The 57671-nt window shown below is 43.2% G+C and carries 49 protein-coding genes (1 of these 49 running past the window's edge); 25 read left to right on the top strand and 24 right to left on the bottom strand.

Translation table 11 applies throughout. From position 1 onward, the window contains the following. The 11 genes from V7L29_RS34315 to V7L29_RS34265 all read right to left on the bottom strand — a co-directional run. Nucleotides 1-554, bottom strand: the 5' portion of a protein-coding gene (locus V7L29_RS34315; protein WP_334738287.1) for a DUF2157 domain-containing protein. It extends 487 nt beyond the left edge of the window; only the first 554 of its 1041 coding nucleotides appear in the window; it begins with the start codon at nt 552-554; the stop codon falls past the left edge of the window. A 188-nt stretch (nt 555-742) separates the two neighbouring features. Then, entirely contained in the window at nt 743-1600 is an 858-nt protein-coding gene (locus V7L29_RS34310; protein WP_334689547.1) for a nitrate ABC transporter ATP-binding protein, read from the bottom strand. A 426-nt stretch (nt 1601-2026) separates the two neighbouring features. Then, entirely contained in the window at nt 2027-4027 is a 2001-nt protein-coding gene (locus tag V7L29_RS34305) for an ABC transporter ATP-binding/substrate-binding protein (RefSeq protein ID WP_334738286.1), read from the bottom strand. A 259-nt stretch (nt 4028-4286) separates the two neighbouring features. Beyond that, on the bottom strand, nt 4287-5126 hold the full coding sequence (gene ntrB, locus V7L29_RS34300; protein WP_334738285.1) for a nitrate ABC transporter permease: 840 nt from the start codon (nt 5124-5126) through the stop codon (nt 4287-4289). A gap of 84 nt (nt 5127-5210) precedes the next feature. Further along, nucleotides 5211-6587: a CmpA/NrtA family ABC transporter substrate-binding protein gene (locus V7L29_RS34295; RefSeq protein ID WP_334738284.1), complete on the bottom strand. Its 1377-nt coding sequence runs from the start codon at nt 6585-6587 to the stop codon at nt 5211-5213. A gap of 816 nt (nt 6588-7403) precedes the next feature. After that, nucleotides 7404-9707 (bottom strand): glycoside hydrolase family 65 protein, encoded by a 2304-nt coding sequence (locus tag V7L29_RS34290; RefSeq protein WP_334738283.1) that lies wholly within the window; start codon nt 9705-9707, stop codon nt 7404-7406. A 381-nt stretch (nt 9708-10088) separates the two neighbouring features. Beyond that, a complete protein-coding gene (locus V7L29_RS34285; protein WP_442944316.1) occupies nt 10089-10958 on the bottom strand; it encodes an IS1634 family transposase in 870 nt (289 codons plus the stop codon). 83 nt (nt 10959-11041) lie between these two features. Beyond that, nucleotides 11042-11560, bottom strand: a complete 519-nt coding sequence (locus tag V7L29_RS34280) for a GNAT family N-acetyltransferase (protein ID WP_334689665.1) — start codon at nt 11558-11560, stop codon at nt 11042-11044. A gap of 723 nt (nt 11561-12283) precedes the next feature. Further along, a complete protein-coding gene (locus V7L29_RS34275) occupies nt 12284-13420 on the bottom strand; it encodes a cytochrome P450 (protein ID WP_334689666.1) in 1137 nt (378 codons plus the stop codon). Between the two features lie 303 nt (nt 13421-13723). Then, a complete protein-coding gene (locus V7L29_RS34270; RefSeq protein ID WP_334738281.1) occupies nt 13724-14287 on the bottom strand; it encodes a TetR/AcrR family transcriptional regulator in 564 nt (187 codons plus the stop codon). A 177-nt stretch (nt 14288-14464) separates the two neighbouring features. Beyond that, nucleotides 14465-14644, bottom strand: coding sequence for a hypothetical protein (locus V7L29_RS34265; protein ID WP_334738280.1), 180 nt, complete (start codon nt 14642-14644; stop codon nt 14465-14467). 516 nt (nt 14645-15160) lie between these two features. Between V7L29_RS34265 and V7L29_RS34260 the strand changes: the two genes are divergently transcribed. Beyond that, nucleotides 15161-17905 carry an ATP-binding protein gene (locus V7L29_RS34260; protein ID WP_334738279.1) on the top strand — a complete coding sequence of 915 codons (2745 nt, stop codon included), beginning with the start codon at nt 15161-15163 and terminating at the stop codon, nt 17903-17905. Nucleotides 17906-17924: 19 nt separating this feature from the next. Here the strand turns inward: V7L29_RS34260 and V7L29_RS34255 are convergent, their stop codons facing one another. The 3 genes from V7L29_RS34255 to V7L29_RS34245 form a co-directional block, all read right to left on the bottom strand. Then, entirely contained in the window at nt 17925-18626 is a 702-nt protein-coding gene (locus V7L29_RS34255; RefSeq protein ID WP_334689669.1) for a helix-hairpin-helix domain-containing protein, read from the bottom strand. 24 nt (nt 18627-18650) lie between these two features. Beyond that, nucleotides 18651-18992: an NINE protein gene (locus V7L29_RS34250; protein ID WP_334689670.1), complete on the bottom strand. Its 342-nt coding sequence runs from the start codon at nt 18990-18992 to the stop codon at nt 18651-18653. Between the two features lie 821 nt (nt 18993-19813). Continuing rightward, entirely contained in the window at nt 19814-20209 is a 396-nt protein-coding gene (locus V7L29_RS34245) for a hypothetical protein (RefSeq protein ID WP_334738278.1), read from the bottom strand. Nucleotides 20210-21012: 803 nt separating this feature from the next. Here V7L29_RS34245 and V7L29_RS34240 point away from each other — a divergent pair. Together V7L29_RS34240 and V7L29_RS34235 are read left to right on the top strand one after the other, a co-directional pair. Beyond that, nucleotides 21013-21363 (top strand): ATP-binding protein, encoded by a 351-nt coding sequence (locus tag V7L29_RS34240; protein ID WP_334738277.1) that lies wholly within the window; start codon nt 21013-21015, stop codon nt 21361-21363. Beyond that, nucleotides 21293-21589 (top strand): hypothetical protein, encoded by a 297-nt coding sequence (locus V7L29_RS34235; protein ID WP_334738297.1) that lies wholly within the window; start codon nt 21293-21295, stop codon nt 21587-21589. Before V7L29_RS34240 ends, V7L29_RS34235 begins: the two co-directional genes overlap by 71 nt. 36 nt (nt 21590-21625) lie before the next feature. Here V7L29_RS34235 and V7L29_RS34230 read toward each other — a convergent pair whose 3' ends face one another. Beyond that, nucleotides 21626-22822 carry an alpha/beta hydrolase family protein gene (locus tag V7L29_RS34230; protein ID WP_334738276.1) on the bottom strand — a complete coding sequence of 399 codons (1197 nt, stop codon included), beginning with the start codon at nt 22820-22822 and terminating at the stop codon, nt 21626-21628. A gap of 554 nt (nt 22823-23376) precedes the next feature. Here V7L29_RS34230 and V7L29_RS34225 point away from each other — a divergent pair. After that, nucleotides 23377-23646, top strand: coding sequence for a hypothetical protein (locus V7L29_RS34225; RefSeq protein ID WP_334738296.1), 270 nt, complete (start codon nt 23377-23379; stop codon nt 23644-23646). Nucleotides 23647-23735: 89 nt separating this feature from the next. Here the strand turns inward: V7L29_RS34225 and V7L29_RS34220 are convergent, their stop codons facing one another. After that, nucleotides 23736-24308: a TetR/AcrR family transcriptional regulator gene (locus V7L29_RS34220; RefSeq protein WP_334738275.1), complete on the bottom strand. Its 573-nt coding sequence runs from the start codon at nt 24306-24308 to the stop codon at nt 23736-23738. Nucleotides 24309-24406: 98 nt separating this feature from the next. Between V7L29_RS34220 and V7L29_RS34215 the strand changes: the two genes are divergently transcribed. The 5 genes from V7L29_RS34215 (at nt 24407) to V7L29_RS34195 (ending at nt 30366) form a co-directional block, all read left to right on the top strand. Beyond that, entirely contained in the window at nt 24407-25417 is a 1011-nt protein-coding gene (locus V7L29_RS34215; protein ID WP_334738274.1) for an NADP-dependent oxidoreductase, read from the top strand. A gap of 940 nt (nt 25418-26357) precedes the next feature. Further along, a complete protein-coding gene (locus tag V7L29_RS34210) occupies nt 26358-26555 on the top strand; it encodes a hypothetical protein (protein ID WP_334738273.1) in 198 nt (65 codons plus the stop codon). Nucleotides 26556-26720: 165 nt separating this feature from the next. Continuing rightward, nucleotides 26721-27074 (top strand): hypothetical protein, encoded by a 354-nt coding sequence (locus tag V7L29_RS34205; RefSeq protein WP_334738272.1) that lies wholly within the window; start codon nt 26721-26723, stop codon nt 27072-27074. Between the two features lie 573 nt (nt 27075-27647). After that, nucleotides 27648-29000, top strand: a complete 1353-nt coding sequence (locus V7L29_RS34200; RefSeq protein WP_334738271.1) for a histidine phosphatase family protein — start codon at nt 27648-27650, stop codon at nt 28998-29000. Nucleotides 29001-29052: 52 nt separating this feature from the next. Further along, nucleotides 29053-30366 (top strand): dihydroorotase, encoded by a 1314-nt coding sequence (locus tag V7L29_RS34195; RefSeq protein WP_334738270.1) that lies wholly within the window; start codon nt 29053-29055, stop codon nt 30364-30366. A 165-nt stretch (nt 30367-30531) separates the two neighbouring features. Here the strand turns inward: V7L29_RS34195 and V7L29_RS34190 are convergent, their stop codons facing one another. The 3 genes from V7L29_RS34190 to V7L29_RS34180 form a co-directional block, all read right to left on the bottom strand. Beyond that, nucleotides 30532-39561, bottom strand: a complete 9030-nt coding sequence (locus V7L29_RS34190) for a Calx-beta domain-containing protein (protein ID WP_334738269.1) — start codon at nt 39559-39561, stop codon at nt 30532-30534. A gap of 154 nt (nt 39562-39715) precedes the next feature. Further along, the gene (locus tag V7L29_RS34185; protein WP_334738268.1) at nt 39716-40288 is read right to left on the bottom strand and encodes a hypothetical protein; all 573 of its coding nucleotides are present in this window, start codon (nt 40286-40288) and stop codon (nt 39716-39718) included. Nucleotides 40289-40378: 90 nt separating this feature from the next. Beyond that, nucleotides 40379-40639, bottom strand: coding sequence for a hypothetical protein (locus tag V7L29_RS34180; protein WP_334738267.1), 261 nt, complete (start codon nt 40637-40639; stop codon nt 40379-40381). A gap of 612 nt (nt 40640-41251) precedes the next feature. Here V7L29_RS34180 and V7L29_RS34175 point away from each other — a divergent pair. Further along, nucleotides 41252-41836, top strand: a complete 585-nt coding sequence (locus tag V7L29_RS34175; protein WP_334738266.1) for a hypothetical protein — start codon at nt 41252-41254, stop codon at nt 41834-41836. Between the two features lie 19 nt (nt 41837-41855). Here V7L29_RS34175 and V7L29_RS34170 read toward each other — a convergent pair whose 3' ends face one another. Both V7L29_RS34170 and V7L29_RS34165 read right to left on the bottom strand, forming a co-directional pair. Further along, entirely contained in the window at nt 41856-42257 is a 402-nt protein-coding gene (locus tag V7L29_RS34170; protein WP_334688536.1) for a VOC family protein, read from the bottom strand. 23 nt (nt 42258-42280) lie between these two features. After that, nucleotides 42281-42676 carry an acetolactate decarboxylase gene (locus V7L29_RS34165; protein WP_334688541.1) on the bottom strand — a complete coding sequence of 132 codons (396 nt, stop codon included), beginning with the start codon at nt 42674-42676 and terminating at the stop codon, nt 42281-42283. A gap of 288 nt (nt 42677-42964) precedes the next feature. On the opposite strand from V7L29_RS34165, the gene V7L29_RS34160 reads away from it, so the two are divergent. The 14 genes from V7L29_RS34160 to V7L29_RS34095 all read left to right on the top strand — a co-directional run bounded on the left by V7L29_RS34160 (nt 42965) and on the right by V7L29_RS34095 (nt 54493). Continuing rightward, a complete protein-coding gene (locus V7L29_RS34160; protein WP_334738265.1) occupies nt 42965-43912 on the top strand; it encodes a zinc-binding dehydrogenase in 948 nt (315 codons plus the stop codon). A gap of 143 nt (nt 43913-44055) precedes the next feature. Then, complete coding sequence (locus V7L29_RS34155) at nt 44056-44271, top strand: hypothetical protein (RefSeq protein ID WP_334738264.1); 216 nt, start codon at nt 44056-44058, stop codon at nt 44269-44271. Between the two features lie 25 nt (nt 44272-44296). Beyond that, complete coding sequence (locus tag V7L29_RS34150) at nt 44297-45034, top strand: SDR family NAD(P)-dependent oxidoreductase (RefSeq protein WP_334738263.1); 738 nt, start codon at nt 44297-44299, stop codon at nt 45032-45034. Then, on the top strand, nt 44985-45098 hold the full coding sequence (locus tag V7L29_RS34145; protein WP_334738293.1) for an SDR family oxidoreductase: 114 nt from the start codon (nt 44985-44987) through the stop codon (nt 45096-45098). The genes V7L29_RS34150 and V7L29_RS34145 overlap by 50 nt, the downstream gene beginning before the upstream one ends. A 418-nt stretch (nt 45099-45516) precedes the next feature. Beyond that, complete coding sequence (locus tag V7L29_RS34140; RefSeq protein ID WP_334738262.1) at nt 45517-46431, top strand: TauD/TfdA dioxygenase family protein; 915 nt, start codon at nt 45517-45519, stop codon at nt 46429-46431. Nucleotides 46432-46884: 453 nt separating this feature from the next. Then, entirely contained in the window at nt 46885-47868 is a 984-nt protein-coding gene (locus tag V7L29_RS34135) for a DMT family transporter (protein ID WP_334738261.1), read from the top strand. A gap of 75 nt (nt 47869-47943) precedes the next feature. Continuing rightward, nucleotides 47944-48738, top strand: coding sequence for a sulfite exporter TauE/SafE family protein (locus tag V7L29_RS34130; protein WP_334738260.1), 795 nt, complete (start codon nt 47944-47946; stop codon nt 48736-48738). A 55-nt stretch (nt 48739-48793) separates the two neighbouring features. Then, entirely contained in the window at nt 48794-49447 is a 654-nt protein-coding gene (locus tag V7L29_RS34125) for an HAD hydrolase-like protein (protein ID WP_334738259.1), read from the top strand. Further along, nucleotides 49447-50223 carry a sulfite exporter TauE/SafE family protein gene (locus V7L29_RS34120; RefSeq protein ID WP_334738258.1) on the top strand — a complete coding sequence of 259 codons (777 nt, stop codon included), beginning with the start codon at nt 49447-49449 and terminating at the stop codon, nt 50221-50223. Before V7L29_RS34125 ends, V7L29_RS34120 begins: the two co-directional genes overlap by 1 nt. Nucleotides 50224-50250: 27 nt before the next feature. Next, nucleotides 50251-51504 (top strand): MFS transporter, encoded by a 1254-nt coding sequence (locus V7L29_RS34115; protein WP_334691056.1) that lies wholly within the window; start codon nt 50251-50253, stop codon nt 51502-51504. Nucleotides 51505-51580: 76 nt separating this feature from the next. Continuing rightward, nucleotides 51581-51967, top strand: a complete 387-nt coding sequence (gene hpxZ / locus V7L29_RS34110) for an oxalurate catabolism protein HpxZ (protein ID WP_334691055.1) — start codon at nt 51581-51583, stop codon at nt 51965-51967. A gap of 241 nt (nt 51968-52208) precedes the next feature. Continuing rightward, nucleotides 52209-52772 (top strand): NUDIX hydrolase, encoded by a 564-nt coding sequence (locus V7L29_RS34105; RefSeq protein WP_334738257.1) that lies wholly within the window; start codon nt 52209-52211, stop codon nt 52770-52772. A gap of 63 nt (nt 52773-52835) precedes the next feature. Continuing rightward, on the top strand, nt 52836-53651 hold the full coding sequence (locus V7L29_RS34100; protein WP_334738256.1) for a class I SAM-dependent methyltransferase: 816 nt from the start codon (nt 52836-52838) through the stop codon (nt 53649-53651). A 341-nt stretch (nt 53652-53992) separates the two neighbouring features. Beyond that, nucleotides 53993-54493 (top strand): GNAT family N-acetyltransferase, encoded by a 501-nt coding sequence (locus V7L29_RS34095; RefSeq protein WP_334691052.1) that lies wholly within the window; start codon nt 53993-53995, stop codon nt 54491-54493. Nucleotides 54494-54556: 63 nt separating this feature from the next. Here V7L29_RS34095 and hisC read toward each other — a convergent pair whose 3' ends face one another. Further along, a complete protein-coding gene (gene hisC / locus V7L29_RS34090) occupies nt 54557-55618 on the bottom strand; it encodes a histidinol-phosphate transaminase (RefSeq protein ID WP_334691051.1) in 1062 nt (353 codons plus the stop codon). A 257-nt stretch (nt 55619-55875) separates the two neighbouring features. On the opposite strand from hisC, the gene V7L29_RS34085 reads away from it, so the two are divergent. After that, nucleotides 55876-56511 (top strand): rRNA large subunit pseudouridine synthase E, encoded by a 636-nt coding sequence (locus V7L29_RS34085; RefSeq protein ID WP_334738255.1) that lies wholly within the window; start codon nt 55876-55878, stop codon nt 56509-56511. A gap of 65 nt (nt 56512-56576) precedes the next feature. Here V7L29_RS34085 and V7L29_RS34080 read toward each other — a convergent pair whose 3' ends face one another. Continuing rightward, nucleotides 56577-56942: a hypothetical protein gene (locus V7L29_RS34080; protein ID WP_334691049.1), complete on the bottom strand. Its 366-nt coding sequence runs from the start codon at nt 56940-56942 to the stop codon at nt 56577-56579. 18 nt (nt 56943-56960) lie between these two features. Then, on the bottom strand, nt 56961-57671 hold a 711-nt coding region (locus V7L29_RS34075; RefSeq protein ID WP_442944315.1), incomplete at its 5' end, for a calcium-binding protein.

Below are 57671 nucleotides of genomic sequence, written 5' to 3'. Positions count from 1 at the left end.
GGTGTTAAATCCATCGATATGAAGTACAGCGAAAAAGCAATGGGAGCAGTCAAAAACGGAAACCGCACAAACTTGAGTGCAACTAAAGCTGTAATGATAGTTCCCACTTCCATGAAAAACCAGCTGCCTTTGATCCAATGATAGTAATCACGATACGTTCCCGGGTCGGCTTGAATCCAAAATCCTGTCCATCTTTGCAGTCCATAAATCGCTAGGGGAGTCATGCAAACTGCGATTGTAAATAACAATCCTCCAGGAACTTTCAGATTTTGGTCGAACCACAGCCTTCTACCCATGATGACGAAGCAAAAGGCATAAATGCTGGCTAAAAGAAAAATTCCGCCACCGCCAAACGACTCCCAAGCCAGTACCATAAACCAAGTCATGGCAGAGATCACAATCAACGCGCCAAAGTAAAAAGCTACATTGGCAAAATTAAATTGAGGCCGATCGCTGTTACGCTCAGACAGTGCATCCCAAAGTGCATTCACTTGTTCCGGGGAGATTAAACCTTGGGAAGCAGCCCATTGCAAATCTTCTTTATAAACTTTCATATTTAAGATTTGGTTCGATTTTCTTATATCCAATGACGCCAGTGGTTGACAAAAGTCACCACTTTTCTTTTATGGTATCGGGTCAAAGCGATCGCAAACCAAATATAAGCAAACAAAGCACAAAACGTCAGCAATGTCAAAAGCGGGCGTGAATGCAGCCCGCTAACCTTGATCAAATTGAAAAGCTGCTAGTTGACATCATCATGGGCAAAGCGATTAAAGAGGAAATCTAGGGCATAATTACGCAGTTGGTAATATTGTGGATCTTCCATAATCCGGGCGCGATCGCGTGGACGAGAAAAGGGAATTTCCATGACTTCGCCAATTTTTGCATGAGGGCCGTTAGTCATCATTACTAATTTATCTGCTAAAAATAATGCCTCATCGATGTCGTGGGTAATCATTAGCACTGTGCAGCGATTCTCGTTCCAAATTTTGAGCAATTCTTCCTGTAATTCTTCTTTGGTGATTGCATCCAAAGCCCCAAAAGGTTCATCTAAAATTAAGACTTTGGGACGAATCGCCAAAGCACGCGCAATAGAAACCCTTTGTCTCATCCCGCCTGACATTTGCATTGGTTTCTTTTCCATCGCATCAGCTAGTCCCACCATTGCCAAATGATCGCGGACGATCGCTCTTTTCTGGGCTTGTGGTTTGTTGGGATAAACGGCGTTAACAGCTAAGTAGATATTTTCAAAAGCTGTTCGCCAAGGTAGCAAGGCATAGTTTTGGAAGACAACCATCCTGTCTGGGCCTGGTTTGGTAATGGGTTCTCCTTCCAACAACACTTGCCCGGAAGTAGGAAAGTTGAAACCGGATACCATATTTAGTAGCGTCGATTTGCCGCAGCCAGAGTGACCGATGACGCAAATAAACTCGCCTTGTTCGACGTTAAGGTTAACGCCATCGAGTACGGTGAAGGGGCCTTTCTTTGTGGGATAGACTTTGCTAACGTCTTTAATTTCTAGGAAAGGTCTGTGGCTAGTGGTTGCAGTGGCTAATGATTTTCCTAGTGTGTTTGTAGCTTTTGAGTTGCGGTTTTGCACGGTATTTGGTATTTGGTATTTGGGTATTAAGGCTTGGGGCTGGGAATTAGGGATTGGGGACTACTCGCCGCTAGCTAGAGGTTTGTTAATGAAATTCAAAGGCTCATTAATGGAGTTCAAAGACTCATTAATGGAGTTCAGAGGTTCATTAATGGAGTTCAAAGACTCATTAATGAGGTTCAGAGGTTCATTAATGGAGTTCAAAGACTCATTAATGAGGTTCAGAGGTTTATTAATGGAGTTCAAAGACTCATTAATGAGGTTCAGAGGTTTATTAATGGAGTTCAAAGACTCATTAATGAGGTTCAGAGGTTTATTAATGGAGTTCAAAGACTCATTAATGAGGTTCAGAGGTTCATTAATGGAGTTCAGCAGTTCGCGCATGATGTCTTACTTCTTCCACTCCCTCTTTCTTTCACGATTTTTTTATGAAGCGAGTCTTCTTCTAGGTGCATCAAGAACAACTTCCGCGACTGAAAAATCACGCTTAATCTGCAAACTGTTGAGATACGCTATTGGATCGTCGGCGTTAAAGGGAGTACCATCGAACAGTTTGATGGGTTGGCGAATGTAGCTAATATCTAAACCTAATTCTCGTGCAGCAGTGCTGAAGACACGAACTTGGCATACCCTTTCCACAACTTCTACCCAATTTCTAGGAAACGGAGTGTCACCCCAACGCGCCAATTGACTCATGATCCAAATTTGTTCGGTGCGGCTGGGGCGGTTAATGGCAGACTCAGAATAAAACTGGTGATGGGCATACTGCCGCAGAGGATGGTCTAAGCTACAGCTATTATTATTTGGATCTTCGAGTTGGATGTATTCTAAATCAGTGCTGACATACTCTCGCCCTGCTAAAATTTGGCGAATGTCTTGGGAATTATCGGGATTTGCACAATACTGGCAAGCTTCTAACAAAGCTTTGGTTAAGGCAATATGGGTATTTGGATAAATTTCTGCCCAATCTTCTCGTACACCGAGAACTTTACCGGGGTGTCCTAGCCAAACTTCTAAGTCGGTGGCAATGGTAAAGCCAACACCTTCAACAGCGGCGCGGTAATTCCACGGTTCGCCGACACAGTAACCATCAATACTTCCAGCTTGCAAGTCGGCTACCATCTGCGCTGGGGGAATGGTCTTCATATCAACGTCAAAGTCGGGATCAATTCCACCAGCGGCTAGCCAGTAACGCAGTAGCAAGTTGTGCATGGATGCGGGATGCACTAGCCCCATTGTGTGTCTTTGTTCGCGGGTGAGAATCAGGTGATTTCTGAAGTCTGATAAGGTTTGTACACGTTGGTCGTAAAAACGTTTTGCTAAGGTAATGGCATTACCATTGCGAGTCATGGTAAGGGCGGTGACAACAGGCAGGGGTTGGTTATTATGTCCTCCCAGTGTTAACCACATCGGCATTCCTGAAGGCATTTGAGCCGCATCTAAGTAACCGCCAGTCATGCCATCAACGATGCCGCGCCAGCTACTTTCCCGCACGAGGTTGACTTCATCTAAACCATGCTTGGTAAAGAAATTTTTCTCTTTAGCAACAGCCAATGGGGCGCAAGCAGTCAGCGGCAAAAAGCCAATTTCTAGATTAACTTTTTCCAATCCATGACGAGCGATATCCGCAGTTTTCCGCGCCCGAATTTTCTTGATGCGTTTCTGCTGATTGAGGAAGTAAATCATTTCACTCCGCAAGCTGTAATAGCTAGGATGTTCTACAACTTCCATCCGTTTGCGGGGTCTAGGAATATCCACTTCCAAAATCTCCGCAATTTTGGATTCGGGGCCATTGGTTAGCATGACAATTCGGTCAGACAACAGCACCGCTTCATCAATATCATGAGTAACCATCACAGCAGTGACTTGATTTTCTTCGCAGATTTGCATGAGTTGTTCTTGCAAATTACCGCGTGTGAGTGCATCCAATGCACCGAAGGGTTCATCTAATAGTAGCAACTTGGGGCGAATTGCTAAAGCGCGGGCGATCGCAACTCGTTGCTTTTGTCCCCCAGATAACATTCCCGGCTGCTTATCAGCATGGGGACGCAAACCCACCATATCTATATGTTTTTCAACAATGGCTAGGCGTTCAGCAGCGGGTACGCCCTTCATTACCGAGTCTACAGCGAGGGCAATATTTTCTCTAACTGTCCGCCAAGGTAGTAGCGAATAATTTTGGAACACTACCATCCTGTCTGGGCCTGGTTTGATGATTCTTTGTCCTTCTAAAGTCACAAGACCTTCAGTGGGCAAATCCAAACCTGCAATCATATTTAATAGCGTAGATTTGCCGCAACCGGAGTGACCAATTAAAGAAATGAATTCTCCTTTTTTAATTTGGAGGTCGATTCCTTTAAGGGCAATATATTTGCCACCACCAGTTAATTCAAAAACTTTTTCAATTTGATCAACAGCTACAAACATACTCGATTTATCCTTTGTCCTTTGTCTTTCGTCATTAGTTATTGGTACGTGGTCATTAGTTTCTTACAAATGAATAAAGACCAGCGACTAAATAATTACTAATTCGTAATACTTGCCTGCGAGCAAGCTACGTAATTCCTAATTCAAGGTATCAGCCCCTGACTTTAGTTATGGAAATAAATAAATTTATTCCTCAATTATGTTCCCAGCTTCAGTCGTGGGGTAAGAATTACGAATTACGAATTATGCTGACTAATGACTATTTCTGTTCTGCTGGTAAAATCTTGTTTTGCAACCAACCCATGAGTTTATCTAGAAGTAAACCAACAACGCCGATATAAATTAGAGCCAATATCACTTCGCTAACGTTGTTATTTTGATAGGCATTCCAGATAAAAAAGCCAATTCCGACGATACCGGACATAACAATTTCGGCGGCAATAATCGCTAACCAAGCTAAACCGATCGCAATTCTCAAGCCGGTGAAAATGTAAGGTAAAGCGGCAGGAATCAGAATATTAATAAAATATTCTTTGCGGCTAAGTTGCAGGACTTTAGCAACGTTGTTGTAATCTTGGGGAATTTGGGTAACGCCGACGGCAGTATTAAGTAAGATTGGCCAAATTGCGGTAATGAATATTACGAATAAAGCGGCTGGTTCGTTTTGTCGCAAGGCTGCTAAAGAAATGGGAACCCAAGCCAAAGGTGGTACAGTCCGCAGTAGTTGAAAGATGGGGTCTAAAGCTTTGGACATGGTTTTATTCACCCCAATTAAAATGCCTAAGCCAATACCAACAATCGCTGCTAGGGTATAACTGATAGCAACTCGTTGTAAACTGGCCCAAATTTGCCAAAACAGACCTTTATCTATGCCACCTCTGTCATAAAAGGGCCAGAAAATTAGTACCCAGGTATCTTGAATAACCTGTATTGGGCCTGGTAATGTCGCCCCGGGAGTGAAAGCGAACAGTTGCCAGAGAATTAGGAAGATGATGATCGCGATCGTTGGCGGTACAATGTCAGGAAATTGCTTTTGCAGACGAGATATAAAGCTGTTATTAAATCTAGGGGTTACAGGGCGTTTTTGGGCTATTGTCATGATGCTTTATTCTCTTGATTATTTGTCATTAGTCATTTGGCTTGTACAGACGCGATTAGCTTGTACAGACGCGATTAATCGCGTCTAAACTTTTTTGATTTTGAGACTTTTCAAATATTCTTCTGGCTTTTCGGGGTTAAATTTGATGCCATCAAAAAATTCTTCTACACCGCGAGATGTATTTGTAGGAATATCGGCAGCGGTAATACCAGCTTCTTGAGCAGCTGCTTTCCAAATATCTTCACGGTTGACTTTATTGATTAGTTCTTTAGCTTTTGCAGCATTATTCGTGATGTAATCTTGTGGTAAAAATCCCCAACGGACGTTCTCGACTATAAACCATAAATCATGACTTTTATAGGGATAAGAAACACTACCTTTCTCATCTTTCCAGTAATAAGCTGCCATTGATTTATCATCAATTTTGCGCCCATCTCCCATGTCATATTTGCCTTGATATGGAGTTGCAAGAATTTCCGCTGAGGAAAGATTAAAATAATTTCGTCCAGCCAGAATTTGCGCTGCTTCTTTGCGGTTATCAAAATTATCTAACCACTGCTGTGCTTCCATGATGCCTTTGAGTATCGCTTTCGTTGCCTTGGGATTTTTATCAACCCAGTCGGCTCTCATGGCAAAGTATTCTTCAGGATGATTCTTCCAAATCTCTGCGGTTAATGCTGCTAAGTAGCCAATTTTCTCTTCAACAAGACGATATGGCCAGGGGTCGCCTGTACTGAAGGCATCCATTGTTCCTGTTTTCATGTTGGCGACAGTTTGAGCCGCAGGTACTGTAAGCAGCTTGACATCTGCATCAGGATCTATACCGCCAGCGGCTAACCAGTAGCGAATCCATAAATCTTGGTTGACATGGGGGAAGGTAAATGCAGCGGTGAAAGGTGTTGAGGATTTGAGTTGCGTTAACAGAGATTTAGCACTAGCAAGCTGCAAACTGATACCTTTACCTTGGTGCTTATTGGCGATCGCAATTCCGTTACCATGTGTAATTAACTGACACAGCACATACATCGGAATTTTTTGATTGCCTTTAGTAATTAAACCTTCTGTAATTAAATGCGGCATTGGCATTTGCCATTGACCGCCATCAATACCACCCCCCGCAGAACTAATTTCTACATTGTCCCGTGCTGAACCCCAAGAAGCTTGCTTAGAAAGATCAACATCAGTCATACCATACTTAGCAAAAAAGCCTTTTTCTTGAGCAATAATTAAAGGAGCAGCTTCTACAATCGGGATATATCCCAGCTTGACTTTCGTAGTTTCTGGTTTTTGTTCAGGGCTAATATTAGCAACTGTCTGAGCAGTTGGGACAACTTGAGAGTTCTTACCAGTAAGGTTGTCAGGAGGATTTCCTAAACAGCCTTTCAGGAACATAGCACCCGCAGATACTCCGGCAGTTAAGATAAACTTACGGCGGGAAATTTGATTAAAAAATTTTGTCATCAAGTCTCCTTCAAAATGAATTTTATTGTTTATAGCTATGACAAATTAGGCAAAGATAAACAAATTTATCTTGCATTATCAATAGATATATCAAGCTATGATAGTCGTGCCAATTCAACCTTTTTTTGAATAAAAGGCAATATCAACTATCTTTAATAAACCTAATGACTTATATTAATTGACTGAAGTCTACCGAGGAGGTAACTTTCCCTTGTTCAAATTAGTTTACTTGCTTTTAAAACAAAATGGTTAACTCCAAAAGGGAAATTATTAAATAAATATTAGATTGCAGGTATAAGTAAAAGTTTATGTATCGCAGCCAACTATCTAAGTAAGTACTATTGAATAGCAATAAATCTATAATTCATATAATCTTTTATTTATGATTACATCTCTAAGCAAGAAACAATAACACTAAAAGTAAAATACGAAGTTTCGACTTTGACTTCTATAAATATTGCTAATGATTTAGGTGTAGCCCTTTCAAGGTGACTCGAAAAATCTCTTTTTTTCTCTCTGCGCCCTCCGCGTCTCTGTGGTTTATATGACAATACGCTTGGGTTAAGAATTTCTTCCTTCTCTTTGCGTCCTCTGCGTCCTTGGCGGTTCGTTAAAAAAATTGACTTGAAGAAAGAGTTTTAGCCTTAACCCAAGCGTATTGGTTTATATGAATTCATAATTATTTGGTCAAAGGCGGGCTATTGAGTAACGCCCTTTTTTAGTAAATACAGCGGTTTTCAATTCAAAACCACTGTATCGTTGGCAATTAGACGGACAAGCTCCAAGAATCAATCAACTTTTAAACTGTCGCTTTTACTAATGAAACTCTGAGCTATCGGTTAAAACTCCATCCAAGTCGAAGATAATCTCACTAATTTCCGAGCGTGTATCTGCCAAGGTGGGAACTTGGACTTCTGTTTCAGCTTGTAAGTCGAAGTCATACCACTCGTTACGCCATTGCAGGCGAAACTTCAAGCGTGTCCAGTTAGGTGGTAGATTGGGACAGGCAACGGGGCCAAATTGAGTCATCCGAATCCCGCCAAACCCGAAAACTACCGCTTGCCATACTCCTCCAGCACTGGCGGCGTGAATTCCTTCGGCGGCGTTCAGCCTGACATCCTCCAAGTCTACCAAGGCCGATCGCATAAAGTGCATATAGGCTTCGGTTGGTTGATTCATGTCGCAAGCTAAGATGGCGTGAATGGCTGGGCCTAGTGAAGAACCATAGCTGTGGTCGGTGCGCTGATTGTAATAGTCCCAGTTGGTTACAAGGGTATTATAATCATAGCGATCACGCATTAAGTACAGAAGCATCAATACATCCGGCTGTTTGAGAATCTGCTTTTGGTTTGTGGCTTCAATTCCCAACAAACCTTGTAGAGATTTACTGCGCGGTTCGTAATCAGCGAAGTTAATGTCTTCTAATTGGAAAAAGCCCTCAAATTGCTCAATTAAACCTGTTTGGGCATCTTCATTCACAAATAGACGCTCTTGAATTTCCACCCATCGGTGCAGACGCTCTGTGGTTAGGTTGAGTTTTTGCCCCAGTTGTGCTGAAGTTTCAGGGTAAGCTTGTTTGAGCCAGTCCCACAGCGCCAAAGCTGACTGCAAATGCCACTGTACCATGAGATTGGTGAAGGCATTATTATCGACGCGATCGTGATTTTCATCAGGGCCAATCACATCTAAAATGTCGTAGCTGTGGCGCTCTTGGTTCCACTGCACCCGACTTTCCCAGAAAACAGCCGTATCGAGGATGATTTCCGCGCCATAATCCCGCATCCAGTCATCATCGTTGGTAGTCTGCCAATAGTGTAAAACTGCATAGGCGACATCTGCGGTGATATGCACTTCAATGTCACCGCACCAGATACGGATTAATTCACCGTTGGGATCTGGTATCCAGCGCGGAGTCACTTCATCGCCAGTAGTAGCACTTTCCCAAGCAAACATCGCCCCTTGATAACCTGCCTCTTGAGCTTTGCGTCTAGCTCCTGGTAAGGTGTTGTAGCGGTATGTGAGCAAGTTACGCGCTAGGGCTGGTTGAGTTAAGGTGAGGAAGGGAAGGATGAAAATTTCCGTATCCCAAAAAATGTGTCCGCTATAGGCAAAACCGGAGAGAGTTTTCGGAGGGATGCTGACTCGGTTATCGTGACGCGGTGTGACAGCTAGTAATTGGAAAAGATTGTAACGGACGCTTAACTGAGCCAAGCGATCGCCTTCTATAATAATGTCACTGTCTTGCCATACTTGATCCCATGCAGCAATGTGAGCTGCCAATAGGGTAGTATATCTGGGTTCATCAGTGAGTCTTTCTAAAGCAGCTGCGATCGGGATTTCTGTCTCTCGTGAAGTAAATAGGGTGACAATCTTTTCGACAGTTGCCGTTTTTCCTGGATATAACTCAAAGGTGGTTGTCAAAGTGGGAGAACTAGAAGCATTTTCGATGCCCACGGGTGTAGTTTCATCACCATCTACCACTAACTTAGCTGCCATCCCAAGTTGAATACCTGAGTGGAGGGTTTGACTATTTAGCCAGATAATCTGATCTATGCCACCTTGGTTTAGGGTTTGCCAATGTTTGACGCCTTTGGTATCTGGTTCGCTGTCAAATCCTGCTTCGACAGTAATTTCACCCTGAAAGTCTACAGATGTAATTTGAGTGCGAATCGCCAAAACATGTTGATCTGCTAAACTGGTGAAACGCTCGAAGTGAAAATCTAGGGTATGACCACTAGGACTACGCCACCGTACATCACGGCTAACTAAGCCTAAGCGCAGGTCGAGCCGACGTTCATACTTGAGAATCTTACCACTGTCCATGCGAAAGCATTCGCCTGCTACTTTCACTATCAATGGCAGCCAGTTAGGACAGTTTACAAGTTCAGTATGAGTAATTATCGCATCATCATAAACACCGTGGATGAGTGTAGCTGGAAAATCCTGGGAATACCCTTCTTCAAACGTACCCCGCACTCCTAATAACCCATTACCAAGAGTGAAGACGGTTTCTTTGTGATGTAACTGCGTCGGATCAAACTCCGTTTCAATAACGTTCCAGTCAGTAGTGTAAATCAGTTGTTGATTTTGTTGAGAATTGTGAGTGGATACGTTGAGCATGAGTAATAAAACCTATGTCTTGGCGCTAGTTGTGGACAGGATACAGTACAATTACGAGCAATCTTTAAGTAATTAACTCCTTTTCTCTAATGCCTAGACTTGAATACAGCCTAAACATCAAAAAAGACGTTATTAATAACAGTAACGTTTTAAATTTCATCTGTCTACAGGTAGATTTATTTAATAACGCCAGTTATAAATGATAATTCTCAACTAAATACGAATTGAGCCAGTTTTTTATAAATTCCTTTCATGTTTATCAGTCTCACAATGTAATTAATCGCGCTGATAAACATTTGGCGATCGCTAAAAAAGTGTACATGGGTGTTTGGTATAGATTTTAACTCTAATTGAGACGAAAACAGCTTGAGTGTGCAGCACTCAAGCTAAGAAGTGGAACTTGAACGTAGCAGAAAGCATCTCGGTCAATCCGCTGCACTGACTTTCGCTGGTTCTCGCACTGATCGCCTGCCTATATCTAACGAGAGACTCAGTTCGGTCACATCTGCGGGATACGCCGGATACGCGATCTGCCGAAGGCAGCAGCGAAGCGATCGCCCCCAACCGTCCGCTTAAAAAGGCTTGTAGTATGATGTAGGCTACAAGTTCTACTTTTATCTGTACGAACATTAAGCCAGTGATTCGGTGTTGATTTTGGAAGTAAATAGGCAAGGCTGGCAAGGAACCCCTTTTAAAACGGTGAAATCCACGCTCCAAGAGCCATTCATCCCGGTAATACATTACGGCTTGTGGTAATGTCAGTTGAGTGCTTGGCGCATTAGTAACATACAATCGCCATCCTGCCAAGGTTTCTGCTTCCTTAATCGCAGTATCAATCGGATGTATATGAAGTTGAAGAGAAATACTCGTTACGGACTCAGTTGGAGAGTTTTTTGATGGTCGTCCCCGTCCAACATGGCGATTTTCCACAAGTGTTTCTTGTGTAATAATGGTTGAAAATAAATCGCTGACACGATAGCGCTTCTTGATGTTTTCTACTTTATGGGTGAGTTGCTCTCGATCCTGTCCTGGTTTAGCTGATAATTTATTAAGAGCCGTTTGAGCAGTATTAATGCGTTGCTGTTGACTGCGTATTGCAGATGCTGCAAGGCTAGGGGAATAAACTACCAAGTAGCGTTCATGCCAACATACCCACTTGTTGGTTTCTTCCTTGAACCAAAACTTGCCTAACTCCACTTCAAAACCCTTTCCTACAGCAGGTTCTTCTTCATCAAGTCGCGGTAAACGAATCTCCTGGGTATCTGCTGGTGGGTCAAGAACCCATTGCTTATTTCCCCGCTCACTGATACAGAAGAGCGAATTCCTTTACGCTTTTAAGCATCAAAATCCTCTCTCAACAAACAGTACCTCAAGGCCTCTGTCCCAGAAGCATCATCGGTGAAAAGTTTCTCAAACCGAAGTCCGACTTTCTCCATTACCCGGATTGATGCAATGTTGCAGGTCAGCGCGGTAGCTACAACACGTTTAACTCTCAACTCGGTGAAACCTTTCAGGATGAGCGCTCGTGCTCCTTCTGTCGCATATCCCTTGCCCCAAGCAGACCGTTTCAGGAAATAACCAATAGCTGTCTCAGTTGCCTTGTTTGGGGCTGACCGGAAATAAAACCAGCCAATAAACTCGTTTGTCACTTTTTCAATGGCAGCCCAGTAACCAAATCCATGTCCTTCCTGATAGTAAGATAGGATGAAAGGTAGCCAGCGATTACGGGTATCATCAAGTGTTGGTACATCGCTCGACTTAGCTATCTCCAATCTAATCGCGTACACAGATTCAGCGTCAGCAATAGTAAGCCGTCGTAGAATCAATCGCTCGGTTTCTAATAAGATGTCCACAGGCTGTATCCATAAAGCTTTCCAGTCTTAGCATACAAAATTTCCGTTTTGGCACACTCATCCCGTTTATGGCACTTAAGCGTAATAAAATATCCTACCGTCGCCCAGCCTGGAAGGCTGGGTACCTACACGCTTTACCGTCTTGTAGACCTGATAACGAATACGGTGGAATATTTTATTTTTTAGATCTTCCTATGAGGAATAACCTCTAAGTGAATTCAATTTTCTTCCATGTATGACACGGAAACACCTTCTTTGCCTTTCTTCCGTGTATTATATGAATGAGTTCCCAAAGCTTTTTCCAAGTATTACACGGGAAGGGCTTTAAGAGGTTCACAATGACGTTGTTTCCTTGGACAGTAAGCCATTAATTCCTCTCACCCCGACAAAATAAGCGAACCTACAGCATAATCTCCTGGCACGCCGAAGATGTGACCAAGGCCCAATTCCTTGAGACGATCCAACAAATACGAGTTTACTGTGTACTCTGTAGACATGTTGATGTTCCTTTTTTTCTTTCAAAGTTATGTGATCGACGTGACCCTTAATGCACCATCAAATTTTTTAGCGTTTCAACGCCAACGGCACAAATCGGGGGTTGGTCAACTCCTTCTGGTGCGTCCGCTACGCATAGCTTGCTTCTCCGTACTCCTACGGAGAAGTCAAAAGTCAAAAGTTAAAGGAAACGATCTCACCACTTTCAGAGCAGGGCTGATTCATTTTCTATAACAAAACACTCAAGCTTTCGAGTCCATGTACTCTGATGTTGGGAATTGGTTTAAGAGGTTCAGTAGAGTCAACGCGGAGGTTAGGAAATTCCTCCAATAAAGCTTTAAGCCCAATTTTGGCCTCTAGTCGAGTTAAAGGTGCGCCCAAACAGAAATGAATGCCATTACCAAAGGCAAAATGTTTATTTGGTTCTCGATCAATGATGAAGCGATCGGCATTTTCAAAGTGAAGTTCATCTCGATTGGCAGAAGCTAGCCACGGGTGCACAAGTTGCCCTTGAGGAATTGTCTGGTCTCCAATTTGGGTTTCTACTTGCGTGAATCGATTCAAAAAAGTAATCGGGGAATAATAACGCAGTACTTCCTCAATTGCACTCGGTAATAGAGACAAGTCATTGCGTAAGCGTTGGTTTTCATCGGGATGCTCATGCAGACACCAAATGGTATTGGTAATTAAGTTAGTTGTCGTCTCATTCCCTGCTGTCAACAGTAGGATGCAAAAATCCACAACTTCCTGTCCAGTCAACTTTTCTCCCTCTTCATAAGCCGCTATTAAATCGCTGATTAGGTCTTGGCCTGGTTGGGATTGCCGCTTTTTCAGTAATTGGCGGAAATAGTCAGCCATATTTTTTATCGCTGTTGGATCGGTAGCTAATACCCCGTCTGACCAGCGCTTGAAGTCTTCCCGGTCTTCAAGGGGTACACCAAGAATTTCTCCAATCACGATGATCGGCAAAGGTGAGGAGAAAGCTTGGATTAAATCAACCTGTTTGTGTTGCTTCATTTGATCCAGCAACTCGTGAGTCAGTTCGGTAATCCGAGATTCCATAGCCTCGACTCGACGCGGCGTAAACACCTTTTGTACGAGGGTGCGTAGTGACTGATGTTTCGGCGGATCGGTCTGGGGCAAACTCTGAGTAAAATCTTCTCGACCGAGAGGTTGCGGCGATTTAGATGAAAAGGTTTTCCATTCGCTTACTACTCGTTCCACATCGTCATAGCGAAACACCATCCAAGCTTGCTGCTCTGTATCATACAAAACAGGCGCTTCTTGACGCATTTTAGCAAGCCTTGGATAAGGATTAAGCAGGAATTGTGAATCGGTTGGTTGGAACTGTAAATCGCTAGTCATGACAAATCTCCTTAAAAAATTGCAAGTTGAACTGAGTCAGATGCTGGCAATATCTGACGTATCATCTACGAGAGAGAAATTTGTTGTGGAATTACGGAGTCAGCGCTAGAGCGATGTCTGCGATCAGACGTTCGCGTAGCGTCTCCGACAGGAGAAGCGTCTACCCACTGAATCCAGATTTCATCAATACAGGTATGACAAAAATCTCTAGACGCAAACACCAAATTAGGAAAGCGTCCAAATCAAGCCTTTTTGAAACTGTCTTCATGACGTTAGCGTAGCAAGGCGTAGCCCCTGCACGAATTACTGTTGTGCTAGTTTCAGCAGAGTTTCAATTACCTGCTTGTGCAAAGATTCCTGCGGAACTCCTAAACCAAAGAGGTAAGCGAAGGTTAGACCATTGATCGCTAGACGAATCACAGTCGCGATCGCAGGATCGAGTTCACTTGCTTCAATTTGCCGTTGCCAATCAGCAAATTTTTCTTGCCAGGGCTTAAGTAATTCTGGATTTTCAGCAACCGCTGCTAGTAAAGCGGATTGCATTGCACCAGAGTCAGTATTATGATTTTCATATGATCGGATATAGGCTCTAAGCCAATGTCCTGGCGTATCCGGTGCATCATCTTGCTCTAATTCATGCTTGAGTGATGCTGTCTTTTGATCGATTAGCTGTTGCAACATCCCAGCAATCAAGGCTTCTTTGTTGGGAAAGTGGTAAAGTAATCCACCTTTACTGATACCTGCTTCGCGGGCAACTGCCTCCAGCGTCAATGCTTTTGAACCATGAGCTACCATCACTCGCGCCGCTGCTTCTAGCAATGCATTACGGGTGGCAGACGTAGATTTTGTTGTTTTGCTAGTAGTCATAGAGCTTGAATGATGAAATTAGATAATTTGTCCGGCGAACACAGTTTAGCTGGCAACGAGATTGTTAATATCTTCTCTCATTGCTTCGTCTATGGGGCAGCAAGGCTAAGATGAGATTTATTGGGTAAACTTGCTCTCTTTGAAAATTGGTGGGATGTAATCATACAGTCTAAAGTTTCATCCAACAAATCCGTAGCATGTCGAACCTGCGGATTTTGAGACAATACAAAATACCCGTTGCAGTCGCGGCGGACTGAAATCCGTAGCATGTCGAACCTGCGGATTTTGAGACAGCAGCGAATTGCTATTGGAACCCAAAGCAGTTTGATGAAAAAAGGGATTTGCAATCGTAAACATAACATTCTCAATCCAAGATTGATATAGATTGGATTCAAGTATCTACTATTGGTGTACCGTCTGGACGGCTTACGAATTAATAATACCGTCCAGACAGTAAAGTGTCAACTAGGTAGTTTGAGATTTTGGTTGACATCCTCCCCAGACTTTTAGACTGAGGATTCCTATGTTTGACTCTTTTTGTTTACGAGACAAGGCTTTTTGCGCGATCGCTTAAAGTATCTGGGATAAGAGATTTTTTCCCCGTCACTTGTAGCTGGAGTTTAGACTAGTACCGCAGGATGCCCAAAGGGCTGTAGGGAGAAGAAAGTGGCGTCTGAAGCCGCACAAGCGTCTACAGACTTTCCGCAAAATCCAAAATCCAAAATGGTATAACGTTTTGTTCTTTTGCCAGAAGTGCTATATTGGCACTTGACTCGACCGAGTACAAACTATGCATAAGCCCACAGGACAGCGAAGTCGAGGTGTTGTACTCAGTATTACAGGACAGTCAAGGGGAGCAGGGGAAGTGGGCAGATGAACAAAAATTTTGGGCAAAGTGGTGTTTTTTCGCTGTTTAAAGGCGTACCCCTAAGTCGTATCCTGGCAGCATTGTTTTTGGTGCAAATCTGGCTAGCTGTGGGATTGACTGCATACTTATCAATCCGCAATGGACAAAAAGCAGTCAATCAGGTAGCTAGCGAATTGCGTCGTGAAGTCGCCAATCGAGTCGAGCAGAATTTACAGACTTATCTTTCAACCCCGCGTCAGGTACTACGCAGTAACCAAAATCTCATTGATATGGGATTGCTGAAGATAGAGAATCTTGCAACCTGGGAGTCATATTTAATAGAGCAGTTAAAGATTTTTCCAGATGCAATCGCCTTAACAGCAAGCAATGAACAGCAAGAATACCTAGCGGTGGAGAAACTCAACGATCGCCAATTTTTGTTAAGATTTGCCGGAAAGTCAACTGGGTACGACCTCTACACCTACAGAATTGACTCTCAAGGTCAACGCACCCAGCTACCAGAGGTAATCAAAAACTATGATCCGCGATCGCGTCCTAATTATCAAGCAGCAGTTAGCGCCAGAAAATTCAGCTTTAGTCAGATTTATACACCCCTCACGGAACCAACACTCCTGATTAGTGCATCTCAACCCATCTATAACTCCCAAGGTCAGTTACTCGGAGTCAACAGCACTTTAACTCACATATCACAAATTGGCGATTTGCTGCAAAACATCAAAGTTGGCAAGTCTGGGCAAATTTTTATTATCGAGCGATCGGGGCTATTAGTAGCAAGTTCCACAACCGAAGAACCATTCCGCTTACAAAATGGTAAACCGATTAGGTTGGCAGCTTCCCAGAGCGGGAATTCCTTGACTCAAGTAACCGCTAAATATTTAGCAACTAAATTCAGTAACTTTGACCAAATTCAAAGTTTACAGCAACTAGATTTCTCCTTTAACGGCAAACGACAATTTTTAGAAGTTAGACCCTTACAGGGCGAACCAAATGTTAATTGGTTAATTGTGGTGACTGTCCCAGAAGCAGACTTTATGGGAGAGATTGATCGCAACACTCAAACAACAATTTTTCTCTGTCTGGGAGGATTGGGACTAGCTATTTTACTAGGGATTATCGCCGCCCGTTGGATAACTCAGCCAATTCTCTACTTCAGCACGACAACAAAAAATTTAGCTGATTTTACCAATGGCGAAGACTCAGTAGTGAAAGTACAGGGTATTAAGGAACTAGAGATGCTGGGTGGATCTTTTAACGAGATGGCGCAGCAGTTACGCAAAACCTTTACTGCACTGACTACCAAAAATCAAGAGTTAGAATTGCAAGTTAAGCAGCAAACTCAAGAATTACAGCAAGAGATTCAAGAACATATCAACAGTGAGCGAAGATTAGGTCAGCATAATCGGGTACTAGCAGAACTGGCAAATCACAAAGCGGTTTTTGAAGGAAATCTGGAAAAAGCATTCAAAGTGATCACAGAAAAAGCAGCGAATGCCTTAGAAGTAGAGCGAGTGGGTGTGTGGTTATTCAATAGCGATGCCGTACCACTTCCCTACGGGACGCTCCGCGAACGTGGAAGCAAGCTACACGCAGCGTCTCGTAGAGAAGGCGGGCTGCACCAATACACTAAACTACAATGTATAAATCTCTATGAACGTAGCCAACAGAGACATTCGGCAGGTTTAGAACGCAACCTTGCAGATTATCCAATCTACTTTAAAGCCCTAGCATCTGCCCGTACCATCGTTGTCAGCGACACTCGCACCGATCCACGCGTACAAGAATTATGGGATGAACTGTTAGAACCAAAGAATATTCTATCTCTAATTGATACCTCTATTTGGGTTGGGGGGGAAGTGGTGGGAACGGTATTGTATGAGCAGATTGATATTTCCCGGACATGGAAACTGAGTGAGCAAAACTTCGTTGGCTCAATCGCGGAATTTGTCGCCCTGACTTTAGAAGTATCCGCTCGCAAACAGGCAGAATCCTCTCTGCGTGAGGCTAAAGAAGCTGCCGAAGTGGCAAATCGTGCCAAAAGTACCTTTTTAGGAAACATCAGCCATGAGTTGAGGAATCCCTTAAACTCCATTCTTGGAATCACAGAAGCACTCCGAAATCAAGTGTACGGCCCTGTGAGCGAAGAACAGCGCCAGTCTTTAAATATCCTCGAATCCAGTAGTAAGAACCTACTAGAATTGATTAACCAAATCCTTGAGTTTACCGACACCGAATCTAGCAAGATAGAACTGCAACTAGCAGCTACTTCGATTCGGGGATTATGTGACTCCAGCCTAAGTTTTGTCAAACATCTGGCGTTCCAGAAAAATATCCGCTTGAGGGCACAAATACCTGAAGAACTCGAACCGATCCAAGTCGATGAACGCCGCATCCGTCAAGTATTTATCAACTTGTTGACTAACGCTATCAAGTTTACTAAAGAAGGAGGCGAAGTCTGGATTGAAGTCCAGCCAAATTCTACAAATGAATATATCTTTTTCAGCGTAGTGGATACAGGTATTGGTATGCTTTCCGATGACCTTTTCAAATTATTTCAACCTTTTGTGCAGGTTGAAAATTCTTTTACACCTCGTTCCACAGGCACTGGTTTAGGATTAGTGATAGTGCAAAGAATTGTAGAGTTGCACGGTGGGACTGTCCATGCCGAAAGTCAGTTAGGCAAAGGTAGTCGATTTACAGTCAAACTTCCGTGGAAAAAGGTTGGGGAGCGGGGAGTTAGAGTTAATTATTAATTCATTGCCCTGATGAACTCTAAGCTATGTGACGATAAGTGGTAAACGGTAATCCAGTGCGCTGTTTCACATCAATCAATGATTTATACTCACCTCGTTGTTGCCTTTCTGCAACAATTTGTTCTGCAATCGCAAAATCTAGTCCACAGGTAATCAATTCTTGAGTTGAATATGTGTTTAATCGTTTCCAAGAATATTCAGCTTCTTTTTTGTAGTTGTAGCTAAAAGTAATCAACGGTGTAATCCGAGCTACCTGCTTTTCAGGAATTCCGGCTATTTCTATTAACTCTTCTACATGAGTGAAAACATATCCCTCATTCATCAAGGATTCGATGTTATTTGCATAAACTATGGGTAGCCCTAAATAGTTAACTAGTTCATTTTTAGAGCATTCATTAATATCTACTTTATCACGAGTAATGGCAACTAACTTTGCTAGCTCCTGTTCTTCAGGAATTGGTAAATTTTTCGGATAAGTTTTGACTAAAAAAGCTTTTTTGAGGTAAAAAGCAACGCCAATTTGAGCCAGCCAAATCACAAATGCTAAACTATTTGAGGATAAAGCTAAAGCTAAAAGAGAGATGCTAATTCCTAATACAATCCAAGTATTAGTCTTGGATTTATAACCTGCATAGGCAATAGCAAATCCCCCAAATGTCGGAATTAATGATAACCACACCCAAACAGGAGTTTGTTGAAACCAAGATTTAGATTGTGACACGGTAAATCGACTGATAATTTGGATTTACAAAGATTTCAGGAGTTTTTGCCGCTTTTCTTCATACTCTTCTGCGGTAATTACACCAGAATCAAAAAGCTTTTTTAAATCAGCTAGCGCACTGGTTGCATCTTTAGCAGATATTGCCCCACCTGCGCTTGCTATACCTTGATTAAACTTTGTATTGAATTCGGCATCTGACATGAAAAGTAGCACGAAGAACTCAACAAAAGCTATTAATGCTGGGATACAAGTCCAGCAAAACAATAAGTACAAAATACCTGCTCCATTTTGTCCTAGATAAAATTTGTGAATTCCCAGACCCCCACCAAAAAAGCAAAGCAGAATAGCTGTAGATTTAGTCTTCATGACATTTCCTTTGTTAATTAACTCTAATAAATATCTACTGACATCCAATCCACACAAAAGTTTTGGGCTTGCACGATTATTTATGTGGTTTACTACTGGATTTTGCTGTCATAAGATAAATAAGGATTATACATAATTGAGATTCTATTAAGACTAAATATCCTTTAACTAGGTAGTTTAAATTTAAGTTGGAATTGAAATAAAAAATCAGACAACCAATTGCTAGATATGGAACCAGACGTAATCGATGAAAATTTAGTTTTAGTCTTTGGTTATTCAAGTTACTCATCAGGTGATAAAGTTATGTTGACCAATAATTGCTGATAAACAATTTATCAGGAAATACAAAATTACTTTGTTAACAGACATTTTGGCGTATTTATAAGTAAATTTAGCTAAATTTTATCTTTAAACCCTCATGAAATTTACTGATTTATTTAGATTTAAATCAATATACTTCCGTAAAGTTTCTGATGACTAAAGTTAAGGGCAAAGCAGAAAAGATTAATGACTTTTTACGTTAATTGCTGCTATAAATAACAAAAAGATGCCAGCTTAAAGAATGACGACGATTAGCATTTATTGTTCGACTTACAACCAGAGCAAGTTTTTGAGGTTGAGTTTGTGGTGCTGACTTTGGAAGTATGCGATCGCTAATGAACAGAATTATTTTTTCATCTATTTGAACCACAATTCCCTATAGGGTTGCACAGCTAGTTGTGCTACCCTACTTTATGCTTTAATTACCTAAAAATTGCTGTAATTTGGCATCAATAAACAATGTTGTGCCTCTAATCGTGGTACTTTAAATACAAATGAGACTATGCGGTTTTAGTATTATCACTGGCTGGTTCCTTTGGAGTCACCTTTAAGCGTGTCGTCGTGCTTTTGCGGGTGCGTTTGGTTTTGCGAATACCACCCGCCATTTCATATTCACTGCTGTCTGTGCCGTAAGTAAATGCAACTGCAATTAGCATTTTATCAGTGAGGTCAGTTAAAGTTTTTTCCAATTCATCCATATCGGTTTTTGAAGAGTCAATCACAGATAGAGCAGTATTATAAGCATCAATCTTGGTGCGTAATTGCTGACTTATTTGTGTTATATTTTGCAAGTTGCGAGCATCTCCAAAATCCATATCAGGATTAATTGCTCTGAGTCCAGCAAGTCTTAATTCAGCTTTTTCTAAAGCGCGGTATGTACGTTTTTGACGAGGCATATATAGATATTCTTTTAATTGTGTTCTAGAGCTAGCTTGCCTTATTAAAGCTAGATTTTGGTTCAGTAAAATCCACAAAAATTAGTATTAAGTGTAATATTAAGCCCAGCAATATTAACGAAAAGCACGATGTTAAACCGCGTCCACGTTGAAAGCTGTAGTTCTGTATGAACAGAAAAAACCCTCATCCCCCAGCTCCTTCTCCCAATATTGGGAGAAGGGGAGCCGGAAAGAAGTCCCTCTCCCTACTTGGGAGAGGGATTTAGGGTGAGGGCAAAAACTATGGTTCTCAACATAGATGAGGTTTAGTAACAAAAAAATCATGACTTTAAGAAAAAAATCATGACTTTAACAAAAAAATCGTGACTTTAAGAAAAAAATCATGACTTTAACAAAAAAATCGTGACTTTAAGAAAAAAATCATGACTTTAACAAAAAAATCGTGATTTTAAGAAAAAAAGCTTAGATATAAGACGCAATGAGTTTAAAAAGCAAGGCTGGGACATCTAAAACCTGAAATACTCAGATAAATCTCAATTTTTTAACTTAATTGCCAAATTTAACTAGTACAGGTCGGCGGAAATAAACTTACCATTCAAAACAGCCAGAAAGCCCAAAATTAAAACATGAGTAACTTTTGACCCTTCTCTACCTTGGGCTGCGCCCTAAATTATTAGGAAAAGTTAGCGTGTGACCTAACCCCCAGCCCCTTCTCTACAAGGGAAGGGGAGTAAGATTCAAAGCCTCTCTCCGTTTCGGAGAGAGGTTTTTCAGTTCTCGTGAATAGCAAGATTTAACTATGTATGCCAGAAGATTCCGGGAAGTCCGCCGAAAAAATTGGTGCTTACGTCGCCCTTGGTGGTCAAGCTTATATTGGCACTCAAATTATTAACGGGCAGAAACAGCTAATTCCGACAAAATACATCCCCTATCGCGGTTCTGTTCATTTCGTCGGGCGAGAAACGGAATTGGCAATGCTGCATGAAGACTTGCAGCGCAAAGACTATGTAGCAATAGCCGGAATGGGAGGCGTAGGCAAAACTGAATTAGCCACCCAATACGCCAGACGATATCAAGAAGATTATGGCGGAATTACCTGGTTTAACCTTGGTGGCGATCGCATCTTTACAAAGTACTCGCCATCATTTAAATAACTTTATTCCTGAATTGTTAGCCGCAACTTCAAAGCAACGTCTTCAAATTTATTCTACTTTACTTAAAGTTATTGCTCACAAGGCTGTTTCTCAACGCCCAGGTCGCAGCGAACCACGAGTCTGTAAACGGCGTCCCAAAATTTACCCTTTGATGACCAAACCCCGGCATGAATTACGAAATATGAGAGCAAGCTGCTTAAACCACAAGGGTTTCGGCTTTTCTTAGTTCCATTCGCTCATAGACGATGAAGTGACTACTTACTCAGAGCTTGAGTGTTTCGTCCAACCAGTCGAATACAACCTGGTCTTTGTAAGCCAGAGCGCCAGATTGGCAGTGATTCTCTGCTCCATCTTCACTTGTAAAACGTGCAAGTTGCTTCGGAACCTGCAAGGCATCGTAGATTTGCTGTGGTTGACCGCGGAAGAACATGTCTGCCTCCGCCTCCATGACGAGGCAAGGACACTGGATTTGATCCGCGAGGCCGTTCATCGTGTATTTCGCCGTCAATGCCACGAAGTCAGCAAAGCTTGAAACACCGAAAGACCAATTACCCTGCGTCACACTCCAGCGTAGGGCGGTATTGTTCTTCATCGCTTCGTCGATGATTTTTTCAAACCGATTTTTGTCGCCGGTGTCAAGAGCACTGATGGCGTCCTTTGGCAGTGAGGCGCGCGTACTTTCGCCGAAATCGTAGACACCGTCGTAAAAGATCGCCGCTTTGAACCTGTGCTCGAAGGCGGCGGCGCGAGCAGCTAAGTAGCCGCCGAGGCTCATGCCCAAGAGGACGAGCTTGTCCCCGTCCACCTCCGGCCGAGTCAGGGCGTAGTCGACCGCGGGGGTCACGACCTTCTCCCAGTCGTAACGGAACGGGAGCTTTCCCTCTCGGATCGGCATACCCTGCCCTGGTCCATCAAAGGTTAAGCAATTGTAGCCACGCCGCGTGGCGGGAGCGCCTCCAAAGTAGAACAGTTCCTCGCGGCTCGAGTCGAACCCACCGTGGAAGACGATTGTGGGACGGGGCTTGCCTGAGTCGTCCACCTTGTAGAAGTATCCCGGCAGTGTGGTCCCTTCATAGGGTATCTGCACGGGTTCCCATGTGGAACCAGTAAGCTCTGCGGCTTTAGCATACGCCTCCTCCGAGGCCTTCGACGCCGATAGGATGCGCGGGTCTTCCGGGTTTCCGTGAAGGTAGAAGTCGGCCATCCGGAAGTAGGTGGACGCTCTCAAGTATGCCTCTCGCGCACTCACCAGATGCCTCGCGCCTCGCGCCGAGTCCGCACGCGACAAAACCCGGCGAGCGCGCTTATCCCACTCCGTGTACCAGCTCTCGAAGTCACCTTCCGCGATCTGGCCGGCCGTGGCGACCATCTCACCGAGATCAGCGCCACCATAGTACATGAAGCCAAGATTGCGAACGAACTCGAAGGCGAACGACTCATCTTTGAAGCCGACTTTCATAAGTCCTCCATTATGAACAACACTACGTGGCAGGACGGTTCAGACATTTCGGTATCGGCACCCGCGCCCGCGCCCTCCAGCGTCACCATACACACCCACGGTGTGGCACTGAACTATGCAGAGTCATCATAAGTTATAAATGTGTTTGTGTGCAAGGGTTGCGTCGCTCAGATCACATCTTGCACCTGGAAAAAGCGAATGTTAATTCCATGACTAAGTGCAATTGGACGCACTCGTTCAATGTTGAGTAAAAAAGAACACAAAAGGAAGCCGTGGAAATATTGTTTGAAATGCGATTTGTGCCGTGATACCCCAATCAGGTAGTACAGTATTTAGTTCAAACAAGTCCCCTCGTCAATAGGGTTTGAGACGCGCTAACCCTACCATTTGGCTAAAAGCTCATATTCAAGACCCGTGTATCAATGTTGGAGATTACACTTACTTTGATCAGCACATCAGTTTAGCAATATTTACCCCGATAGACCGGATTGAGATCGGCAAGTTTTGTTCTCTGGCTTACGGATATCGTTATTTTTGGTGGAGGAAACCACATTATGACAAGAGTAACGACATTTCCTTTCAAGTGGTTATCTGTAGAAGCTTCAAGAGAAGAACGTTTCACCGATGCAGCTGCTAAGGGGACAACGATTATTAGTCATGATGTTTGGGTTGGGCAGGGAGCAACGATTTTGTCAGGGGTGAAAATTTGCAATGGTGCAGTTGTGTGTGCACAGGCTGTTGTTGCTTCCGATATTCCTGCCTACGCAATTGTAGTTGGTAATCCAGCTAAGATAATTCGGCATCGGTTTGAGCATCGGAATTAGACAAGTTTCCAGCCAAATTTTAAATACAACCCGATTACAGGCTCCTTCTCCTATCGGAGACGCTGTGCGAACGACAGTAAACGGGGCTATCAGTTGCCCCTGACATCGCTGCTCGCTCGATTCGTCAGGATCGCACTCGCGATAATACCGAAGAGATGATTGGCGCGTGGCGCGAGCGAGGGTTGATCGCTGAGCCACGCGAGCGCCCCGACCAGCGCGAACAGGTCAGCGCCATCGATGTCAGTCCGCGCCATGCCCTCGGCTTGAGCGCGGGCGAGAAGCCGCGTGCCTGCCGCACGCATCGTAACGCACGAAGCATGGAGTGCGGAATTCGGGTCCGCGATGGCAGCCATCATCGAAGCCACAACGCCGCGATAGTTGTGTGCGACCGCGGCGGCTTCGCGTAGCCACGACACGAGAGCGTCGTCGGGTGAACTCGAAGTTTCGAGTTCGCCTGCCTTTGCCGTCAGTTCATCAAAGCTTGCGCGGAGCAAGGCATCGAGCAACGCCTCTCGCGTCGGGAAGTGACGGTACAGCGTGCCGAGCCCGACACCAGTTCTGCGGGCGACGTCGCGCAGCGATGCGTCGGCGCCTTGCTCGGTTATGACGGCGCGCGCGACTGCGAGTAGGTGGTCGTAGTTTTTCCTGGCGTCGGCTCGCATATATCTAGCTTGACAATCGGAGCGTTGCTCCATATACTCGGAACATTCGGAGTACCGCTCCAATAAAGATAACTTATTTACGGTGAAAGGAGAAAGCGATGCCGACAAACATGATGAACGCGGTTCGGCTGCATGAGTTCGGTGGTCCTGAGGTGCTGCGTTACGAGGAGGCGCCGCTTCCCGAGCTGAAGCCGGGTGAGGTGCTCGTTCGCGTTTGGGCGGTGGGCATCAATCCCCCCGACTGGTACCTGCGCGACGGGAACAAGAACTTGCCGCCTGAGTGGCGGCCGGCGGTGTCCTTGCCCGTCATCCCAGGATCGGACGTCTCGGGCATCGTCCAGGCCGTCGCCGCGGATGTGCAGGGCTTCTCCGTCGGCGATGAAGTTTTCGGCATGGTTCGCTTTCCTAGCTACGGGGAGAGCGCTGCTTATGCCGAGTATGTCGCCGCGCCTGCATCAGACCTCGCACGCAAGTCGGCTGGCATTGATCACGTGCACGCCGCAGGGGTGCCGATGTCAGGACTCACCGCCTGGCAGTTCCTGATCGAGCTCGGACATGATCATCCGAACCCGCTTCAAGCAAAGAGGCATCGCCCGGTGCCGCTCAACGGCAAGACGGTGCTCATCAACGGTGCCGCAGGCGGTGTGGGACACTTCGCGGTGCAGCTGGCAAAATGGAAGGGTGCGCACGTCATCGCGGTGGCATCGGGCGCGCATGAGTCGTTCCTGCGCGAACTCGGCGCCGACGAATTCATCGATTACAAGAAAAAACCTCCCGAAGAAGTCGCGCATGACGTTGATCTCGTCCTCGACACCCTCGGCGGTCCTACCACTGGTCGTTTCTTGCGCACGCTCAAGCGTGGCGGCGCGTTGTTCCCAATGTTCTTGGGCTTCTCCGACCCCGAGGAGGCCGCGAGGCTGGGCGTCACGGTCTCGATGACCCAAGTGCGCTCGAACGGCCCGCAACTCGCGGAACTTGGACGTTTGCTCGACGTGGGTACGGTTCGCGTTGCCATCGACAGCACGTTTTTGCTTGCGGATGCTCGAAAGGCGCACGAACGAGCCGCCCGTGGGCACATCCAAAGCAAGCTCGTGCTCACTGTCGCGTGAGGACGAAAGGGGAGCAACGCGATTTGGTGAGATCGGACAAAAAAGGTGCGATCGCAAACTACAGTGGAAGTGATCGCTTCCATGACACTGTATCAAGGACGACCGCCTGACTCCTCCTTCACTGTTCAATAACTTTCAAAGCTGTAGCCCTTATTCCGTATAGCTTAGAGCTTTTCTTAGTGCCATTCGATATTAGTACCTTTATAGATGAGTTGACAGAAGAACGCATTCAGGATCAAATAGTTTGATGAAAGTCTTATTTGATACTTTTGTTTAGGAGAGAGGTTTGGAGAGAGGTGAAAGTGTATTGCATACATAGATGCGTAGCGACTTCCCGCAGGGTACGAAAAGCGCTATAATTGCAGGACTTGAAAGTGGAGAGGCAATAGAAGTTCTCGTTAAAATCTGGTGTAATGATAATTTTACCTTTGTCTAATCCTGGAATTTGAGGTGAGGCGCTATTTGTGACGACTAGGCGTGCAACTGGAATCTCCTTTTGGGCAATCACGACCTCTTCACCAAGTTATACCTGACTTAGCAATTCAGAAAACTTGGCAGTTACAGGACTTACGCAAAAATAACGTAATTTCGTCATTACAAGCGATAGCGTTCGCGGAGCGTCTCGTAGAGAAGTAATCCCCTCTGACGCTCTTATTGCTTCCATACACTCCGTTTCGGTCGCAATGACAATATGGGCGTTGCGTAAGTCCTAAGTGACTTCAGAAACATTGACGATGATACTCATTTGTCCAGGTAATTGTTAATTCTTACAGTAGTTTTCATGTATTTGAACCACATCTGTCGTAAGGGCACAGCAATGTTCCCTACCGTGTGGTCTATTTATCTGAAAATAGCTGTAATATTTCTTAGGATAGCACTGGTTATAATCGCATTTTTCAGTCTTGTGGCGATACCGGATTATCCCTGTAGATGCTTACTCTTGCATAGAAGCAAGCTACGCAAATCGTTTGGTAGAGTTGCAGTTTGTCATCAGACAATCATTGCCACTAAAGAAGGGAATGCCGTTGATTTACCTGATAACATCCCTAATTTAATGCTGGCATATCTCAACGAACTTAATGGCGATCGCTTGGAAACTGAACTAGATAACCTTACTGTTCAATTTGTACAAATCTAAGCAATACAAAGACAGCGGAAGTAAGTTTGTACTCAGCAGGAATCATTGACGACCTAAGTATATATACAATACAATTATTGTAATAGAACCTAAGATAGAGTTAATTAAAAGAATTTGCCTAGAAAATAAAGACAAGCAATATTAAAGATAATTTGGAAAAAACAAATGCACACCAAAATTATTGCTTTGTTGGGAATTACGGCAGCCTTTGCAAGCTTAGGAAGCCCAGTATACGCACAGTCACCAGCATCAATCTCAAATCGAGAACAATATAGATTAACTGGTGATTCTCTAGTTGGAATTGATCAGAGAACAGCCAAAAATGACTTTGGAAGCTTTTTTGAGCGAACTAATCCAACAAACATCTCCAACAATAATAGAACAAGCAATAAAACTCCAGGCCAAATCCGCTTTAACGAATCATTATCACAGCCAGACACTTCTGTTTTATTAGCACCGGCTGAGTCTGGGAATGATAATGATGGATTGCAAGTACAGTTAGATATAAAAAGACAATAATCATGTATAAAGGTTGACGCTATAGTTTTGAGTGTAGATGCCTTATCATCAACAGTCCATGTGCAGGGCGCACTTTAGAATGAAACAAAGCTAGAGTTATACCATTTCACGAAATATTTGATACTAAAATCTTGCACCTGCTCCATCTCCCGCTAAGAAATTTATTTCTTGGCTAATAGCTTAACTCCACTGAAATGGGTTAAAACCTAACTTAGTCTTCTAAAGAAGACTTTAGCTATTAGCCTCGGAATTCATTCTGAGGCGGTTGTGGGAATAGGTGCAATATCTGAGTGATACAGATACATAGGTAGGTGAATTAGTATCAACTTACAGCTATTTTCAGGTAAATAGACCATGCTCTACGGGCACCAATGGTATTAGAGCGAATATTTATACTTGAATCAAAACACTTTTATTAGGAAATATTGTTAACACAACGGCGGTTTTTGCTGCTCATCTTGCTTCTCCTACGAGAATAAAGTTTCGCACCTAACTCAATCGGCGTTCCTGAGTCAATAATTATGCGATCATTTTGCAGTAGAATTGATCGTCTAGATACAGGAGGGCTTTGAGATGACTCGTGTCATCATTGTGCGCCACGGTCAAAGTAGTTATAACACCGAGCGACGTATCCAAGGGCGCACTGATGCGTCAACATTAACTGAAAAAGGTCGTAACGATGTCAGTAAAGTAAGCAAAGCCCTCAGTAATATTGTATTTAATGCGATTTACAGTAGTCCCTTGCAACGAGCGAAACACACAGCAGATATTATTTATAGTGAGTTAGTTACTCATTCTGAACAATCTGCTGTACTCCAAGTTTCTGATTTGCTACTGGAAATTGACCTGCCTTTATGGGAAGGATTACTGACTGCTCAAGTCAAGCAGAAGTTTGCCGAAGACTACCGTATTTGGCACCAACGCCCCGACGAACTGCGGATGCTGCTTAATGATACAGAGGGAACAAGAGAACATTTTCCCGTTCTTGCTTTATACGAACAAGCACGGCAGTTTTGGCAAGAAACTTTGTCTCACCATCAAGGCGAAACTATTCTTGTAGTGGGACATAACGGTATTAATCGTGCCCTGATTAGCACAGCGCTGGGAATCTCTTCAAGTCGCTACCATTCAATCCAACAATCTAACTGTGGCATCACCGTACTAAATTTTGCTAGAGGATTGGGCGAACCAGTCCAGCTAGAATCTTTAAATCAGACGCAACACACCGGAGAAACTCTACCCTCATTGCGACCAGATGATCAAGGAATACGGTTATTATTGGTGCGTCACGGTGAAACCGAATGGAATCGCCAAACCAGGTTTCAAGGGCAAATTGATATCCCTCTCAACGACAACGGTAGACAACAGTCGCAAAAAGCAGGCGAATTTCTCCAACAGGTAGCGATTGATTTTGCCGTAAGTAGCACAATGCTGCGCCCTAAAGAAACCGCAGAGATTATCTTAAAACACCATCCTAATGTCAAGTTAGAATTGCAAGATGGTTTAAGAGAAATCAGTCACGGACTCTGGGAAGGAAAATTAGAAACAGAGATAGAGCTAGAGTTTCCGGGAGAATTGCAGCGCTGGCGGATAATACCGGCCCAAGTGCAAATGCCTGAAGGGGAAAATTTGCAACAAGTGTCGGAGCGTAGCATTGCAGCTTGGCAATCAATTTTGCAAGCCGCATCAGCCAATCAATTCAAAACTGTATTAGTAGTAGCTCATGACGCTACTAACAAAACATTGCTTTGTCATATTCTGGGTTTACCGCTGGAAAATTTCTGGAATTTTCGCCAGGGTAATGGTGCAGTCAGTGTTATTGATTACCCTTCTGGAATCGATGGTTTACCAGTATTGCAAGCGATGAACATCACCACTCACTTGGGTGGAGGTGTACTAGATAAAACAGCAGCGGGGGCATTGTAATAAAGTTAGGAGTTAGGAGCGTCTCCGGCTCCGTTCCTAACTAAAAACTTTTATGACTGAACTGCTGCAACAAGTACGGGTGATTGACCCAGTTTCTGAAATCGACGGACTCTTTGATGTGCTGATTGCTGATGGTTATATTCAAGCAGTGGCTTCGCGCATTTCTGATATCAGTTCCAATACTCAAATCAGAGATTGTCAGGGATTAGTTCTCGGGACTGGGTTAGTGGATTTGTACAGCCACTCTGGTGAACCAGGGTTTGAAGAACGGGAAACCCTGTTGTCTCTGTTGCAAGCTGCTGCTGCTGGCGGCTTTACTAGAATTAACATTTTACCCGATACATCCCCTGTTATTGATAACCCTGCGCTTGTGGCACAGTTGCAGCAGAGGAGGGCAGAGGGGCAGAGGGGCAGAGGGGCAGAGGAGAGTTTGCATTCTCATTCTCCCCTGCTCCCCTGCTCCCCTGCTCCACTGCTTCATATCTGGGGTGCTATTACCCTAGATGTTGCTGGAAAGCAAATGACGGAATTGGCAGATTTAGCGTCTGCTGGAGTTGTTGGTTTTACGGATGGTAAGCCCTTAGAAAATTTGGCGTTGGTGCGGGGAGTGTTAGAATATCTCCAGCCGTTAGGTAAACCAGTAGCATTTTGGCCTAGCGATCGCCAATTAGCAGCAAATGGTGTAATGAGAGAAGGGCCAGATGCTCTGCGTTTCGGTTTACCCCCAATACCCGCCAGCGCTGAAACTACTGCGATCGCAGCTTTATTAGAATTGGTTGCAACCATAGGCACACCAGTCCATATCATGCGTGTCTCTACATCTCGCAGCGTGGAATTAATCGCCTCAGCCAAGGCTGCTGGTTTACCCATCACCGCCAGCACCACCTGGATGCACCTTTTAGTTGATACAAAAGCTGTAAACAGTTATAACACCAGCTTGCATTTAGACCCGCCTTTAGGTAATCCTCGTGATATGGCGGCGTTGCGTGCAGGGGTACGTGCGGGTGTGATAGATGCGATCGCTATTGACCACACACCCTACAGCTACGAAGAAAAAGTCCAAGCTTTTGCCGAAGCACCGGGCGGGGCAATTGGTTTAGAGTTAGCATTACCTTTGTTGTGGCAATATCTCGTTGAAACTGGGGAATTTACAGCTTTAGAATTATGGCGGGCATTGAGTACCAGTCCAGCGAAGTGTTTGAGGCAGAAAGTCAGTGCGATCATACCTGATCAACCAGCGGAACTTACCTTATTTGATCCCCAGCAAACCTGGAAAGTCGAACGCAAAAGTCTTTATACACTTTCACAAAATACACCTTGGTTAGGACAACAACTGAAAGGTCATGTTGTGCAAACTTGGTGTTGAAAAATGTAAAACACTTTGTATAGGACTTACGCATAGACTACGATTTTACGTCATTACGAGCGTTCGCGTTAGCGTCTCGTTCGCGTTAGCGTCTCCGAAGGAGAAGAGAAGCGAAGTAATCGCAAAAGCTTGGTTTTTCGTCACGAATGCGTAAGTCCTAATATACTAGGCGATACTCAAATTAACTCCCACAATAACATCGTTGAAATCGTTATCACCACCACTTGGTAAATCCTCAAAGCCAAAAATGTTATTTCCTAATAAGCGAATATGATCTACTTTGTCAGTGTTAGCTCTCAAGAATGGGAAGTAAACTGCCGGATCATTATTTGAATTGCTATCAAGTAAACCATCAAGTCCACCATTAGCAATAATAAATGGTGCAAAGATAGAACCAGGTTGAAAAGTTCCAGTGTAAGTTGCCGTACCTTGGTTATTAACTGTCAGGTCAATACCTGTAACACGCCCACGAACTGCTGCTTCAGTATAACCAGCTTGCCCAGTGAGGATATCTGCTTTGCCATCTCCATTAGTGTCAATGCCACCATTCTCATCAGCCACAAGATAGAAACCGATGAAATTGTTGAAAGCTGCTTCTCGATTCACCGTAAAGTCAGCTTTTACTTGACTTGTAACACCCCGTAAATCGATGACTTCGCTCTCAGGCTTTCCTTGCAAATTTGTGCCTAGAGGTAATGAATCATTTGTAGGCTTAACCTTTACCACTAGATTCTGGAAATCAGTATTGCTATTACCAGATCCATCTTTCCAAGCCAGAGAAAAACCGTCGATGCCCAAGTCTGTAATTTTTTGTCTTAATGAATCAGAAAATAGTATGTCTGTGGTAGGAGTGACTCCAGCCCGTACAGCATCAGTTGAGCTATTCTTCACCAGATAAAATCTCAGGTTCTCACCAGAATTAAATTCTAGCAGATGTGTCAGAGCGTTGGTCTTAAAACCATTGGGGAAATTGGTAATAGCAGAGAAAATTACCTTAGCTCGATCTAAAGCTGCTTCGGCGTAACCTGCTGCGCCTGGAGCAATACCTTGGATTCTACCTTGAGCATCGTCAACGGTAAACACTCCTAGTTCATTGACAAGATTAGAACTTTGTGTTGTGAGTGTGACTTGAAGTTTTGATTTGTCACTGCTATTAGAGATGTTAAAGATATCATCAGCAATTTTTGAAAGCTTAAAGGTAGATGAGCCGTTATTGGATTCTACAGCTAGTGAAAATGTGTTAGTGGCACTTACACTATTATTATCAGTAGCTCGTACTTCAATTGTCAGATTCCTAACATTCGTCTTAGCTGGTGTACCACTGAAGGTGCGAGTCACAGGATCAAATTTCAGCCAGCTAGGTAATTTACTGCCGTCTTTTAGAGTTGCTGAGTAACTAAGGCTGTCACCTGTATCGATATCGCTGAAGGTGTTGCCATCAAAAGTAAAGCTGAAGGCTGTGTCTTCTTTAGCTATTTGGTCGGCGATCGCATTATCTAATGTCGGCGCATCGTTGGTATTATTGACTGTCAGGGTAAAATTGTCAGTCGCCGTTGCATCTGATGTATCTATGGCGCTGACTGTGATATTTACACTACCAACTTCACTGTTAGTAGCTGTACCATTAAAGGTGCGGGTTGCAGCATCAAAGGTTAACCAGTTTGGTAATGGATTACCATTTTCTAAAGTTGCGGAGTAGGTAAGCATATCACTTGCGTCTACATCACTGAAGGTGTTGTCTGGGATGGTAAAGGTAAAGTTTGTGTCTTCAGTTACAGTTTGATCTAGAATTGCCTGCTGAACTGTTGGTGCATTATTGACAGGTAGAGTAGTTGTAGTTGTCACCGTATCTGGCTGAGTGGGAACAACTTCTCTTCGACCAAGGTTATCGGTAGCAACGCTATAGAAAGTATAATTACGTCGTGTTTCACCGTTGTAAATAGCAGAAGTGGCTGTGGTATTAACTTGCCAAGGAATAAATTCACCGCCATCGGTGGAGACGAAGATATCATAGGAGGCTAGGCCGCTACCCGTGTCGCTACCTGTCCAAGAAACGGTGAAGTTAGGGCTACTGTTGACAGGTAAAGCATTGACTTTACTTATGGGGATGTCGCTATCTAGGGTGTTAAAGACAGCAGTGGTTTGGATGGGAGTTTGGCTGTCAAAGGTGATGGTAGCTTGGGCATCAACACGAGTTTTATTAGTGGGATTGGCTTTAGGTTGGATGCTGTAGCCCATAAAACCGCGTCCTACCCCGTTTTGGTCATTGGGAGGTAAAAAGCCCTGATTTGCACTGTTAGCATCGTTACCAGTGGTTGGATCAATGGCGGTGAATGTCCAAGTAACGATACCTGTGGCTGTGTCTAGTTCAGCATTGACATCGACAAAGACATCTCTGGTACTACGGAGGTCAAGACGTTGACTGTAATTTTGTACACCAAGGGAAACATCTACTGTAATCTCCCCAAACCCAAAGTCATCGAGGGTGAAAGTATTGAGGTCGAGGTCTGAGTCGAGTTGTTGAGTGATGCTAACTTGGGCAATGGCAGTGGTTCCTTGGTCGGTGTTGTTGCTAAAGCGGATGGTATAGGGAATGACTGCACCTGCTGTTAACCAATTCTGAGTTCCAAAACCGTCCGGGTTGATTAGGGTGTTGGGGGCGCTGACGGTTTCTAGGCGCTGTTGGGTAATTGCTCCTTGGATAAATTGCGGGTCGCCATTGGTGATAAAAATATCAAGGATGACATCTTCTAGCACATCCGGGTCAGTAATCCCGGCATCTCTGGCGATTTGTTCGGCTGTGGCGCGTTGTTCAGGAGTTAAGGTGGCTGCTGTGACAATGTTTCGGGGAAAGGTGAGGTCGGTAAAGGTATTGGTATCCTGTCCTGAAGCGTAGTCAAAAAGGGAAGTTGCTTGAGTAATGCGCCAATTGGCTGCATAGTCGCCGTAGAGTTGTTGATTGGAGATAGAACCGCCAATTGCTGTCTTGTTACGGAGGGCAAAGTCATCATTGCGGTTCTCGTTAAAGTTGCCTAAGAGTCCAACGACTTTACCTTGACGGTTATTAGCAAGACCAAGGTTAATGTTGAGGAAGTTACCGCGATCGCTAATTTGGATTAAGTCGTTATTAGCGGTAATAATACTATAGCGATCGCCTTCTCGTGTAATTAGATTTTGTCCGACTGCGTAGAGTTCGCCATCACCAAGGTTAGTAGTAGTACCATTGATTACGAGAGGTTGGGCTTGGTTGGCGTAAAAAGCGATGCGTTGACCGTCAATTTTGATTGCAGCTGCGGTGTTGGTAGAGACACTGGTACTGCTAAACCAAGGTTGTTGTCTGGTTTGGATTTCAAAGTCATCAGTAGTGGATTTTACGAGGGTAAATTCTCCAACAGATTGGAAGTCGTAGTTTAAACCGTCAAGGGTTTGTACGTGCGGATCATTCCATGTACCGCCACTAGGATTATTTTGACCTAACGTTAATTCCAATGCTCCTACGTAGCCTGTTTTGGGTGGAGCTAACGTTAGTTCCAATGCTCCTATGTAGCCTGTTTTGGGAGGAGTAAGGAAATGTTCTTCAATATAGTCTACGAGATATCCTCCAGCGATCTCAAAAGGTATGGAATCACCAAAAGGAATAAAATCTAAAAAAGTATCAGCAGTGAGTAAAGTAATAGCTACACTTAGTGGAGTATTTACTAAACCTACTCCTACAATTGCTCCATCGATTATTCCAGATTTAGATCCTTCACTTGCAGCGTTCCATGCTCCCGATAGGCTTCTATTTTTTGCTGGCGTAGTTAAGTAATATTTTGCAGCAGCAACAATTGCTCCTACTGCACCACCTATAAAAGCCCCAGATGAAATAATTACGGCAGGCACCAGTAAGGCTGCTATAGTTCCTCTGGGATCTGTACCTTGTACTGGCAAATTACTAACATACCGATATAAATTCGTATCTCCACCAACTAAACCAATGGGATCAACCGCTGTAAACCTTCCTAAATTACTGTCATAAAACCTTGCCCGCATGAAGTCGAGTCCATTACCCTCATCCATCACCCCCCATTGCCCTACATACTCAAAGGGGTTAGCAACACCTTCAACTTTGGTTAAATCTTCCCCAAAAGGTAAATAACTGTAGCGGTTAATATAACTGCCATCCGTCCCCGTTAACCCTACCGTTGACCCGATCACATCCGCATCATAGTAATTAATATTACTGCCATTTACCCGATTAACTAACCCAATGCCGTGAGTATAATTGGCAACTAAATTACTACCATTATATTCCCCGACAACATCTCCTAAGCCAAGGGGATCAAGTAAATATTCCGTCCGTTCACCATTCAAAACAGTAGCAACGCGGTTTCCTAACCCATCATATTGATAATCCCAAGTTCCATCGGGCGTGACTACTTTAACTGGGCGATTTTCTACATCATAAGTATAGGTTGAAGTCTTTCCTCCTTCGGTTTTGCTAATCAAATTCCCGTCAGTATCGTAGGTATAAACTGCATTACCTACATTGGTATATTGATTGAGGTTATTGCTGGTATAATTCTTTCCTGTGCCGTTATCTGTCACCGCAATGCGATTACCTGCGGCATCATATTGATAGCGGATGGTGCGCTTATCTGGCGTAACTACAGAAGTTAATTGACCCGTGGCATCATAACCATATTCAAAAGTTCCCTCCAGGGTGGTCATGCTGGTACGCCGACCTAAATTATCGTAGGCATACTCAAAACGGGAGTTAACTGTATTATTCGCTTTGTAGTTGATTAAACGAGTTAACTGACTCTGTTGGTCATATTCGTAGGTGGTATAAGTGCCGTTACCGTTGGTTTCTTTAGTTAAACGACCCACATTATCAGATTCATAGGTGATAATGCTTTCTCCTGTGGCATCAGTTAAGCTTGTTAAGCGTCCTACAGCATCATAACCATAGTTAACTGTATAACCATCTTGAGACACCAACTTGGTACGTTGACCATCGGCATTGTAGGTATATTGCAGAGAACGACCATTAGGATAACTAATCAAAGTCAGTTGATTAGCAGCATCATACTCTAAGGTAATCTTTCCCGTTGCATCGGTAACGCTGGTGAGATTTCCCTTAGTGTCATAGCTATAGGTAACACTAGAACCATCTGCGAATTTTTTTTGAGTTAGCTGTCCGTCTTTGTCGTAAATATATTGAATGGTGTTACCGCGACGGTTGACATAACTGGTGATATTTCCAGCCGCATCCACGCTAAACTTTTGACTACTGCCATCAGCATAAGTAATTTTAGTCAGATTGCTCTTGGGATCATAGCTATAACCAACTTTATTACCTTTGGGGTCTGTAAAACCTGTCAGTTGATTAAAGTTGGCATCGTAGGTAAACTTAACGTCTTGATTGAGTAAATTCGTCTGGTTGGTTAAATTCCCTGAATCATCGTAACTATAAGCTGTTTGACCACCATTTGGCAGAGTTGCATCAATTAAATTCCCATTGGCATCGTAGCTAAATAGCAGATTTTGGTTGTTAACACCGCGAATTTGTCCCCCATTACCCCGGTCATCCAGTAAGATTGTTTGGGATGCTCCAGTACTATCAGTAATTGTTACGCCGCCCGTAGTATCGTAACTGTAGGTCAGAGTTTGGGTTTCCCCGTTGCTAAACTCTTTAATCAAACGACCTTGGTCATCATATTCAAAACTGCGCTGATAACCTAAATCTGACTTTACCGACAACAGAGAATATTTTTTCGCAGCGATATTACCCGTATCGTAGGTATAAGTCGTTTTTCCTTGGGGAGTGGTGACAGATAGCAGATTTTCCCCAGAAGCATCATAACTGTAACTGCTGACTTGTCCTGTGGAGTCAGTAATCTGACTAATCCGCCCTTGGGCATTATAAGCGAAGGTTAAACTGTCGCCATTGGTGTGAACCAATTTAGTCAGAAGATTATTGGTATATTCCAGCGTAATCCGATTACCGTTGGGATCTTCAACATAACTGAGTTTGCCATTATTACCGAACAGGGAAACTATGCCATCAGCTTCCTTTAAGCGATACTCACCATTAGTAATCGTTAAAGTTGCGCCACCGTATTCAGTATAAGTGCCATTAGTTTGTTTCTCAAAAACACGCTGTAAATCCCCTACACTACGAATAACAACATTTCCCTTGCTATCCGTTGTCGCGCGTAAATCCCACTGACTAGCCCAACCTCGTCCTAAACTGCCTAAATTGTAGCGTTCAGCAATAGATTGATAGAAGGTGCGATTAAAGGTTAAAGATAGCCCCGATGCAGCATCTACTACATCCGTTGTGCTGAGTAAATCTAAATTGGTGAGGGTATTAGCTGCTTGTCTCCATTCAAAGGCGAATAACCGAGTTAAATCACTGGTTTGTTCTCCTAATTGACTTAAATAATTAGCATTTTCCGCCATTACAGTTTGGAACTGTCCAGCGGTTTGCCCGAAAATATCTGTTAAATTACTCCACAGCGTATCCCAACCAGCAGCATCAATAAAACTATAATCTGCGCGAGATTCGGCTTTAATGTTTGCCCAATTAATGACTTCATCAGGCTTAACTTGTTCAACTGCAAAGGAAATTAAGCCATTACCACTAGGAGTATAGTTAAAGGAAAATTGCCCTTGTTTACCAGGAGCTAAAATTCCGGCTGGGCCATTGGTACTCGTTCCCAAATTTAAATTCAGCAGTTGACGCAGGCTAGCACTAACGGTATTTTCTTCCGGGTATGTTACCTGGGCATTGGTTGGCGATATTCTAAACAGAGGAGCAATGACATCCGTTTGTCCTACATTGGTATAGGTGAGTGTCGCTACACCCAAAGCCGGATAACTCAACTGAACTTGAATATTCCCTAGTGAACCATCGGTTACGGTAAAAGAATCGTTAGAAACAAAGCTATTTAGTTCACCGTTGACTTTGACATCATATTTTCCAGTACTTAACTCCTGCAAGTCAAAAGTTGCCCAGGCTTCTGTTCCATTTACCCAATAAACTTTACTGGCAGCCTTTTCTGTGCCATTGGAGTCAACTAAGCTAATTTGATCTGTTGGTGAAAAATTCTGCCCCGCAATAACGATAGTCGTTTGCCCTTTATTACTGCCAGAAGCTCCTTGAGGAAATCCTGTAATTAAGGGAACATTTTTATCGACAATGGTTAGCGTTGCGCTATTTTGCTGGTCAATAGTGACCCCTCCTGTTGGGTTACTTAGAAACAATTGGAGGTTTTCATCTGGTTCTAAGTTATTGTCATTAACGATAGGAATGGTGACAGTTTTACTGGTTTCTCCATCAGCAAAATTAATAATAATAGGAGCATTATTGTAATCGCTTGGCGCTTTTGCTGTGCCATCTTTGAGGTTAATGGTGGCACTTACAGTTCCATCACTTCCATTGGTGCGAGTAACTGTTACAGCAGCAATCGGTGTTCCATCTTCTCGAACACTAAATTCAGGGGCGCTAAAAGCTAATGTTCCTAAGTCACCAGCATCATCATTAATAATTGTGAGAGTAGCAGTTTTTTGTGTTCCCAGAGTAGCTTCATTATTAGGATTAGTCAGAGTTAAATTAATCGTTTTGTCAGGTTCAAATGCATTGTCATTGACAATAGGAACTGTGACGATTTTGCTGGTTTCTCCATTAGCAAAGGTAACAGTAATTGGTGGATTATTGTAGTCAGAAGGTGCAGTTGCTGTGCCATCAGTTAGGTTAATAGTTGCACTGACTTCGCCAAAGCTGCCATCGGTACGAATGACTTTTACTTCAGTAACTGGATTCCCGTTTTCATTGATACTAAAATTGTCTGATTCAAAAGAAATTTTTCCAGCTGCAGAACCTCGATTTAAGACTTGGACATTTACTAAATCAAAACCGGGGACTGCACCTGCAAGATTTAATCCAACAATTTTTATCGCTCGTACTGGTTGAGTATAGTTAATACTGCTTAAGTCAAAAGCAGTGGTGATATCATCTTGAGCAACGCCCAATAAGGTAAAATCGGTTAAATTAGAACTTACATAAATATTTGCGCGATCGCCTGCTGCTCCATCTTCCCTAACAAAGATATCATTTCCTGCTCCATCAACAATTGTTTTATCAATAAAGCCTAGAGTAATAAAAGAGTCAGTAGGTAAAGTTACAGCATTAACTCCTGAACTGGGTTCATCACCTAAAGCTGCATCAAGATTAATTGGAGTGGTGTTTCCATCAGCAATAAATCCATAGGGGCCTGGAATTGGGCCAGTTCCACTATCAAAGTAGTCTAAAACCACATCTGCATATCCAGCCCAGACTCTATTGTCATCAATAATAGTCAGTGTAGCGGTTTTTTGAGTCCCAAGAACGACATTACCGATAGGATTACTCAGGCTCAGATTAATCGTTTCGCTAGGTTCTGTAACAGTGTCATTAATAATCGGAATGTCTACAGTTTTAGTCGTTTCTCCAGAGTTAAAGTTGATCGTGAAAGTTTGTGCAGTATAATCTTGGGAAGCAGCAGCAGTTCCATTAGCTAAAGACAAGGTAACGGAAGCATTACCATCACCTCCCCCGCTGCAAGTAATAGTAACTGGAACAAACGCTTTACCATCTTCGCCAACTTGGAAATTAGCACGACTGAAGCTTAAAGTTTCTGTATCTTGCTCAACTGCAATTACTTCCCCATTTACTATAATCGTCGCGTGGTCATCCTCTATTTTTAAAGCCCGTAATCTCTCAGTATCCAGACTGTAACTCCGTACTAGCGCTGTAAAAATTGCTCCTTCATCTCCCACGCTATCTACCGTATTGAGCAGCCCATCAATCCTATGTCCAACCTCCTCTAGCACAAGATTGGCTATTACAGTCAAATCATTCTGATGCTGCCTAACAAATTCCTTTGAGAGATAAATCCTTTCCGTCGCCGCCGCATACGCTCCATTTGCCCCATGCAACTGTTCACAAGAGAGGAGTTCAATGGTTGGGATGACGCTAAAATCCTCATTTTGCCAAGTCTGCGCCAAGCTGAAGGCAGCTTTTGCCTCAAAACTCTCTCCAAACGCCAAGCGTATCTTTTCTATGAACTCCTGACTGGTGGCAAATTCTCTGAGATATTGCTGCACCCTTTCTACTACAAGTACTAACGTTTGATTGAGGGAAAGATTATCGGTAGATTTAATGGAGTTCATGTGAGGCTAACTTTCCTTTGCTGAACTAAATAAGGGATTAAAAGGTCAGGAAGACTGTGATAAGCTCAAATATCTAGGCAGTCAATGAGAGATAATTAATAGCGATGTGATTTACGTATTTTCATGCTTCGGAAAAAGCATGAATCATAATTTATTATTTGAAGGAACCCATTGCAGTCACCAACGCATCTCTATTACCTGCATAAGGTGCTTTGTCCAGAACAACAGTTACTAAATGATTCTTATTTGTTAGGTATAAGTAAATATTGTATGCTTGGTGTTCGTCTCCCAATTCGTATTTCCGGTATGTCCTTGCATTCACTGTTATTTCCCCTTTAAAAACGTCGAAACCAGTACTAACACCACATTGACAAGGAGTAGTTAGTTCTTTATGTACTTGTGCCAACTTTTTACGACCATTTCCTTCTATGTTGATAGAAAAATCAGAACAGCCAACTAGAGTTGAGTACTGATAAGTACAGTTCTTTTGACCACGTTGACGTTGTTCGTAATTCTTCTGTGTTAGAACTTCTAACATATTTCCATCTCTAATCACACGCATCCCATTTGGCACATCAAACGAGTAACCTAAATCTTCGATTACGATTTTGCGGGTTTTAGCAACCTGAGCAATTAATATTGATGATTGGGCTAGCGATGTTTGATTATTAAAACTAATACCCATACTGGCGCTAGTTGCTAAGAAGGGAATAATTGCAGTCTTCACTGTAATTTGAAAAAATTTTATTTGATGTAATTATCCTTTCAAAAATTTGATGAAACATTTTTTGTCTAGAGGGGATCTATAAATAAATTGTTAAGCAGTCAGTCTTTGAAGCATAAGTGGAATTATGGCAATGTGAACAACGGTTTCACTTATCTCTGGTAATCGTTCGTAGTTCTTGCTCAAACGCCTTTGTAAGCCTGCACCAAGCAAGAGTTCGCGGGGTATCTCAACGTCTAGCAAGACTTCAAAATTCTCGCAGCGACGTTCAACAACTTTTAATTCCATAAGGCAGGCTGGCGCTGCATTCTGTACTTGTTCGCCTCGATACCCTTGATCCGCCCAAACCTTCAAACCTTGTTTAGGTTAGGTACTGTAATACTGGCTTAGAGCCAATATATATGTGTAGCAGTTGAATCTGCAATATTTGCTACATGAACGATTACAACCAAGACTAAACCAAGCACATCCATGCTTATGTGCCGTTTTCGTCCATAGTTAGGTTTTATTTACATAAGTAGATCTGTCTTTTTTAGATAAACCGCTAAACACTCTATCTCATTATCTTTTCAAGCTATTTTGTCGCCACGTCAGGGATGTTATACATGATTTTTATGTGTAATAGGTTATTTCGATAATTATGTAATTGCTTAACGACATAGAAAACAGTAAATTAACAATATGTTATATAAAACATAATCCAATCTCTGTGTATCTAAAAAAAGAAAGCATTCAAAAGTTTTTACTCTTACTTTGGAAAATCCTGTTAAATTGTCGTTGTGACACAATTCTCCAAACACATATACAGCAGTTTGCAAGTTAATAAGCTACACCTTTTCAACTTAGAGCCAAATCAAATTGCATTATTGTTTGTCCTGAAGTTCTGTCAAACGTAGTGAACTGAAATTAAAACTTGATTGTCATCTTGATAACTGTTAAGTAACTGTTAAATAGCTGTTTATTATCATGAAAACTAGAAAGATAAAGGTTGCACCTAATGAGCAACAGGTGGAATTGTTTGATACGTGTTGTAATGAGTTGATATGGCTATGGAATTCCATATTTCAAGGTAGAGGATTTACAGTCACCAAAGCTTTGCTAGCTACTATACTTCTTTTACCATCTGTAGCAACTCCAACATTTGCCCAGAGTACATTTCCACCTCGTGAAAATGGTCAATGGACTTTTTACAGTTCTGAAGACGGAAAAATTCCCACAACACCCCAAAAAAATGCTGCATGTTCGTCAAGAAGAATGCTTTTTGACAAGCAAGGGGGATTTGGCAACTTTATTTTTTATAGAAGTTCTTTTTGGACTGGTCAACCAGCTAATGAATCTTATTACACTGTGAATAATGGTGTTTTAACATTAAAAACTGCAATTACTGGTGTAACTCAAAATCTTGCCGAACCGGGGAGTGATTTTATTGTTGATAGATATAGGATTCTGAAAGCAACTTCTTCTATCGTAGAGTTGAAAAAATTGAATCGTAATGGTACACCCCAGCCTGAAAAGAATTTTCTCCTTAAATGCAAAACAATTAACCTTTAGCAGGCGTAAGTCCTGTTTGTTAAACTTCTCTACCGCCTGTATGTGAGGAAGTTAACGTCAATAGATAGCCGTCCGGTCCGGTCAAGATAAATGAACTGTGGATTCTACCTGGTTCGATCTCAGAAACAGTCAGTCCCCACTTCCTAAAAGTCTCTCTGGTGACGGAAACATCATCTACCATCAGATCAAAGGGCGCATTGATTCCAGGAGCGATCGCCTCTGAACTTGTTCTCAAAACTAAGTGCGTTCCTCCGCGTAATTCTAAAACAGCAAATTGTTCTGATTGGGTGATCAGCCGTAGCCCTATCTTGATGAAAAAATCGCTAGCCTCCGGTACATTACTCACATATAATCTCACATGACCAATGGCCACTGGGGGACGGGTATCCTTTTCTTTTGCAATAGTTTCTGGTTGTGACATAGGTTTAATCCAAAAATATTTAGTTACCGTTCAACTCTGTTGACTTCAGCAGGTTTACCTTCTCCAAAATCAGCGTGGTCAAATTCAGCAGTTCTGGGCAAATCTATCTCAACATTTGATAGAGTATCAACTTCTACTTTAGCATTTTGAAATTGTCTATCTAAAATATGTCCTCCAGTTTGACGATTTGCAGTTATGAAATGAAAGTGATAGCCACTAGCATTTACTCTTTGCATATATTTGGGTGTCCGAAAACCTACTAAAGTACCATTGACGTTCCTTAACTCAAAAATTGATTGTTCTTTTAGTGCCTCTGCTAAAGGGCGATAGGGTGGAGTTTGTTTGGGAATACTTCTAAATTTGAGATCAGGAAAATTACCTTGAATGCGAATAGCATAAGGATAATTTCTCGTAGTCAGCTAGGAGGTTGACAGCGACTAGCTTACAACGCACCAATAGATACAAGCATTCATCAAACAAATCTTTTCCCAAGGTGCTTGATTCTTTTGGCTGTCTGTGATAACTTTCTTTTTACATTCTATTAAATACTATAAACCTATTGATTTACCGTAGTTTGTGAAATTTCGTTAATCTAGTTACAGGATTTGGAGTTAAGAATAAATAGTTAATCTATCGAGCTTATCTATTGCAGGCAGTACATTGCGAACCAACGAACTAGAAATTAATCTTTAAGCCAAGGCAACCTTATGAGCAAAATACGTGCTGTGATTGTTGATCTGAATGTGCCGGGGCGTTTGGCACTGAGTGAAGTGACTGCACCAAAGTCTGCTCCAGATGAAGCTTTAGTCCGGGTAGCAGCAATTTCCCTGAATCGGGGAGAGGTGAAACGTTCAACTTCTGCTGAAGCTGGTTGGCAGCCTGGTTGGGACTTGGCAGGTGTAGTGGAAACCCCCGCTGCCGATGGTTCAGGGCCTTCCCAAGGGACGCGTGTAGTTGGCTTTCGCCATGCCGGTGCTTGGGCAGAACTCGTGTCTGTTCCCACCAACGCCTTAGCAGAAGTGCCGCCATCGGTATCCTTTGCTCAAGCTGCCACACTGCCTGTAGCAGGTTTAACCGCTTATCATGCTGTGCTTAAAGGCGGTTCGCTGTTAGGTCGCCCAGTTCTGGTTACAGGTGCATCAGGAGGTGTTGGTTACTTTGCTATCCAATTGGCGCGGCTGTCAGGGGCGTACGTCGTGGCACACATTCGGCAAGCTGGCTATGAGACTCTGGTCAAGGAAGCAGGGGCACAATCGGTGGTGATTAACGAAGACCTCTCACCTGCAAGCGAGTATGGCCCCTATGATTTAATTATAGAGTCAGTGGGTGGTAAGACTTTGGGAGTAGCCCTTAGCTTACTGGCACAGGATGGAAAAACTGTGTTGTATGGAGTGTCTGGGGGAGCAGAAGTGACATTCAACGCTGCCCAATTCTTTGGGACTGGTAGCGTGAGCCTGTATGGTTTACGTCTGTTCGATGAACTGAGATTTGAATCAGCCGCAGTCGGTCTAAAACGGCTTTTGAGTCTAGTAGAAGCAGGTCAGTTGCGTCCTCACATTGATTTAGAAGCTTCTTGGACACAAATAGCTGATGTAGCGCAACAACTACTGGACAGGCGTTTTCCTGGCAAGGCTGTATTGCACATTTCAAATTGAGCAACAGGAGATGACATGGGGGATAGTACTGACTTCTGGTTCAAACTAGATCAGCTTGTAGCCGCTAGTAATCTCAAGGTAGATCGCCCGGGACATCACATCCACGTTATCCATCCTTCGTTTATCCCTTGGACTATGGTTACTTGGAAGACACTCACTCTGGAGATGGATTTGATATTGATGTCTGGATAGGTAGCTTATTTAGTCAGACAGTAACTGCCGTCATTTGTAGTGTTGACTTTCAAAAGCGAGATACAGAAATCAAGATACTTCTGGGTTGTACATCAGGGGAAAGTCGAGCCATCTTGGATATCCACAATACAGGCTCTCAATCGGCAATATTGTTGGTTCGCAACTAAATTATATTTTTGAAGGTAACTGTGTATGAGTTTAGAACTAAAACTATCAGGTAAAACAGCGATCGTCACTGGAGGAAGTGCGGGAATTGGTTTAGCCACCGCCAAAGCACTCTATAGTGAGGGTGTGAATGTAGCGATCGCAGCTCGTAACCCAGAACGACTAGAAAATGCAGTAGCTGACATCCAGTCTCTACCCACGCCAGGGGCTAAAGTTATTTCCATCAACGCCGACCTGACTAAAGCAGACGATGTTGAGAAAGTTGTTTCAACCACCTTGACCCAGTTTGGTCAGATTGATATCTTGATTAATAATGCAGGTTCAGCCCGTGCGGGGTCTTTCCTGGAATCAACTGATGATTTATTTTTGGATGCTTGGAACTTAAAATTATTGGGCTATATCCGCCTAGTTAGAGCCGTCGTCCCCGATCAGAAAAGTCGGGGTGATGGGCGGATTGTCAATATAGTTGGCGGTGCAGGACGGACACCTCGTCCTAACTTCCTAGCTGGTGGCACAAGTAATGCAGCTCTGCTCAACTTCACAAAGGGCATTTCTAAAGAGTTAGCTGAGTACAACATTCGCATTAATGCCATATCGCCCGGTGCTACAGCTACTGAGCGTGCCGAGACTTTAGCTCGGCAAGAATGCCCAAGTGCAAGGGATCACCGTCGAGCAAGTGGAGGCACAAAACATCCAAAGTATTCCTTTAAAAAGAATCGCCCAGCCAGAAGAAATTGCTGCGCTGGCGTTATTTTTGGTGTCTGATCTTGCTGCATCAATTACAGGAACAGAGATTATTGTTGATGGCGGATCTACCCCTGGTGTTTAGCAGCTTAAAGAAGTCAGAAATCAGCAGATATTGCTAATTTTAAATTTTGGATTGAAGGAAAAATCTAAAATCCAAAATTGAATGACTGCCGACTAACTAAATAAAAACATTAGTCTTTGCAAGGTGACTTGTAAAATCTCTTTTTTCTCTCTGCGCCCTCCGCGTCTGTGCGGTTAAAAAATCTTTTATTTAACCACAGAGGCACAGAGAACACAGAGTTAAGAGGTTGTACGATTCGTTGCTTAGTGAATCTCGGCATCCAGTCCGTAAATAACTAAGCCAGCCTCAACTCAATCATGGGGGACAGGCTGAACTCTCGGTCAGATATCGACTCAACCAAAGAGGAGTTTTTTGATCCAAATTTTCACCCACCTTAAAAAGGCTAGTCCCAAACATAAACTTCTTGGAGATAAAAAACATGGCTTCTCAATACTTTGATATCAAACCAGTTGCAGGACGTATTGGTGCTGAAATCATCGGTGTTAATCTGAGTTATAACCTCAGCGATGACATCATTAACGATATTCGCAAGACTCTAGTCAAATACAAAGTGATCTTTTTCCGTGGTCAGCAACAGCTTGATGCTGCTGGACAGGTCGCCTTCGCTCGTCGTTTCGGTGAAGTCACTACAGCCCACCCCACTGTACCAGCGCTGCCAGAAAATCCCGAAGTCTTAGACCTGAATTATGGCCGCACCACTTCTCGCGCCAATAGCTGGCATACCGATGTGACATTCGTAGACCGTCCTCCTCTCGGCTCTATCTTACGAGCGCTTGACATTCCCCTGACTGGTGGCGACACAATCTGGGCAAACTCTGTGACTGCCTACCAAGATTTACCTACCCATCTGCGTAATCTCGCCGACCAACTTTGGGCAGTACACAGCAACAAATTCGACTATGCAACTGCATTCGACCTACCTGAAGATGCCAAGGCTTATCGGGCTGTCTTCACCTCGACTGTATACGAGACTCTGCACCCAGTTGTACGCATCCATCCCGAATCTGGGGAGCGGGGGCTATTCATTGGCGGATTTGTGCGTCAGTTCCGTGGTTTATCAACAACTGAATCAGATGATATTCTCCGACTGTTACAAGCTTACATCACACGTCCTGAGAACACAGTCCGGTGGCGTTGGCAAGTTGGTGACGTCGCCTTTTGGGACAACCGGGTTACTCAACATTATGCGATCGCAGATTACGGCGACCAGCCCCGCCACGTTCAACGAGTGACAATTGTCGGAGATCTCCCAGTGGGTATCGATGGTAAACAAAGTGAAGCTATCAAGGGAGACGCTTCTGGGTACAACCGACGTGAGGCGGTGACTGCATAATACTTGAGCATGGGGAATAGGGGATGAGTCTTTGATACTCGCCGACGAGTGTTTGATACTCGTGAACAAGTCTTTGATACTCGCTGACGAATCTTTAATACTCGCTGACGAGTCTCTAATACTCGTGAATGAGTCTTTAATACTTGCTGACGAGTCTTTGAACTCCACTCCCCTGCTTCTTTGCTCCCCACTCATCTCCCCATTCCCTTTTGCTGGCTTAACTTTCCACTGACTAATGACTCGTGACTCCTAAATTCTGAACTCAGTATCTAATAATGATCGCGCTTTTCTATCAACCCTCTATGCAAGTAACAATACCAGAGTCTTAATAAGCAAGACTTTCATGAACAATTGGCAGTGTTTTTGAAGCGACGGCTTTGATTTCCTCAAACTTCATCTGATTTGTTAGGTTTTAACAATATAATCAGGTCGTCTCTAGGGAAACTTTTTATAGTGTTGGGCATCCTAACGGTTCTACTATCCTCCTTTGTTTTAACGTTTCACAACGTTACTGTCCGAGTTTTGTTTTCAGAACATCTTGTACTCGGTTTATTTTTACTCGGTGGATATGTTAAACCAGATTTGCAGAATTCATTCTTGCTGATGTTCATGCGAATGCTGCTTGTAGTTCCACTCATGGCATCTCTATCATTCAAGCTATATCCATCTGCTCTTAAAGAATTAAAAGACTTATTCAATCGCGATGCCTCCGGCGCATTACATGAACGCAGGGATATTCTAATCCAAGCTCTTGGCTGTGGTGTACTGATGTTTGTGTATATTGCCTCACTGTACATTGCTATTGGCTTGATTCCCACAGGCATTGCCTTGACTCTCTTCTTCACCTATCCTGTGTTTACAGCACTGCTGTCTTGGAGGTTTTTTGGCGATTGCCCCACATTGTTCCGTTGGCTAGTGATGGGGATTATTCTGGTAGGAAGCGCTCTCACCATTCCCCAGTCTTCTGCCACCTACAGCAGTCATACCATTGCGATCGGCATTTTCGCTAGTGTTAGTGCTGGGATCGTTTACGCCTTTTATTGCATCATTGCTCAAAAATGTTTGGAAAAATTCCATCCAGTTCCCTTTACCTGGATTAGTTTTGCCTGTACTTTACTTCTTTCCGGTATTAGCTTACTGTTTTGGCCAGCTAAGAGCGCCCAACTTGACTGGACACCTCTATGGATTGGCAGTATATTTTCCGGTCTTGTCAGCTTTCTCGGACACACTTTAAACAATGTGGGTATTCGGATGATTGGCGCTTCTACCGCTTCCATAATCGGTTCTAGCAGTCCAGCATTGACGGCGCTTGTTGCATGGGTAACGATTAGCGAAACTTTAAACGTAATTCAGAGCGTCGGGATTGGTGTTGTCACATTGGGGATCGGGTTACTTAGTGGAGAAGGCTTTATAAAATCGCTCAAAATAAGGAGTTAGATTTTAGTTGAACTATTTGGTCTATCGCATTAATCATACAGGTTTGTACAAATACTGTTGCTCTAAAACTGATGAATGTCAGTTTCTGCGGATGATTTACCCTATATGACTTTCATACAGGCTTGTTTTCTATTTTTCAGCGCTTGGCTCAGTGGGGTATTAAATTCAGTTGCAGGGGGAGGTGGATTGATTATTTTTCCAGCACTTTTACTAACTGGTCTATCACCTATAAATGCCAACGCAACAAGTACGTTAGCCTCATCCACTGGATACATTGCCAGTGTGGCTGCCTATCATAACAAGCTGCCAGCACAGCAACAACTCTCATGGCTGCTTGGTGGTGTTAGCGTGATTGGCGGACTGTTAGGTGCAGTGTTACTGCTTTACACTCCAACAGGCACATTTAATCAGCTTGTACCCTACCTGATGTTGATTGCTACACTACTGTTTACTTTTGCTAGGTCGATTGAGATTCTTTTAAAAATTGCTCCTGAAACTAGTCAAAATTCTCGGAGTTTCTTGCTCAAAGCTGCGATTATCCAATTTTTTATTAGCGTTTACGGAGGATTTTATGGTTTGGGTCTAAGCTTTTTGATGTTAGCTACTTTAAGCCTGCTGGGTATAAGAGATATTTATCAGATAAATGCCTTGAAGGTACTGATGATGCTCTGTATCGATAGCTTTGCGATTATAACTTTTGTGGTTGTTGGAGTCATAGCATGGCAGCAAGCTGTACTAATGATGGTTGGTACAGCTATTGGTGGCTATAGCGGAGCTTACTATACTCGTCAACTAAAACCAGAGTCGGTGAGGCGTTTTATTATTGTCATTGCTTGGGGAATTACTTCTTACTTTTTTTTCAGCAAATAAGCAAAAGCGGATGAAACTATATATCAATTACTTATATCTAATTTGATATCAATATATGCTTTTTGACGCTGTTCTTTTTGATTTAGACGGGACATTAACAGATCCTAAACTTGGTATCACTCGCTGCATTCAGTACGCTCTATCTGAACTCGGTTATAAACCAGCGGATGCTGATGAATTGCATTGGTGTATTGGCCCACCACTGAAAGACAGCTTTTCGCATTTACTGAAGACCTTAGATGGCACAATAATTGAACAGGCTATTTCACTGTATCGCCGTCGCTTTGCCACCATTGGATTATTTGAAAACTCCCTTTATCCACAGATTCCAGAAGTCCTAAAAGCCATTCGTTTTGCTGGTTATAAAACTTTTGTCGCGACTTCAAAGCCATACATTTATGCTACGCAGATTATTGAATATTTTGGCTTACCGTTGCTTTTTGACGGTGTTTATGGTAGTGAAATTGATGGAAGACGAAGCGTTAAAGGCGACTTAATTCACCATATTTTATTAACAGAAAAACTTTTACCCTCCACTGTGGTGATGGTAGGCGATCGCTCACATGACATCATTGGAGCCAAGCACCATCACATTGCTTCAATTGGCGTTACCTATGGCTATGGAACTGAGGAGGAATTGAAAGCTCATGGTGCTGACTTGATTGCCCATTCTCCAAGTGATATTCTCAAATTAATAATTCGTAAATAATGCCGCCATCTTTAACACTCTTCCATAGTTTACTTCTCTTTAGTACCGCTTTCATTGCAGGCGGATTAAACGCTGTCGCGGGTGGTGGAAGCTTTATCACCTTTCCAACTCTCATCTTTACGGGTGTACCGCCGATCGCAGCTAACGCCACGAATAATACTGCGATTTGGGTGGCTGCTCTCGCAAGTGCTGGAGCATATCGTCAAGATTTAAACATCGAGCGGCGAGATTTTTTACTTTTATGTGGTGTCAGTTTAGTTGGTGGTGTAATTGGCTCTGTAGCTTTGTTATATACTTCTCCAGATGTGTTTAAAAAGCTTATTCCCTATCTGTTGCTGCTGGCAACCCTGGTGTTTACCTTTGGTGAACCTTTCAAAAAGTGGTTACAGCGTCAAAGCCAGAAGTCATCACCTGAGTCTGTACCCTTATTTAATTTGGTACTGGCTCAACTTGCGATCGCAATTTATGGCGGTTTCTTCGGCGCAGGTTTAGGGATTTTAATGCTGGCAACTCTAACATTTTTAGGTATCAAAAGTATTCACACAATAAATGCTTTTAAGACATTTTTAGGAAGTTGTATTAATGGAATTGCGATCGTTCCATTTATTTTTGCAGGTGTGATTGCTTGGCATCAAGCTATTTTGATGGCAGTAGGTGGCTCTCTTGGCGGTTACTTAAGCGCCCATTATGCTCGTCAACTTGAACCGCACTTAATTCGGAGATTTGTCATGATTGTTGCCTTCAGCATGACTGCCTACTTTTTTATTCACGGTTAAGGATTGGGAACTACTGAGGGGTGATGTATGGAAGCATCAACAAAATCGCAGGTCATGCTTCGTGCTTTTGATTCCCGAAATTTTCGTCTGTACTACACAGGTCAGGCAATTTCTCTAATTGGTACGTCAATGACCCAGGTGGCTACTAGTTGGCTGGTGTATCGCCTCACCGATTCCGCTTGGTTGTTGGGTCTGGTGGGTTTTGCCAGCCAAATTCCCACTCTTGTTTTGATTCCTCTGGGTGGAATTGTTGCCGATCGCACCAACCGCTATCGCATCCTGACTGTCGCCCAGATTTTGGGGATGCTTCAGTCTTTGGCTCTGACTTGGCTGGCCTTGAATGGTACTATTAACGTTTGGCAGATTGCACTTGTTGGTGTGTTCCAAGGGATAATCAACGCCTTCGATATTCCCACCCGACAGGCATTTCTACCAGAAACGGTCAGTAAGGAAAATCTCGGTAATGCAATTGCCTTGTACTCCTCCCTGGTTAGCGTTTCGGTTATGCTTGGGCCTGCGATCGCGGGCATATTGATTGCGGCCATTGGTTCGGGCGCTTGTTTTCTGATTGATACTATCAGTTATATAGCGGTAATTTTTGCCCTCTTGGCGATGCGGCTTGCCCCCAAAAAAGCTGTTATTTCCACGCGGAAACCTTTAGAAGAATTGAGAGCCAGCTTCATTTACGCTTTTGGTTTTCTGCCACTCCGGTCAGTCTTAATTGGGTCAGCTTTAGTCTGCTGTGTCTGGGCATTTTATTTGGCTTTAGGGCCCATTTTTGCTACAGATGTTCTGGACGGCGGCCCCAATACTTTTGGCTTTTTGATGACAGCTTCAGGTATGGGAACTTTAGCTGGCGGTATCTACTTAAGTAGACATAAGAGCGTGCTTGAGTTAGGAAAAGTTCTAGCATTTGGGACAGCCCTTATGGGAGTGAGCCTGATTATCTTCGCCCTATCCCACATATTATGGCTTTCACTGCTCTCGCTGTTGGTAGCTGGTTTCGGGTTTATTTTGCAGATAATTTCCGGTCGCACAGTACTCCAGTTGTTGGTGACTGATGAGAATCGGGGGCAGATTACAGGACTTTACGTCATGGCATCTACAGGCGCGGTACCCATAGGCAATCTGGTTGCCGGCGCACTAGCAACCAGCATCGGTGCTACCAATACTGTCATCCTCGGTGCCAGTATTTGCATTGTGGGATCACTCCTCTTTATGCAGCAAATTTCCATCTTCCGTGACATGGTTCGTCTGAATTTACGTGCAGACAGGTCTTAAAGGAAGCTGAAGTGATCAAGAGTGCTGAGTTAAAAGAGTGCATAATCAAGCATACAGCTAAAAATTGGTAACAACAATGACTACAGTAAATGACCCTGCCGTTGTAACTGAAGTAACTGATTTGTACCTCAAGTATGAAGAAGCCCTTTGTAATAATAATTTGGAGGTGATGGATAGCTTGTTTTGGGATGCGCCAGAAGTAGTGCGGTTTGGGATCACAGAAAACCTCTATGGCGTCGATGAAATTCGCAACTTTCGCGCTTCTCGTCCAAACCCGAAAATAGAGCGAGAAATCTCAAATCTTAAGGTTGTAACCTTTGGGAAAGATGCAGCAACAGTGACTTTAGAATTTCGCCGCATTATTAATGGTGTAGAACGTTTCGGGCGACAAAGCCAGACTTGGTATAGGTTTACCGAAGGATGGAAAGTGGTTTCGGCACATGTTTCATTATTGCCAGTGTGAATTTAAAATTCTCGTATTGCTGCTACAAAAATCTGCGTGACAGCAAAAAATTCAGTGATTTTAGCAACACGCATTCAATGAATTGAACATAACAGTGGCTTTAAGGGAAAATGTACAAAGACTAATTCTAGTTAGACATTTGCTCCTATAAAAAATAGTGGGTGGCTATAATACTACCTTTACCAGATTTAAAATTATTAAAAATAATTACTGTCACAAGTAGAGAAATAGAGGTTTAAATATGGTACATTCATTTGATTGGATTTTATTAAAATCTAGGCATATAGTAAAAGATAGATGGATTTCAATCCGGTCTGATACTTGCCAAATGCCTAATGGAGCAATAGTTGACCCCTATTATGTTTTGGAATATCCAACATGGGTAAATGTTGTAGATTTAACGAAAAATCAAGAAATTGTATTAGTAAATCAATATCGTTATGGTACTAAAAAAACAGGTTTAGAATTACCTGATGGTTCTATGGAAGCAGAAGATATTTCCCCATTGGAAGCTGCAAAGCGTGAGTTATTAGAAGAATCAGGATACACAAGCAACAATTTTCTTGAAACGGCTATACTCTCACCAAACTCAGCAAGTCACAACAATCTAATTCATTGTTTTTTAGCAACAGATGTGGAACATATAGCTGATGTAAAGTTAGACGTTACTGAACAAATTGATGTGATTTTGTTGCCACTGCAAAAATTAATTCAAGATATTGATAATGGAATATTACTGCAAACAATACATATTAGTTCATTATTTTTTGCTCTCAAAAAACTTGGTAAAGTGCAATTTTCTTAGTCATCTGGCTATAGTTACCTTAGTTACCTTTGTCAATAACTATCACGAAAAGATAAAAGATATATGACTGCAACCATTTCATTCGATCGCGTTTCTGATATCTATGATGCAACACGAGGACTACCCCCAGGTATTTCCGAGCAAATCACAGATTTTATCCTCAATCTAGTTTCACCAACAGCAGAAACCAAATTCTATGAAACGGGTATCGGCACTGGTAGAATTGCTGTCCCGATCGCAAAAAAAGGCTATTCCTACACTGGTGTCGATATCTCTGAAAAAATGCTAGCTGAGTTGCACCAAAAGCTAGAGGGTGTGTCTCACCAACTTACAGCAATCAAGGGAGATGCAACTTCTCTACCATTTGCTGATAACTCTTTCGATGTGGCGTTGACAGTTCATGTGTTTCACTTGGTTTCTGCTTGGAAGCAAGCATTAGCAGAAATTCGCCGCGTCCTCAAGCCAGAAGGAATTTATCTCTACACTCACGGTAATATGAATTTCAGCAAAGTTAATGAAGATGTGAATCAAGGTAGGTTTGATTTTCAGCAACGTTGGCAAGATATTATTGCTGGCTATGATTACCCTTTACCTGGCTATGGTGCAACACAAGAAGAGGTTTTAGGTGAGTTGCGCGAACAAGGAGCAAATTTGCAAACAGTTGTTGCAGCCAAATGGCAATCTGAACTGACTGTAGGTAAATTGCTTGAATATTATAGAAACAAGGTTTATGGCAATACCTGGCACATCCCGGATGATATATTTGCCCGTGCAATTCAAGATTTGCAAGACTGGGCTTTGCAACACTACGGCTCTTTAGACTACGATTTGTCTGGTGAAAGTAGGTTCAAGATTGTTGTAGTAAGCAACTGGGCTTAATACAGTTTTGCGTAGAAGCGTAGCGTTTTTAATGCAGGGGAACGCATTAACATTCTTTTGAAATGCATTGGCATTGTATGGGGATACATTAACAATGCAAGCCGATGCATTGGCATTGCAGGGTATTGCATTAACAATGTAAGCCGATGCATTGGCATTGCAGGGTATTGCCAAATTTAATTCGCTACGAATTAATCAAATGTTGTACTTATACCAATTCTCCGTGAGCTTGCACTTAATGATTACTCCCTCTGTCTTGGCGTACTTGGCGTACTTGGCGGTTCGTTTAATAATTAAGTGCATCTTCATAGCGAATTGGTATTAGATTGGATTGAACTCTGATGATATTGGAAACCGATCGCTTACTATTGCGGGAAATGATGCTTTCTGACCTCGACGCGCTACTGCTTGTCCTTGGCGATGCAGAGTCGATGCGCTACTATCCAAAGCCGTTTGATTGCGAGATGGTGCAAAAGTGGATTGACCGACAGCGCCGCAACTACGCACAGCACGGCGTTGGCTTGTGGGCAATGGTTCTCAAGGCGACGGGGGAGGTAATCGGCGACTGCGGACTAGTTTGGCAAGAGGTCGAGGGACACCAGGAACTCGAAATTGGTTACCACGTCCGCCGTGACCAACAAATGCAGGGTTATGCAACTGAAGCGGCATATGCTTGCCAGGATTACGCCGTTAACGTCCTGGGTCGCTGCGTTCGCGTTATTTCTCTGATTCGTCCAGAAAACATTCCCTCTCGGCGTGTAGCCCAGAAGAACGGCCTCAAGGTCGTTAAGGAGATACTCTGGCGCGACATACCGCATTATATATATGCTGTGGAACGCTGAAAAATTGAACTTCTTGCAAAAATCAATTTCCCTATAATACAGACAAGTCAGATATCTCCCTCCTTAATCCCGACTCCCCAACAAATAAATCAGCGCCTCTACTAAAGCCTGATTTTGTTCATCAGTACCAACAGTAATGCGTAATTTATCATCTAGTCCAGGCTGCTTGAAGTAGCGGATTAAAATTCCCTGTTCCTTCAGTTTTTGATAGAGATATTCTGCGTTTCCTTCTCTTGGCTGTGCTAACAAAAAGTTAGTTTGAGAATCCCAAAGATGAAAACCTAATTGTTTCAAGTCTGTTGCTAACTTAGTGCGCGATGCTTTGATTTTTGCCACACAAGCATTTTTATAAGCTTGATCGGTAATAGCAGCCGTGCCAATTGCACAAGCGATCGCATCAATGTTATAGCTATCCTTCACCTTAAACAACCCCTGCAACAGTTTGGGATTCGCCACCCCAAAGCCCAGCCGCAATCCTGCCAAAGAGTACCCTTTAGAAAGTGTGCGAATTACGATGACGTTTTCGTATTCATTTACCAAAGCCAATGCATCCTCTTCAGTAAAATCTACATATGCTTCGTCAATCACTAAAACTCCAGATAACTGGCTGGCTAATTTTCGTAGATCATTTGTTGCTACCACATGCCCCGATGGACTATTAGGCGACGCAATGAATGTCACAGAACCATTGGCAGCAACCAGTTCTTTCAAAGGTAAACTGTAGTCCTTGCTGTAGGGAATCTCAATAATTTCCGCAGCTTGCATTTCTATTAATGTGCGATATAGCACGTAAGTTGGCATCGGATAAACTACTTTCTTCCCAGGTTCTGCACAGGCTCGAATTACTACACTCAACAATTCGTCACTGCCATTTCCGACAATGATCCAATCACTAGGAACTCCTAAAACTTTACTTGCAGCTTGCCGGAATTCCTCGCCGAAAGGTTCTGGATAGCGCCGCAACCACTCGCCATCGATATTCCGTAGTACAGCAAGCGCGGCAGGCGAAGGAGGATAGGGGTTTTCGTTACTGTTGAGTTTGATGATCTGTGTACCGCGTTGGGGCTGCTCACCGGGAATGTAGCTAGCCATTGCATTAACATTGGAGCGAAAGTAATTGGTCATAGGGCATGGGGTATGGAGTATAGAAAAATGTTAATTTACCTGATTTTGGGCTTAATCCAGAAGTATTGAGACAGCACCTCTTAAAAATAAGAAAGACACTCATTACATTTTGGAACTTGGCATAATCAACTCTTCCCTATATCGTTTTTATATAATGCCTAAATCCTTGCATAATTTTGCCCAGCAAGCACTCCTAAGCCCCTATCGGGAAGCAGGGGAAGAAGAACTATTAATTATTTACCCATGCTTAATGCCCAATGACAAATCATTACCGATATATTATTTTTTACAAACCCTATGGCGTTCTTAGCCAGTTTACAAAAGATGCTCCCACACATAGCACCCTGAAAGATTATATTGATGTACCTGATGTGTATCCTGTGGGACGCTTAGACTGGGATAGTGAAGGGTTGCTGCTGTTAACGAACGATGGGCAATTGCAACATCGTCTCGCCCATCCGCGTTTTGGTCATAAACGCACTTACTGGGTACAGGTAGAGCGAATTCCAGATGCAGATGCAATAAAAAGGTTGCAAACAGGCGTGAAAATTCAAGATTACCGTACTCAACCAGCAGAAGTTAGGCTGTTATCAAAAGAGCCAGAGCTACCTGAACGCACCCCGCCGATTAGATTTCGCAAAAATGTACCGACAGCTTGGCTGGAAATAACCTTGACAGAGGGAAAAAACCGCCAAGTACGGCGCATGACTGCGGCTGTAGGGTTTCCGACTTTGCGACTGGTTAGGGTCAGTATAGCCCACCTAGAATTAGATGACCTACAATTGGGTCAATGGCGCGACCTCACCATATCTGAACTCCAATTTCTGGATAATTTCAGTAAATCGAAAAGTTTTCCTCCAAAAGCGAATGCTCATCCCAGACTGGAAGTCTGAGAGGCATTTTGTACATTTGGGATGCAATGTCTAAGGGCGAACTACGCCTACGCATTCTGGCTATATTAACCAAAACTTTGAACAATATACATATCATTACCCGTATCGCCCACTAAAAGCAAGCTACTGTCATCACTTTCTAAATTTCGACTGCCAGCAATACCTTTTTGCAGAACTTTAATTATTCTTTGGGGACTAAAAGATTCTAATTCCACAAACTTTCCTGATTCTAACCATGCTAATTCTTCAGAAGATAAATTTTGACGAACTTCTTCAGACAATTGTTTAGCTGCTTGTACCGACTCTGGAGAGGATTGAATGAACATTCCGCGCTTAGTAGCGATAATTTGACGTGGCGTTAGTCCGATATCAATAATCACAATCTCGCTATTGAAAAACCAACTAGCATTGGTTCTCAAATTAGGAACCACATCTTAATACCTAAAAAACTAGGCAATCAGACTGAAATTGCTACTATTCAGAGTAATATCAGGATTCCCTAAACTAGCAAACTCAAACACTGTTCCTGTACCCAGAACATTGCTATCCTGGTTATAGAATAAGCTGCCACTACTTTGACTAAAGACAATATGTGCTTTGTTAGCGTTGACGAATTTATCATCAGTGACAACTCCAAAGTCAGTTAAAGCCTGTCCCGCAGTATTAGTAACAGCATTGAAGGTGCTTTTACTCAGGACAATCTGATCTTGTCCTGCTTCAAACTCGGTGATGTAATCAACACCTAAGCTTGTGCTAAAAACTCCACTACTTTGGAACAGATATTTATCCTTTCCGACTCCACCTGTGAGAATATCATCGCCCAGTCCTCCCCAGAGTAAGTCATCACCAGCTCCACCTGTGAGAATATCATTACCATTACCTCCCTGGAGGGTATCATTTCCTCCTAACCCTTGCAGTTGGTCATTTCCGTCACCGCCAATCAGAGTGTTATTCAATGCATTACCAGTGAGACGCTGATCACTTGTGCTGGTAGTGTTAGCTAACTGTAGGGAATAATTGGAGTTGACGTTGCTGGAGTCTTGTGAAATTCCAACATAATAATTCCCTGCTGCTCCCAAGGTTGTAGTAATTTGACCGTTCGCACCATTACTAGCATAAGTAGAGTAAAGTTTTTCTCCACTCTCAATCAATCCATCATT

It is taken from the genome of Nostoc sp. (assembly GCF_036916575.1).
Lineage (GTDB): Bacteria > Cyanobacteriota > Cyanobacteriia > Cyanobacteriales > Nostocaceae > Nostoc.
This window is presented reverse-complemented; position numbering and strand designations above follow the sequence as displayed.

Coding starts and splice junctions, on each gene's coding strand:
- V7L29_RS34175 (WP_334738266.1), top strand. CDS start 41,252: ATGAAAACTAGAAAGATAAAGGTTGCACCTAATGAGCAACAGGTGGAA.
- V7L29_RS34245 (WP_334738278.1), bottom strand. CDS start 20,209: ATGCCTCGTCAAAAACGTACATACCGCGCTTTAGAAAAAGCTGAATTA.
- V7L29_RS34215 (WP_334738274.1), top strand. CDS start 24,407: ATGCCGACAAACATGATGAACGCGGTTCGGCTGCATGAGTTCGGTGGT.
- hpxZ (WP_334691055.1), top strand. CDS start 51,581: ATGACTACAGTAAATGACCCTGCCGTTGTAACTGAAGTAACTGATTTG.
- V7L29_RS34260 (WP_334738279.1), top strand. CDS start 15,161: ATGAACAAAAATTTTGGGCAAAGTGGTGTTTTTTCGCTGTTTAAAGGC.
- V7L29_RS34160 (WP_334738265.1), top strand. CDS start 42,965: ATGAGCAAAATACGTGCTGTGATTGTTGATCTGAATGTGCCGGGGCGT.
- ntrB (WP_334738285.1), bottom strand. CDS start 5,126: ATGACAATAGCCCAAAAACGCCCTGTAACCCCTAGATTTAATAACAGC.
- V7L29_RS34235 (WP_334738297.1), top strand. CDS start 21,293: ATGGCGGAATTACCTGGTTTAACCTTGGTGGCGATCGCATCTTTACAA.
- V7L29_RS34240 (WP_334738277.1), top strand. CDS start 21,013: ATGCCAGAAGATTCCGGGAAGTCCGCCGAAAAAATTGGTGCTTACGTC.
- V7L29_RS34220 (WP_334738275.1), bottom strand. CDS start 24,308: ATGCGAGCCGACGCCAGGAAAAACTACGACCACCTACTCGCAGTCGCG.
- V7L29_RS34140 (WP_334738262.1), top strand. CDS start 45,517: ATGGCTTCTCAATACTTTGATATCAAACCAGTTGCAGGACGTATTGGT.
- V7L29_RS34125 (WP_334738259.1), top strand. CDS start 48,794: ATGCTTTTTGACGCTGTTCTTTTTGATTTAGACGGGACATTAACAGAT.
- V7L29_RS34230 (WP_334738276.1), bottom strand. CDS start 22,822: ATGAAAGTCGGCTTCAAAGATGAGTCGTTCGCCTTCGAGTTCGTTCGC.
- V7L29_RS34095 (WP_334691052.1), top strand. CDS start 53,993: ATGATATTGGAAACCGATCGCTTACTATTGCGGGAAATGATGCTTTCT.
- V7L29_RS34225 (WP_334738296.1), top strand. CDS start 23,377: ATGACAAGAGTAACGACATTTCCTTTCAAGTGGTTATCTGTAGAAGCT.
- V7L29_RS34100 (WP_334738256.1), top strand. CDS start 52,836: ATGACTGCAACCATTTCATTCGATCGCGTTTCTGATATCTATGATGCA.
- V7L29_RS34250 (WP_334689670.1), bottom strand. CDS start 18,992: ATGAAGACTAAATCTACAGCTATTCTGCTTTGCTTTTTTGGTGGGGGT.
- V7L29_RS34205 (WP_334738272.1), top strand. CDS start 26,721: ATGCACACCAAAATTATTGCTTTGTTGGGAATTACGGCAGCCTTTGCA.
- V7L29_RS34265 (WP_334738280.1), bottom strand. CDS start 14,644: ATGTTTACGATTGCAAATCCCTTTTTTCATCAAACTGCTTTGGGTTCC.
- V7L29_RS34290 (WP_334738283.1), bottom strand. CDS start 9,707: ATGCTCAACGTATCCACTCACAATTCTCAACAAAATCAACAACTGATT.
- V7L29_RS34115 (WP_334691056.1), top strand. CDS start 50,251: ATGGAAGCATCAACAAAATCGCAGGTCATGCTTCGTGCTTTTGATTCC.
- hisC (WP_334691051.1), bottom strand. CDS start 55,618: ATGACCAATTACTTTCGCTCCAATGTTAATGCAATGGCTAGCTACATT.
- V7L29_RS34085 (WP_334738255.1), top strand. CDS start 55,876: ATGACAAATCATTACCGATATATTATTTTTTACAAACCCTATGGCGTT.
- V7L29_RS34295 (WP_334738284.1), bottom strand. CDS start 6,587: ATGACAAAATTTTTTAATCAAATTTCCCGCCGTAAGTTTATCTTAACT.
- V7L29_RS34305 (WP_334738286.1), bottom strand. CDS start 4,027: ATGTTTGTAGCTGTTGATCAAATTGAAAAAGTTTTTGAATTAACTGGT.
- V7L29_RS34190 (WP_334738269.1), bottom strand. CDS start 39,561: ATGAACTCCATTAAATCTACCGATAATCTTTCCCTCAATCAAACGTTA.
- V7L29_RS34275 (WP_334689666.1), bottom strand. CDS start 13,420: ATGACTAGCGATTTACAGTTCCAACCAACCGATTCACAATTCCTGCTT.
- V7L29_RS34270 (WP_334738281.1), bottom strand. CDS start 14,287: ATGACTACTAGCAAAACAACAAAATCTACGTCTGCCACCCGTAATGCA.
- V7L29_RS34170 (WP_334688536.1), bottom strand. CDS start 42,257: ATGTCACAACCAGAAACTATTGCAAAAGAAAAGGATACCCGTCCCCCA.
- V7L29_RS34195 (WP_334738270.1), top strand. CDS start 29,053: ATGACTGAACTGCTGCAACAAGTACGGGTGATTGACCCAGTTTCTGAA.
- V7L29_RS34200 (WP_334738271.1), top strand. CDS start 27,648: ATGACTCGTGTCATCATTGTGCGCCACGGTCAAAGTAGTTATAACACC.
- V7L29_RS34120 (WP_334738258.1), top strand. CDS start 49,447: ATGCCGCCATCTTTAACACTCTTCCATAGTTTACTTCTCTTTAGTACC.
- V7L29_RS34150 (WP_334738263.1), top strand. CDS start 44,297: ATGAGTTTAGAACTAAAACTATCAGGTAAAACAGCGATCGTCACTGGA.
- V7L29_RS34130 (WP_334738260.1), top strand. CDS start 47,944: ATGTCAGTTTCTGCGGATGATTTACCCTATATGACTTTCATACAGGCT.
- V7L29_RS34105 (WP_334738257.1), top strand. CDS start 52,209: ATGGTACATTCATTTGATTGGATTTTATTAAAATCTAGGCATATAGTA.